Source organism: Planotetraspora sp. GP83 (genome assembly GCF_041262585.1).
Classification (GTDB): domain Bacteria; phylum Actinomycetota; class Actinomycetes; order Streptosporangiales; family Streptosporangiaceae; genus JAOEGB01.
The window spans coordinates 1-57,407 of the sequence record NZ_JBGCBZ010000027.1 but is presented as its reverse complement, the minus strand read 5'-3'; the positions used below and the strand labels follow the sequence as shown (position 1 = coordinate 57,407).

At 69.2% G+C, this 57,407-nt stretch carries 47 protein-coding genes and 2 pseudogenes (1 of these 49 running past the window's edge); 24 read left to right on the top strand and 25 right to left on the bottom strand.

Translation table 11 applies throughout. From position 1 onward, the window contains the following. A protein-coding gene (locus tag ABH927_RS29430; protein WP_370026893.1) for a two-component system response regulator crosses the window boundary here: on the bottom strand, positions 1-163 show its 5' portion. 470 nt of this gene lie to the left of the window's left edge; the window shows 163 of its 633 coding nt (coding positions 1-163); it begins with the start codon at positions 161-163; its stop codon lies beyond the left edge, outside the window. 3 nt (positions 164-166) lie between these two features. Further along, a complete protein-coding gene (locus ABH927_RS29425) occupies positions 167-4,375 on the bottom strand; it encodes a HAMP domain-containing protein (protein WP_370026891.1) in 4,209 nt (1,402 codons plus the stop codon). A gap of 152 nt (positions 4,376-4,527) precedes the next feature. Here ABH927_RS29425 and ABH927_RS29420 point away from each other — a divergent pair, with 152 nt between their 5' ends. Then, positions 4,528-6,060: a PP2C family protein-serine/threonine phosphatase gene (locus tag ABH927_RS29420; RefSeq protein ID WP_370026889.1), complete on the top strand. Its 1,533-nt coding sequence runs from the start codon at positions 4,528-4,530 to the stop codon at positions 6,058-6,060. Here ABH927_RS29420 and ABH927_RS29415 read toward each other — a convergent pair. Together ABH927_RS29415 and ABH927_RS29410 are read right to left on the bottom strand one after the other, a co-directional pair. Continuing rightward, positions 6,035-7,807, bottom strand: coding sequence for a prolyl oligopeptidase family serine peptidase (locus ABH927_RS29415; protein WP_370026887.1), 1,773 nt, complete (start codon positions 7,805-7,807; stop codon positions 6,035-6,037). The two genes, ABH927_RS29420 and ABH927_RS29415, sit on opposite strands and share 26 nt — an antisense overlap. 113 nt (positions 7,808-7,920) lie before the next feature. Beyond that, positions 7,921-8,757, bottom strand: a complete 837-nt coding sequence (locus ABH927_RS29410; protein WP_370026885.1) for a putative RNA methyltransferase — start codon at positions 8,755-8,757, stop codon at positions 7,921-7,923. A gap of 44 nt (positions 8,758-8,801) precedes the next feature. On the opposite strand from ABH927_RS29410, the gene ABH927_RS29405 reads away from it, so the two are divergent. The 3 genes from ABH927_RS29405 to ABH927_RS29395 are packed head-to-tail and all read left to right on the top strand — an operon-like array spanning position 8,802 to position 9,693. After that, entirely contained in the window at positions 8,802-8,993 is a 192-nt protein-coding gene (locus ABH927_RS29405) for a hypothetical protein (RefSeq protein ID WP_370026884.1), read from the top strand. 29 nt (positions 8,994-9,022) lie between these two features. Continuing rightward, positions 9,023-9,310, top strand: a complete 288-nt coding sequence (locus tag ABH927_RS29400) for a ribbon-helix-helix domain-containing protein (RefSeq protein WP_370026882.1) — start codon at positions 9,023-9,025, stop codon at positions 9,308-9,310. Positions 9,311-9,321: 11 nt separating this feature from the next. After that, entirely contained in the window at positions 9,322-9,693 is a 372-nt protein-coding gene (locus ABH927_RS29395; RefSeq protein WP_370026880.1) for a PIN domain-containing protein, read from the top strand. Positions 9,694-9,797: 104 nt separating this feature from the next. Here the strand turns inward: ABH927_RS29395 and ABH927_RS29390 are convergent, their stop codons facing one another. Continuing rightward, a complete protein-coding gene (locus tag ABH927_RS29390; protein WP_370026878.1) occupies positions 9,798-11,021 on the bottom strand; it encodes a nitrate/nitrite transporter in 1,224 nt (407 codons plus the stop codon). Between the two features lie 77 nt (positions 11,022-11,098). Between ABH927_RS29390 and ABH927_RS29385 the strand changes: the two genes are divergently transcribed. Beyond that, complete coding sequence (locus ABH927_RS29385; protein WP_370026876.1) at positions 11,099-11,977, top strand: hypothetical protein; 879 nt, start codon at positions 11,099-11,101, stop codon at positions 11,975-11,977. Positions 11,978-12,039: 62 nt separating this feature from the next. Here the strand turns inward: ABH927_RS29385 and ABH927_RS29380 are convergent, their stop codons facing one another. Continuing rightward, on the bottom strand, positions 12,040-14,280 hold the full coding sequence (locus ABH927_RS29380) for an MMPL family transporter (RefSeq protein ID WP_370026874.1): 2,241 nt from the start codon (positions 14,278-14,280) through the stop codon (positions 12,040-12,042). Between the two features lie 191 nt (positions 14,281-14,471). Between ABH927_RS29380 and ABH927_RS29375 the strand changes: the two genes are divergently transcribed. Together ABH927_RS29375 and ABH927_RS29370 are read left to right on the top strand one after the other, a co-directional pair. Beyond that, positions 14,472-14,942 carry an NUDIX domain-containing protein gene (locus ABH927_RS29375; protein WP_370026872.1) on the top strand — a complete coding sequence of 157 codons (471 nt, stop codon included), beginning with the start codon at positions 14,472-14,474 and terminating at the stop codon, positions 14,940-14,942. A 161-nt stretch (positions 14,943-15,103) separates the two neighbouring features. Next, positions 15,104-15,331 carry a hypothetical protein gene (locus ABH927_RS29370; protein ID WP_370026870.1) on the top strand — a complete coding sequence of 76 codons (228 nt, stop codon included), beginning with the start codon at positions 15,104-15,106 and terminating at the stop codon, positions 15,329-15,331. Between the two features lie 157 nt (positions 15,332-15,488). Here the strand turns inward: ABH927_RS29370 and ABH927_RS29365 are convergent, their stop codons facing one another. After that, complete coding sequence (locus tag ABH927_RS29365; protein WP_370026868.1) at positions 15,489-17,840, bottom strand: LuxR C-terminal-related transcriptional regulator; 2,352 nt, start codon at positions 17,838-17,840, stop codon at positions 15,489-15,491. A gap of 129 nt (positions 17,841-17,969) precedes the next feature. On the opposite strand from ABH927_RS29365, the gene ABH927_RS29360 reads away from it, so the two are divergent. Beyond that, positions 17,970-20,312 carry a LuxR C-terminal-related transcriptional regulator gene (locus ABH927_RS29360; RefSeq protein WP_370026866.1) on the top strand — a complete coding sequence of 781 codons (2,343 nt, stop codon included), beginning with the start codon at positions 17,970-17,972 and terminating at the stop codon, positions 20,310-20,312. A 181-nt stretch (positions 20,313-20,493) separates the two neighbouring features. Here ABH927_RS29360 and ABH927_RS29355 read toward each other — a convergent pair whose 3' ends face one another. Continuing rightward, positions 20,494-20,991 (bottom strand): ATP-binding protein, encoded by a 498-nt coding sequence (locus ABH927_RS29355; RefSeq protein WP_370026865.1) that lies wholly within the window; start codon positions 20,989-20,991, stop codon positions 20,494-20,496. Further along, a complete protein-coding gene (locus ABH927_RS29350; RefSeq protein WP_261585304.1) occupies positions 20,988-21,182 on the bottom strand; it encodes a DUF5999 family protein in 195 nt (64 codons plus the stop codon). Before ABH927_RS29350 ends, ABH927_RS29355 begins: the two co-directional genes overlap by 4 nt. Before the next feature lie 196 nt (positions 21,183-21,378). On the opposite strand from ABH927_RS29350, the gene ABH927_RS29345 reads away from it, so the two are divergent. Then, the gene (locus tag ABH927_RS29345) at positions 21,379-21,621 is read left to right on the top strand and encodes a hypothetical protein (RefSeq protein WP_370026863.1); all 243 of its coding nucleotides are present in this window, start codon (positions 21,379-21,381) and stop codon (positions 21,619-21,621) included. Between the two features lie 48 nt (positions 21,622-21,669). Here the strand turns inward: ABH927_RS29345 and ABH927_RS29340 are convergent, their stop codons facing one another. The 3 genes from ABH927_RS29340 to ABH927_RS29330 form a co-directional block, all read right to left on the bottom strand. Then, positions 21,670-21,966, bottom strand: a complete 297-nt coding sequence (locus ABH927_RS29340) for a DUF4326 domain-containing protein (RefSeq protein WP_370026862.1) — start codon at positions 21,964-21,966, stop codon at positions 21,670-21,672. A gap of 3 nt (positions 21,967-21,969) precedes the next feature. Continuing rightward, entirely contained in the window at positions 21,970-24,465 is a 2,496-nt protein-coding gene (locus ABH927_RS29335; protein WP_370026860.1) for a beta-propeller fold lactonase family protein, read from the bottom strand. Positions 24,466-24,629: 164 nt separating this feature from the next. After that, the gene (locus tag ABH927_RS29330; protein WP_370026858.1) at positions 24,630-25,634 is read right to left on the bottom strand and encodes a hypothetical protein; all 1,005 of its coding nucleotides are present in this window, start codon (positions 25,632-25,634) and stop codon (positions 24,630-24,632) included. A gap of 395 nt (positions 25,635-26,029) precedes the next feature. Here ABH927_RS29330 and ABH927_RS29325 point away from each other — a divergent pair, with 395 nt between their 5' ends. After that, a complete protein-coding gene (locus ABH927_RS29325; protein WP_370026856.1) occupies positions 26,030-26,749 on the top strand; it encodes a fasciclin domain-containing protein in 720 nt (239 codons plus the stop codon). An 83-nt stretch (positions 26,750-26,832) separates the two neighbouring features. On the opposite strand, the gene ABH927_RS29320 is transcribed toward ABH927_RS29325, so the two are convergent. Further along, a complete protein-coding gene (locus ABH927_RS29320; RefSeq protein WP_370026854.1) occupies positions 26,833-28,071 on the bottom strand; it encodes an MFS transporter in 1,239 nt (412 codons plus the stop codon). Between the two features lie 242 nt (positions 28,072-28,313). On the opposite strand from ABH927_RS29320, the gene ABH927_RS29315 reads away from it, so the two are divergent. After that, positions 28,314-29,831: an MDR family MFS transporter gene (locus ABH927_RS29315; RefSeq protein ID WP_370026853.1), complete on the top strand. Its 1,518-nt coding sequence runs from the start codon at positions 28,314-28,316 to the stop codon at positions 29,829-29,831. A 154-nt stretch (positions 29,832-29,985) separates the two neighbouring features. On the opposite strand, the gene ABH927_RS29310 is transcribed toward ABH927_RS29315, so the two are convergent. The 3 genes from ABH927_RS29310 to ABH927_RS29300 all read right to left on the bottom strand — a co-directional run bounded on the left by ABH927_RS29310 (position 29,986) and on the right by ABH927_RS29300 (position 32,234). After that, on the bottom strand, positions 29,986-30,126 hold the full coding sequence (locus ABH927_RS29310; protein ID WP_370026851.1) for a hypothetical protein: 141 nt from the start codon (positions 30,124-30,126) through the stop codon (positions 29,986-29,988). Then, positions 30,123-31,931 carry a 3-oxosteroid 1-dehydrogenase gene (kstD, locus tag ABH927_RS29305; protein ID WP_370026849.1) on the bottom strand — a complete coding sequence of 603 codons (1,809 nt, stop codon included), beginning with the start codon at positions 31,929-31,931 and terminating at the stop codon, positions 30,123-30,125. The genes ABH927_RS29310 and kstD overlap by 4 nt, the downstream gene beginning before the upstream one ends. A gap of 111 nt (positions 31,932-32,042) precedes the next feature. Next, a complete protein-coding gene (locus tag ABH927_RS29300) occupies positions 32,043-32,234 on the bottom strand; it encodes a hypothetical protein (RefSeq protein ID WP_370026848.1) in 192 nt (63 codons plus the stop codon). On the opposite strand from ABH927_RS29300, the gene ABH927_RS29295 reads away from it, so the two are divergent. Continuing rightward, positions 32,204-32,524, top strand: a complete 321-nt coding sequence (locus tag ABH927_RS29295; protein ID WP_370026946.1) for a hypothetical protein — start codon at positions 32,204-32,206, stop codon at positions 32,522-32,524. The two genes, ABH927_RS29300 and ABH927_RS29295, sit on opposite strands and share 31 nt — an antisense overlap. A 90-nt stretch (positions 32,525-32,614) precedes the next feature. Then, positions 32,615-33,127 carry an ester cyclase gene (locus tag ABH927_RS29290; RefSeq protein WP_370026944.1) on the top strand — a complete coding sequence of 171 codons (513 nt, stop codon included), beginning with the start codon at positions 32,615-32,617 and terminating at the stop codon, positions 33,125-33,127. Here the strand turns inward: ABH927_RS29290 and ABH927_RS29285 are convergent. The 4 genes from ABH927_RS29285 to ABH927_RS29270 form a co-directional block, all read right to left on the bottom strand. Further along, the gene (locus ABH927_RS29285) at positions 33,055-34,281 is read right to left on the bottom strand and encodes an ATP-binding protein (RefSeq protein ID WP_370026847.1); all 1,227 of its coding nucleotides are present in this window, start codon (positions 34,279-34,281) and stop codon (positions 33,055-33,057) included. The two genes, ABH927_RS29290 and ABH927_RS29285, sit on opposite strands and share 73 nt — an antisense overlap. 300 nt (positions 34,282-34,581) lie before the next feature. Then, positions 34,582-36,180: a TROVE domain-containing protein gene (locus ABH927_RS29280; protein WP_370026845.1), complete on the bottom strand. Its 1,599-nt coding sequence runs from the start codon at positions 36,178-36,180 to the stop codon at positions 34,582-34,584. Positions 36,181-36,460: 280 nt separating this feature from the next. Beyond that, entirely contained in the window at positions 36,461-37,021 is a 561-nt protein-coding gene (locus ABH927_RS29275; RefSeq protein ID WP_370026844.1) for an isochorismatase family protein, read from the bottom strand. Between the two features lie 329 nt (positions 37,022-37,350). Beyond that, positions 37,351-37,716, bottom strand: a complete 366-nt coding sequence (locus tag ABH927_RS29270) for a hypothetical protein (RefSeq protein ID WP_370026842.1) — start codon at positions 37,714-37,716, stop codon at positions 37,351-37,353. A gap of 104 nt (positions 37,717-37,820) precedes the next feature. Here ABH927_RS29270 and ABH927_RS29265 point away from each other — a divergent pair, with 104 nt between their 5' ends. The 3 genes from ABH927_RS29265 to ABH927_RS29255 all read left to right on the top strand — a co-directional run bounded on the left by ABH927_RS29265 (position 37,821) and on the right by ABH927_RS29255 (position 44,052). Further along, positions 37,821-41,306, top strand: a complete 3,486-nt coding sequence (locus ABH927_RS29265; protein ID WP_370026840.1) for a hypothetical protein — start codon at positions 37,821-37,823, stop codon at positions 41,304-41,306. A 932-nt stretch (positions 41,307-42,238) separates the two neighbouring features. Beyond that, on the top strand, positions 42,239-42,709 hold the full coding sequence (locus ABH927_RS29260) for a tyrosine-type recombinase/integrase (protein ID WP_370026838.1): 471 nt from the start codon (positions 42,239-42,241) through the stop codon (positions 42,707-42,709). A 74-nt stretch (positions 42,710-42,783) separates the two neighbouring features. Then, positions 42,784-44,052 (top strand): IS256 family transposase, encoded by a 1,269-nt coding sequence (locus tag ABH927_RS29255; RefSeq protein ID WP_370026942.1) that lies wholly within the window; start codon positions 42,784-42,786, stop codon positions 44,050-44,052. A 78-nt stretch (positions 44,053-44,130) separates the two neighbouring features. On the opposite strand, the gene ABH927_RS29250 is transcribed toward ABH927_RS29255, so the two are convergent. The 4 genes and pseudogenes from ABH927_RS29250 to ABH927_RS29235 all read right to left on the bottom strand — a co-directional run. Then, positions 44,131-44,376, bottom strand: coding sequence for a hypothetical protein (locus ABH927_RS29250; RefSeq protein ID WP_370026836.1), 246 nt, complete (start codon positions 44,374-44,376; stop codon positions 44,131-44,133). 480 nt (positions 44,377-44,856) lie between these two features. Continuing rightward, positions 44,857-47,100: an FdhF/YdeP family oxidoreductase gene (locus tag ABH927_RS29245; protein WP_370026835.1), complete on the bottom strand. Its 2,244-nt coding sequence runs from the start codon at positions 47,098-47,100 to the stop codon at positions 44,857-44,859. Positions 47,101-47,102: 2 nt separating this feature from the next. Beyond that, positions 47,103-47,374: pseudogene (locus ABH927_RS29240) on the bottom strand (SRPBCC family protein); the annotation flags it as partial. Then, positions 47,347-47,596, bottom strand: a pseudogene (locus ABH927_RS29235) (alcohol dehydrogenase catalytic domain-containing protein); the annotation flags it as partial. The pseudogenes ABH927_RS29240 and ABH927_RS29235, both read right to left, overlap by 28 nt. Positions 47,597-47,790: 194 nt before the next feature. On the opposite strand from ABH927_RS29235, the gene ABH927_RS29230 reads away from it, so the two are divergent. The 7 genes from ABH927_RS29230 to ABH927_RS29200 are packed head-to-tail and all read left to right on the top strand — an operon-like array spanning position 47,791 to position 55,687. Continuing rightward, complete coding sequence (locus tag ABH927_RS29230; RefSeq protein WP_370026833.1) at positions 47,791-49,416, top strand: ABC transporter substrate-binding protein; 1,626 nt, start codon at positions 47,791-47,793, stop codon at positions 49,414-49,416. Next, the gene (locus ABH927_RS29225) at positions 49,413-50,369 is read left to right on the top strand and encodes an ABC transporter permease (protein WP_370026831.1); all 957 of its coding nucleotides are present in this window, start codon (positions 49,413-49,415) and stop codon (positions 50,367-50,369) included. The genes ABH927_RS29230 and ABH927_RS29225 overlap by 4 nt, the downstream gene beginning before the upstream one ends. Next, positions 50,366-51,196: an ABC transporter permease gene (locus tag ABH927_RS29220; protein ID WP_370026830.1), complete on the top strand. Its 831-nt coding sequence runs from the start codon at positions 50,366-50,368 to the stop codon at positions 51,194-51,196. The genes ABH927_RS29225 and ABH927_RS29220 overlap by 4 nt, the downstream gene beginning before the upstream one ends. Further along, positions 51,193-52,974 (top strand): dipeptide ABC transporter ATP-binding protein, encoded by a 1,782-nt coding sequence (locus ABH927_RS29215; RefSeq protein ID WP_370026828.1) that lies wholly within the window; start codon positions 51,193-51,195, stop codon positions 52,972-52,974. The genes ABH927_RS29220 and ABH927_RS29215 overlap by 4 nt, the downstream gene beginning before the upstream one ends. A gap of 60 nt (positions 52,975-53,034) precedes the next feature. Continuing rightward, entirely contained in the window at positions 53,035-53,892 is an 858-nt protein-coding gene (locus ABH927_RS29210) for an alpha/beta fold hydrolase (RefSeq protein ID WP_370026826.1), read from the top strand. After that, positions 53,889-54,911: a 2-oxoglutarate and iron-dependent oxygenase domain-containing protein gene (locus tag ABH927_RS29205; RefSeq protein ID WP_370026824.1), complete on the top strand. Its 1,023-nt coding sequence runs from the start codon at positions 53,889-53,891 to the stop codon at positions 54,909-54,911. The genes ABH927_RS29210 and ABH927_RS29205 overlap by 4 nt, the downstream gene beginning before the upstream one ends. Before the next feature lie 2 nt (positions 54,912-54,913). Continuing rightward, on the top strand, positions 54,914-55,687 hold the full coding sequence (locus ABH927_RS29200; RefSeq protein WP_370026822.1) for a DUF427 domain-containing protein: 774 nt from the start codon (positions 54,914-54,916) through the stop codon (positions 55,685-55,687). 232 nt (positions 55,688-55,919) lie between these two features. On the opposite strand, the gene ABH927_RS29195 is transcribed toward ABH927_RS29200, so the two are convergent. Continuing rightward, positions 55,920-56,432 (bottom strand): hypothetical protein, encoded by a 513-nt coding sequence (locus ABH927_RS29195; protein WP_370026821.1) that lies wholly within the window; start codon positions 56,430-56,432, stop codon positions 55,920-55,922. Between the two features lie 227 nt (positions 56,433-56,659). On the opposite strand from ABH927_RS29195, the gene ABH927_RS29190 reads away from it, so the two are divergent. Beyond that, positions 56,660-56,953 (top strand): hypothetical protein, encoded by a 294-nt coding sequence (locus ABH927_RS29190; protein WP_370026820.1) that lies wholly within the window; start codon positions 56,660-56,662, stop codon positions 56,951-56,953. The last annotated feature ends 454 nt before the right edge of the window (positions 56,954-57,407 follow it).

Here is a 57,407-nt window from a genome sequence, read left to right as displayed (position 1 = left end):
CGAGGAGGATGAGCGCGAACTCGGTGGACAGCAGAGCCTTCAGCGCCTCCTCGCCGGACCGGGCCCGTACGGGCACCAGGTCCAGCGAGCTGAGGATTGCCTCGAGCGCGATCAGATTCTCCTCGCGGTCGTCGACCAGGAGGATCTTGGCGCGGTCAGGCATCGATCATGCCCCTTCCCGGATGTCGGGTCTCATGAGCTCCGACCTTTCTGCGGTGGTGACGCGCCCGCGGATGAGCCAGCCGCGGAGCCGTTCGAGCAGCCGGTCGACGTCGACCGGCTTGGGCACGTAGTCGGACGCGCCGGAGGCGATGCTCTTCTCGCGGTCGCCGCGCATGACCTTGGCCGTCAGCGCGATGATCGGCAGGTCCGCGAACTGCGGCATCTTCCGGATCGCCGAGGTCGTCGCCCAGCCGTCCATCTCCGGCATCATGATGTCCATCAGGACGAGGGCCACGTCCTCGTTGCGTTCGAGCTGCTCGATGCCCTCGCGGCCGTTCTCGGCGTAGACGACGGTCGAGCCGTACCGCTCCAGGACGCTGGTGAGCGCGAAGACGTTGCGGATGTCGTCGTCCACGATGAGGATCTTCGCACCCGTCAGCGGGTCGTCGCCCTGCCAGTCCTGGCCGTCCGAGAGGGGCGAGAGCTGCGGGATCGGCAGGTCGGTGGGCGGCGCGAGCTCCGGCAGGACGTCCTCGTTGTGCAATTGGGGGGCGCCGCCGTTCCCATGCACGGTGTGGGACGCGATCGACATGGTCGTGGTGGCTCCGCCGTCGCGTGCTGCCAAGGGCCCCGAATAGGCCATCGGCAGGTAGAGGGTGAACGTGCTGCCCTCGCCGGGGGTGCTGTCCACGTGGATCTCGCCGCCGAGCAGGCGGGCGATCTCGCGGCAGATCGACAGGCCGAGGCCGGTCCCGCCGTACTTGCGGCTGGTGGTGCCGTCGGCCTGGCGGAACGCCTCGAAGATGACCTCCAGCTTGTCGGGCGCGATGCCGATGCCCGTGTCCACCACATTGAAGGCGAGGATGTTGTCGGAGCCCTTCAGCGTCTCGTCCACGAACGGGACGTCGAGCGGCGCGTGGGTCACCTCCAGCCGGACCTCGCCCTTGGGGGTGAACTTGACCGCGTTGGACAGCAGATTGCGCAGCACCTGCTGCATGCGCTGCTCGTCGGTGCGCAACTCGTTCGGCACGGTCGGGTCGACCTGGACCGAGAAGGACAGCCCCTTGTCCTGTGCGAGCGGCGCGAACGTGGCCTCCATGTATTCGACGAGCTTGGGCAGCGACAGCTGCTGCGGATGGATGTCCATCCGGCCCGCCTCGACCTTCGACAGGTCGAGGATGTCGTTGATGAGCTGGAGCAGGGCCGAGCCGGCGCTGTGGATCGTCCTGGCGAACTCGACCTGCTGCGGGGTCAGGTTGCCGTCGGCGTTCTCGGTCAGGAGCTTGGCGAGCACGAGCAGGCTGTTCAGCGGGGTGCGCAGCTCATGGGACATGTTCGCGAGGAACTCGGACTTGTAGCGCGAGGAGACCGCGAGCTGCTCGGCCCGCTCCTCCAGGGTGCGGCGGGCCTGCTCGATCTGGAAGTTCTGGATCTCGATCGCGCGGTTCTGCTTGGCCAGCAGCGCCGCCTTGTCCTCCAACTCGGCGTTGGACCTGCGCAGCTCCTCCTGCTGGCGCTGGAGCTCGTCCGAGCGCTCCTGCAGCTCGGTCGCCAGGCGCTGCGACTCCTTGAGCAGGTCCTCCGTGCGGGAGTTGGCGATGATCGTGTTGATCGTGACGCCGATGGTCTCGACGAGCTGGGTCAGGAAGGCCAGGTGGACCTCGCTGAACTGGTTGAACGAGGCCATCTCCAGGACGCCGAGCACCTGGTTCTCGAACAGGATCGGCATGACTACGATCTGGGCGGGGCGCGACCTGCTCAGCCCGGTCTCGATCGTGATGTACTCGGCCGGGACGTTCTCCAGGATGATCTGCTGGGTCTCCAGCGCGGCCTGGCCGACGATGCCCTCGCCGAGCGCGAAACGCTGCCGGGGGGCCGATCCGGGCTGTATGCCGTACCCCGCGATGAGGGTCAGCTCGCCGTTCACGACCAGGTAGCAGGCGCCGTGGCTGGCGGACACGAGCGGGGTGAGCTCGCTCATGATGAGCCTGGCGACCTCGATGAGGTCGCGGTGGCCCTGCATCAGGCGGGAGATCCGGGCCAGGTTGGACTTGAGCCAGTCCTGCTCCTGGTTGGCCGTGGTGGTGACCCGCAGGTTGGACACCATCGTGTTGATGTTGTCCTTGAGGTCGGCCAGCTCGCCCTCGGCGTCCGCGGTGATCGACTGGGTGAGGTCCCCCCGGGCGACGGCGCTGGTCACGGCCGCGATCGCGCGCACCTGAGTGGTCAGGCGCCCGGCCAGCTCGTTGACGCTCTCGGTGAGGCCCTTCCAGATGCCCTCGACGCCCTCGACCCGGGCCTGGCCGCCCAGCCGTCCCTCGGAGCCGACCTCCCGCGCGACCCGGGTCACCTCGGAGGCGAAGGAGGAGAGCTGGTCGACCATCCGGTTGATGGTGGTCTTGAGGGCGAGGATCTCGCCCTGGGCGTCCACGTCGATCTTGCGGGTGAGGTCGCCCTTGGCGACGGCGGTGGTGACCACGGCGATGTCGCGCACCTGGTAGGTCAGGTTGTTCGCCATGGAGTTGACGTTGTCGGTGAGGTCCTTCCAGACGCCCGACACACCCGGCACGCGGGCCTGACCGCCCAGCCGTCCCTCGGTGCCGACCTCGCGGGCGACGCGGGTCACCTCGTCGGCGAACGCGGACAGCTGGTCGACCATGGTGTTCATGGTGTCCTTGAGCTCCAGGATCTCGCCCTGGGCGTCCACGGTGATCTTCTTGGACAGGTTGCCCTGGGCCACCGCCGTCGAGACGGCGGCGATCTGGCGGACCTGGGAGGTCAGGTTGTTCGCCATGAAGTTGACGTTGTCGGTGAGGTCCTTCCAGACGCCGGAGACGCCGCGGACCTGGGCCTGGCCGCCGAGCCGTCCCTCGGTGCCGACCTCGCGGGCGACCCGGGTCACCTCCGAGGCGAAGGACGAGAGCTGGTCGACCATGGTGTTCATGGTGCTCTTGAGCTCCAGGATCTCGCCCTGGGCGTCAACGTCGATCTTGCGGGTGAGGTCGCCGTTGGCGACGGCGGTGGTCACCTGGGCGATGTTGCGCACCTGGTAGGTCAGGTTGTTCGCCATCGAGTTGACGTTGTCGGTGAGGTCCTTCCAGACGCCGGAGACGCCCTGCACCTCGGCGCGGCCGCCGAGGCGTCCCTCGGTGCCGACCTCGCGGGCGACCCGGGTGACCTCGTCGGCGAACGCGGACAGCTGGTCCACCATCGTGTTGAGGGTGTCCTTGAGCTCCAGGATCTCGCCCTGGGCGTCCACGGTGATCTTCTTGGACAGGTTGCCCTGGGCGACGGCGGTGGAGACGGCGGCGATCTGGCGGACCTGGGAGGTCAGGTTGTTCGCCATGAAGTTGACGTTGTCGGTGAGGTCCTTCCAGACGCCGGAGACGCCGCGGACCTGGGCCTGGCCGCCGAGCTGGCCTTCCGTGCCGACCTCGCGGGCGACCCGGGTGACCTCCTCCGCGAAGGCGGACAGCTGGTCCACCATCGTGTTCACGGTGTTCTTGAGCTCGAACATCTCGCCGACGGCCTCGACGGTGACCTTGCGGCTCAGGTCGCCCTTGGCGACGGCCGTGGTGACGACCGCGATGTCGCGCACCTGGGCCGAGACCCGGCCGGACATCGTGTTCACGGCCTCGGTGAGGTCTTTCCAGCTGCCGGACATGCCCTTCAGGTTGGCCCGGCCGCCCAGCTTGCCCTCGGTGCCGATGTCCTTGGTGACACGGGTCACCTCGGAGGTGAACAGCGCGAGCTGTTCCACCATGACGTTGATGGCCTTGCCGAGCCTGCGGACCTCGCCGCGGGCGCTGCGGTCCAGGTCGATCCGGCGGGACAGGTCGCCCTTGGCCACCGCGTCGATGACGTCGGCCGCGCCGGTGACCGGGGTGACGAGCGCGTCGATCAGGTCGTTGACGGAGCCCACGCTCTCAGCCCACGAGCCGACACCCGGCCCGGGGGTCAGGCGCTCACCGAACCGGCCCTCCTTGACCACTTCGCGGCGGACCCGGCCCAGCTCGTTGGCGAGGTGCTCACGGCGGTCCGCCACCTCGTTGAGCAGCAGGCGGATCTCACTGAGGATCCCCGGCGGCGCGTGCGGCACGCGTCGGCGGAAGTCGCCGTCACGCCACGTTATAAGGGTTTCCAGAACTGGTACGAGGTCGGACTCGGTATAGCACCGCTCCTTCCCCGCAAGCTCCACGTTGGCGGGCGACATTTAGCCTCCTTCACCCCTTGGGGGTTCAGCGCCGCAGCCGAGGCATGGCGGCCTCCGGGGGACGGACTCCATGCCAGTCTGTCACGTTCCGTGGCCTGCGTGGCCCCGTTGTTTGACCCCGTGTCAGCCGGAATTGTGGTAAGCCAGAGACGGTGACGAATACCCCTCGTGCCGTTCTGGCCGCGTCCTTCACGCCAGGCGAGACGGCCGTACCGGCAGCGAAGCGGTTCACCCGTGAGGTGATGACCGCGTGGGCGGCCATGTCCGTCAGCGGCGACGCGGAGCGGCTCGCGGCCGAGCTCGTCGGCGCGGTGTCGGGCGAGCCGTTCGAGGTCGTGTGGATCCACCACGGCGAGTCCGTGCAGATCGAGGTCCGGGAGAAGGCGGAGGCCCCCGGCTACGGGCCGCCGGCGGACGCGATCTCCTGGGGGGTGACCTTCACCGCGTCGCTGCGTACCCGGTGGGCAAGGATCGAGCTGCCCGGAAGCGCGTCCGACACGAGTGACGAGTGGGTCACCGAGGCGGGGCAGGGTCCCGGCTGGCTCGGCTTCCTCGCGGACGCCAGCGATCTGCTCGCGGGCACCCTCGATCCCGACATGGTCCCGGCGATCATCGCGCAGATCGTCGTTCCCCGGCTGGCGACCTGGTGCGCCGTCTACACCTCCGCGCACGGGTCGGGCCCGCTGCGGCTCGCCTACCTGTGGCACGCCGACGAGACCCAGATCGACGCGCTCCGCGACCAGCTCGACGCCCTGCCCCTGCCGGCGGACGACGGCCCCGCGGTCCTCCACACGGGGGACTGGCAGTCCCTGGCGTTCCCGCTGACCGCGCGGGGGCGGCGGCTCGGCGTCATGTGCCTGGGCCGCCGCGACCGCTTCCCCGACGAGGCCATGCAGCTCGCCGAGGACATCGGCCGCCGGGCCGCGCTGGCGATGGACAACGCCCGCCTCTACGCGCAGCAGGCGGCGGCCAACCGGGCGCTCCAGCGCAGCCTCCTGCCGCCGGACGAGCCGACGACGCCGGGCCTCGACTTCCATGTGATCTACGAGCCCGCGGGCGAGACCAACGAGGTCGGCGGGGACTTCTACGACCTGTTCCCGCTCGGCGACGGCGTCTGGCGGTTCGCCATCGGCGACGTCTGCGGCACCGGCCCCGAGGCCGCGGCGGTCACCGGCCTCGCCCGCCACACGCTCCGTCTGCTCGCCCGGGAGGGGTACGGCGTGGCCTCCGTCGTGGCCCGGCTCAACCAGGCCATCCTGGAGGAGGGGGAGCGCGCGAGGTTCCTCACGCTGCTGCACGGGGAGATCACCCGCGTGGCCGACGGTCTCGACATCAGCCTCGTCTCCGCCGGGCATCCGGAGGCGCTGCGGCTGCGGCCGAGCGGCGTGGTCGAGTCGGTCGTGTCGCCGCAGTCGCTGCTGGGGGTCTTCCCCGAGGCGGCCTTCTATGAGGAGAGCGTTCACCTCGACTCGGGGGACGTGCTCCTCGGGGTCACCGACGGGGTGACCGAACGCCGGTCGGGGACCAGGCTCCTGGACGACGACGGCGGGCTGGCCAAGCTGCTGTCCGAATGCGTCGACCTGTCCGCCCGGGCGGTGGCCGAGCGGATCCGGCGTGCCGTACAGGAGTTCGCGCCCGAGCCGAGCGCCGACGACCTGGCTATTCTCGTTCTGCGAGCGCCCTGACCGCGAAGTCGATCGCGGCGGCCACCTGGCGGATGCGCTCCTCGACGACCAGCGTGCCGTGCCCGGCGTCGTAGCGGTAGACGGACGCCTCGTGGCCGCGGTCGGCGAGCGCCTGGAGGTAGCTCTCGATCTGGCGGATGGGGCAGCGGGGGTCGTTCTCCCCGGCGAGGATCAGCAGCGGCGCCTGGACCATGTCGGCGTAGGTGATGGGCGAGGACACGGCGTACCTCTCGGGCTGCTCCAGGGGCGTGCCGCCGAGCAGGGCGCGATGGGCCGCCCGCAGCCCCTCCGCGGCGTCTTCGTACGCGGCCGTGTGGTCGGCGATGGGCACCGCCGCGATTCCGGCCGCCCAGCTCTTCGGCTGGGTGCCGAGGGCCAGCAGCGTGAGGTATCCGCCCCAGGACGCGCCCGCGAGGATGAGCCGGGCGGGGTCCGCCACCCCCTGGTCGATCGCCCAGTCCCGGACCGCCGACACGTCGGCCAGCTCGATGTGCCCGACGTCGCCGTGGAGCGCGTCCCGCCAGGCCGAGCCGTACCCGGCCGAGCCCCGGTAGTTCACCCGGATCACCGCGAAGCCGCTGTCCACCCAGGCCGCGACGTGCGGGAGGAACGAGTCGTCGTCCTGCGAGGCGGGCCCTCCGTGCAGCAGGAACACCGTCGGGTACGGCGGGGCGACGCGTTCCGGCCGGGAGACCAGTGCGTGGATGCGGCCGCCGGGACCGTCCACGTCGATGTCCTCCAGCGGCACCGACGGCGGCGGCGTGCGGCCCGGGCTCATGACCACGTGGCCGTTGCTCGACCTGATCACCGGGGGATGGGCGGCGCTCGACCAGGAGTACTCCACCGTGCCGTCGGGGCGCGGCGCGGCGGCGTCGATCACTCCGTGGGGGCTCTCGATCGGGGTGAGGCCGCCTCCGGCGAGGTCGTACTTCAGCAGCTCGGTGCGGCCCCGGTGGTTGTGCATGATCAGCAGGGCGCGGCCGTCGCCGTACCAGTCGGCGGTGATCTCGCCGGGCACCCGCAGCCAGATCTCCCGCTGCTCGCCGGTCACCGGGTCCCACACCAGCGGCGCGCGGCGTCCCCGGCGCTCGTGGAGGACCAGCAGCCGCCGGTCGCCGAGCACGGGGGCGAACCGGACGCCCGTGACGCCCTTCCCGGGGCCGTCGTGCAGCTCGCCGACGATCTGGCCGCCGGCCCTCAGGACCCGCAGGGAGGGGTGGAAGGCGTCGCCGTGCTCGCTGTGATCGATCGCGACGAGCGATCCGTCGAGGGACATGTCGGCCACGTGGACGGATTCGTCGTGCCGGTAGATCGTGACGGGCTCCTCGTCGCCCCGGACGTCGCCCTGGACGAGCAGGACCTCGAAGCCGCCGCGGAAGGAACGGCCCACCGCCGCGGCGCCACTGGAGGCGAGCGCGAGGCCGCAGGGATGCCCGGGCGGCATGTTCACCGGGACGTCGGGGCCGCCGTAGAACGGCTGCCGCATCCACACGCCGAACTCGTCGCCGTCGGTGTCGGCGAACCACCAGATCGACTTCCCCTGCGGGTCGATGGCGCAGCGGGAGGTGCCGTTCGGCCGGTCGGTGACCTGGCGGGTGCTCCCCGTCGAGCGATCCCAGGCGTAGATCTCCCACGTGCCGGACGCGTTGCTGCGGTAGACCGCGCGGTGGGGCGCCTGGCGCGCCCACGTCGGCAGGGTCATGCGCGGTGCCCGGAACCTGGCCTGCCAGCGTTCCTCGGCCTTCATGCGCCCTCCCCTGTATGCCCTCGGGGTCGCGGTCAAGTATGTCCTGCGGACATCGAAAATGACCGACAAATCGTTGATGTCGCAGGGGAATTTCCGGTCAAGTAGCACTCAGGTCACTTATGTACCACCCATCGCGTAATCCGAAAAGATGCCCGCACCCGCACCGGATCGGGAAGCTCGCGAATTTTGTCCGCGATGGCCGTCCCGGTGTGCCAGGCGCTCGGCCCCATTCCCACCACCGCCCCGACCGCCTTGTGGCCGAGCGTCAGCGTGATCTCCTCCACGTCCTGTACGGCTTTCGCGAACCGGCCGCCCAGGGTCTCCTCGAGGCGGCGCTCCTTCTCCTCGTCCACGGAGAGCAGACCGAGCCGCTCCACGAGCGGGTGGAGATGGTCCTCGGCCGGCGTGACGACGACCAGCGAGCCGCCCGGCCTGAGGATCCGCGCGAACTCGGCGGCGTTGCGCGGCGCGAAGACGTTGAGCAGCACGTCCACGCACCCGTCCCGGACGGGCAGGGGCCGCCAGACGTCCGCGACGACGGCGCCGATCCGGGGATGCGCCCTGGCCGCCCGCTTGAGCGCGTGCTTGGACACGTCGAGGGCGATCCCCACGGCCTGGCCGGCCGTCCCCCCGCTCACGCCCAGGGCCCTGGCCAGGTAGTAGCCGGTCCCGGCGCCCGCGTCCGCGACCACGGAGGCGGCCGCGCACAGACCGGCGAGGCGGTCGGCCAGGGGGGCGTAGTGCCCGGCGTCGAGGAAGTCCGCGCGGGCGGCGACCATCGACGGCGTGTCCGCCGTGGCGGGAGCCGCCGACCCGGTCAGCAGGCTGACGTAACCCTGCCTCGCGACGTCGAAGCTGTGGCCGCGCTCGCAGCGGACCGTCCCTTCCGCGAGGGACGGCCGGCCCCCGCAGACGGGGCAGAGCAGATAGGCGATGACGTCGTCGAGCATTTGTCCATCCTCAAGCGGACTGCAGGAATCCGACAAGCGGCCGGATGTCCAATGAACATACGAAGAAGAACGCCGAGGGGGAGATCGAGATGACCCGCACCCGCCGCTGTTGCCCGCGCTGCCGTACCGAGCTGGACGAGGGCCCCGTGCTCTTCCGCTGCCCGCGCTGCGAGCGCGCCGTCTACGCCGCCGACCTCGACTTCGACTACATCCCACTCCGCTCACCCCGCCCCTGAGCATACTTTCGTATGCTAGCGTCTCGACTATGGCTGAGCATGTCACGAGGGTCACCGTCACCCTCCCCACGGAGCAGGCGGAAGAGGCCAAACGGCTGGTCGCGGAGGGGCGGTATCCCTCCGTGTCCGCCTTCATGGCGGAGCTCGTCGCTCAGCGCCTGGCGGAGAGGGAGGCACAAAAGCACTTCTGGTCCGAACTCCGGGATCAAGTGGGTGAGCTGACGGAGGACGAGCGGGCCTGGATCAAGAGCGCCCAGGCCGCGACCGACCAGGCGCGCGAATACTTCGCTTCCGTCGATGGAGAGGACCTCTCGTGACTCCCGGATTCGTGCTCGACACCGGCGCCCTGATCGCGCTGGAGAAGCCAGGCAAGAACCGCCGGATGATCGGGCTTCTGGCCGACATCGATCCTGAGCGGAAGCTCGTGATCTCCGCCGGATCGGTTGCGGAGGCATGGCGTGGTGACGCCCGGCAGGCAGCGCTGGCGATGCTGCTGAGGCGAAGCGACGTGGAGGTGGTCGAGATCACCGTCCCTGTGGCGAAGGCGATCGGCTCTTACCTCGGTCAGCGCGCGGACGGGGATGATCTCGTCGACGCACATGTGGTGATGCTCGCGCACCGTTATCGGTTGCCTGTCATCACCTCCGATCCCGATGACCTGCGAACCTTCGAGCCCAAGCTTCCACTGGTGGAGATATGACCTTCACTCCCAGTGGAAGCCGGAGCCGTTTCGAGGACATTGCCGGCACGGTGCCTGGCTTCACCGAGGCGGTGGACGTCGAAGTCAGCCGGGGAGGCTGGCGATCAGGCGTTGTTGGGGGCGAGGCGGAGGGCGAGGAGGCGGTGGGCCCGGGTGCGGTAGCGGAGCACCTGGACGGCCCCCAGGATCCACACCGGATACTGCACGGCGAACGCCCAGCGGAAGTCCCCCTGAAGGTCCATCGAGACGCCGATGAGCGTGATCACTGAGATCGTGGCGACGAAGCCGCCACCGTTGACGATTCCGGTGGCGACGCCGATCCGCTCGGACGGGTTGAAGGTCCGCGCGTAGTCGAACCCGATCACCGAGCCGGGACCGTTCGTCGCCAGCGCGACCATGAGCAGGACGAGCACCCACAGCGGGGCGGGCGCGGGCCAGAGGAGGACGAGCGTCCAGGCCCCCGCCGTGCCGCCGATGACGGCCAGCACCATCCATGACCGCCGCAGGGGGAACCGCCCGGCGAGGTAGCCGAGCAGGGGCCCGCTGATCATGGCCAGCAGCGTGAGCGTGGTCAGCAGCAGCCCGGCCGTCGACGGGGAGAGGCCCTGGCCCTGTACCAGGAAGGGATAGCCCCACAGGATCGTGAACGCGGCGACCGACGACTGGGTCGCGGCGTGTGTCCACATCCCCAGCCTGGTTCCCGGTTCCGCCCACGCCGCCCGCAGGCCGCGGGCGGTGGCACCGCCCTCCGGCCGCCTCTCCCGAAGCCCGACGGCGACGATGAGCATCGCGACAACCCCGAGCGCGGCGGCCCCCAGGAAGGTCGGCGTCCAGCCGTACGCCCGAAGGGAGTGGATCAGCGGCACGGCCGACGCGATCGCGCCGAGCTGGCCGAGCAGGCCCGTGAGCTGCACGATCACCGGATTGCGGCGGGGTGGGAACCACAGGTTGACGATCCGGATCACGCTGATGAACGTCATGGCGTCGCCGCAGCCGATGAGAACGCGCCCGGCGACGGCTCCCGCGAGGCCGGTCGCCACGGCGAAGACGAGTTGCCCCAGAGCCATCACCGCGGCCCCCACGAGGAGCATCCGCTTGGACCCGACGCGGTCGACCAGGATGCCGACCGGGATCTGCATGGCCGCGTAGACGAGCAGTTGCAGCATGGCGAACATGGACAGCCCGGCGGGCCCGACTCCGAAGCGGGCCGCCGCGTCGATCCCCGTGACGCCGAGGGACTGACGGTGGAAGACCGCGACCATGTAGGTGAGCACGCCGGCGGTCCAGTAGATCAAGGGCTTCCGGATGGATGTCGCGGCTGCCCTCATGCCGACGAGTTTACTTTTAAAGGATTTTTCCCGACAAACTTGGTGCCGCGGGAGTAATCGGTGTAGATCGTACGGCTATGCGAATCTTGAAGGTCCTCGCCGCGGTCGCCGCGGTCCTTGTCTCGATTCCGGCGCCCGCGCACGCGGCGGCGAAGCCGGTCAGGGGAGCCGTTTTCTTCCGGTACGGCGACGCGATCGACGTCTTCACCTACCGGCCCGAGAAGGGCTTCTCGAAGCTGTCGGCCGGTGGCCTCGGCCAGTTCTCCGCCTCACCCGACGGCAGGAAGGTCGCCTGGATCGACGACAAGGGACGCCTCCACGTGACGGGGAGCGCGGGCGACCGTGTGATCGCCCGGGGCGCGGTCGCCGGAGCACCCTGTGCGACGCCGGTCTGGTCGTCCGACTCCTCCCGGATCGCCTACCCGCTCACCGGCACCGAGGCCACCGCCCCCGTGGCGATCGTCGGAGCCGACGGGAAGAACCGGCGCACGGCCGGCAGGACGTACGGCGTGTGCCATCTCGCCTGGTCGGCGAACGGCCGCTACCTGGCCGGATACGCCGGGACGACCGACGGCGTCTACCTTCTCGACGTCACCACCGGCAAGTCGCGCCGTACCGCCGGGATCAAGCTCGCCAACCACGTGCAGAGCCTGTCGCCCGACGGCGGGAAGGTGATCGTCAAGCGGCTCGGCGCGAACGACCCGGGCGGCGACGGAGCCTGGCCGGTCTGGTACCGCCCCTCGATCGTCGACACCGTGACGGGCGCCAGCGTCCCCGTGCCGGTCAAGGGCACGCTCATCGGCGCGCTCTACCTGCCCGACGGGCGGCTCGTGGTGCGGCTGAAGGGCGCGGCCCACAACACGCTCGTCGTCCTGACCGCCGGTCTCGTGGAGGTCCAGCGGATCGCCGAGCCGGCCAAGGCCCGCAAGCTCGGCCTCCTCGGCGTCCTCCCATAGCGTCCTGCCATGGGCGAACGGCCCCCGCCCAGCAAGGCGGGGGCCGTACCTGATGTGATCGATCAGCCGACGAGGACGGGGATCCGCTCCTCGTCCTCGTCCTCGGCGTCGTCGTCGCCGTGGGAGAGCTGGGGCAGCCAGCCGAGCCAGCGCGGCAGGTACCAGTTCCAGTCGCCGAGCAGCTTCATGGTCGCGGGCAGCAGGACAGCCCGGACGATCGTCGCGTCGATCAGGATGGCGGCCGCCAGCCCGATGCCCATCTGCATGAAGGTCAGCAGCGACAGCGTGGCGAAGGTCGCGAACACCGCCACCATGATGAGCGCCGCGCTGGTGACCACGGCCGCCGTGCTCCTGATGCCGAAGGTGACAGCCTCCTCGGTCGTCATGCCCTTGTCGTACGCCTCCCGGATCCGGCTGATGATGAAGACGTGGTAGTCCATCGAGAGGCCGAAGAGGATCACGAACAGAAAGAGCGGCAGCCAGTTGGTGATCGTCCCCGTGGAGTGGAAGCCCAGAACGCTCTCGCCGTACCCCTTCTGGAAGACCAGCACGAGCACGCCGTATGCCGCCGCGACGGACAGCAGGTTGAGCAGGATGGCCTTGACCGCCACGACCAGTGAGCGGAAGGAGATCAGCAGCAGGACGAAGGCGAGCAGCAGCACGAACCCGAACACCAGCGGCAGGGTCCGCTTGAGCTGGTCGTTGAAGTCCATCGAGCCGGCCGCGCTGCCCGTGACGTGAGCGCCGGGCAGCGTCGCCGGGATGACCTTCTCGCGCAGCGTGTGGATGGCGTGCTCGGAGACCGCGTCGGTGCCCGTGCCCTTGATGCCGATGCCGATCCGCGCCACCGTCTTGTCCGGGTTGATCGTGACCGTGACGGGCTCGTTGGCCTCGCCGGTCGCCAGCGCCCGCCGCTTGAAGTTCTCGATGGACGCGGTGAACTGGGGGGTCGTCACGTCGGCGGCCTTGACCATGACCACCGCGGGGTCGTTGCCGCCCGGGAAGGCCTTGTCGATCCGCTTGAAGGTCTCGGCGATGGAGTAGTCGCCCTGCAGATCGTCGATGGTCTGCGTGCCGGTCTTCAGCCCGAATGCGGGGATCGCCAGGCCGATCAGCAGGCCGCCCGCGAGGACGACCGACACGACGGGGTGGCGCAGGACCGGCCCCATGATCGCGCCCCAGACCCGGCTCTGCCCGCCCCGCACGCCGAGGATGCGCCGCCAGGTCACGCGACCCCCGGTGAGGACCCGGACGGTGCCGTGGATGACCCGGGCGTTGATCTTGTCGCCGATGAGCGAGAGCAGCGCGGGAAGCACGGTGAGCGAGCCGACCACGGCGGTGAGGACCACCAGGATCGTGCCCTCGGCGAAGCCCATGAACGTGCCGTTGCCCGTGAGGAACATCCCGGCCATGGCCACGATGACGGTGATGCCGGAGATCAGCACGGCCCGCCCCGAGGTCGCCGCCGCGATCTCGATGGCCCGCCGCTTGTCACGGCCCTTCGCCCGCTCCTCCCGCTCCCGCATGATGTAGAACAACGAATAGTCCACGCCGACCGCGAGGCCGATCAGCAGCATCACGTTGCTCGTCGCCGAGTCCACGTGGAGGAGGTGGCTCGTCAGGGCGAGCAGGCCGGTGGCAGAGAAGATCGCCGTCATCGCCAGGGCGACGGGCACCAGCGCGGCGAGCAGCGCGCCGAAGGCGGCGAGCAGGATGCCAAGGGTGATCGGCAGCGACAACTGCTCGGCGCGGACGAAGTCCTTGTCGATCGCCTCGCCGATCAGCTTGTCCGCGCTCGCCGATCCGGCCTCCTCGATCCGCAGGTCGGGATGGGCCTTCTGCGCCTTCGCCACCGCGTCGAGCACCGGCTGCACACGCTGCTCGGCGGTGCCGCCGTCGCCCTTCATGTCGAACTGGACCAGCGTCGTCCTCTGGTCCTCGGTCACCGGCGACGGTTCCTTGTCGTACGGCGTGCGCACGTGCTCGACCTGCCCGGTGGCCTCGACGGCGCTCTTCACGTCGGCGACGGCCTGGCGGAAGCCCGGGTCCTTCACGGTGAGCGCGCCCGAGCGGGTCTGGACCAGCACGACCTCGCCGGCCACGTTCTTGAAGGCCGCTTCGTCGTAGATCTGGCCGGCCTGGCGGGAGTCGCCGTTCATGCCCTCGTAGCTCTTCATCTCCGCCGTGCCGACGGCGTTTCCGACGAAGGTCGCGGCGGCGACGAAGGCGACCCAGATCAGCAGCGCCCACCAGCGGTGCCGAGCACTCCAGCCTCCCACCGAGGCGGCAAAGTTCTTCTTCATGTTCTCTCCCTTTACGTTTCCTTTAACGCTAGGAATCGAGCACGGGCGAGACATCCGGCGCGCAGACGGGATTGGGAGTACTGCCAGGGGCGTACAACCCTCGTCCTTGAGATCTAGGGGACATCCCGCGGCCGGAGATCAGGGGAGCCCCCTTAGTCTCGTTACATGCCTTTTACCGAGCGGACGCCATCGTGATCCCTGCGGACGTCTTCTACGCCGAGCTGAACAAGGTCGTGGCGGGGGCGTGCGGGTTCATTACCGACCCCTCCGGCCGGGTCCTGCTGGTCAAGCCCAACTACCGCGACCATTGGGGCTGGCCGGGCGGCCACGTGGACGAGGGAGAGTTACCCGAGGAGGCCTGTGGCCGTGAGCTGCTGGAGGAGCTCGGGCTGGCGCCGCCGGTCGGGCGGCTGCTGGTGGTCCACTGGGTGCCGCCGCTCGGCGACCGGCCGATTCCCCTGGTGCACTTCCTCTTCGACTGCGGCACGGTGGCCGACGGCGACAGCGTCGTCCTCCAGGCCGAGGAACTTGACGGCTACGGCTTCTTCACCGCCGACGAGGCCGCCGGGATCATGCCGCCCTACCTGATGGCCCAGCTCGCCGCGGCCGAGCGCGCCCGCGCTGCCGGCACCACCGCGTACATCGGCCAAGCGACCGCCTGACGGCCGTGGAGACGCGGGAAGCGTTCGATGCGGCCGGCCTGGCGGTGGAGTCCCGCGACTACTGGCACGTCGCCGAAGGGCATGTGGACCTCGCCGAATAGTTTTCCGTCTCCGTGGAATGTGGTGGAAGAACGGCTCCGACGGGACGGGACGGTACGGGGATGGACGACTCCGAGCTGAGGGAACAGCTGAAGCAGGTCGAAGCGGACCTGGTCCGGCTCCGCGAGGAGGTGGCGGAGATCCGGCGGGAGATCGGCGAGCGGTGGGACTCCCCCACGGACCCGGCCGAGATCGCCACCGTGCTCACGAACGCCGAGCAACAGGAGGCATTGATCGAGGACCTGGAAGCCAGACGCGCCCAGCTGCTGCAACGGCTCGGATCACCCTGACACGCGACGTATGGTTTCGCGGGCGATGCTATCGCCCGCGAAAGTATCGTAGGGGTGCATGACCGACTTCATTGGGCGGAGTCTCGTGCGCGGGGGCAGCCGCGACCTACGGCCCGGACGAACTGATCGCCGCTTGGCGGTGACCGGGGGCGGGCTGTTACTCGGCTTCCTGGGAGGCTTTCAGGGTGGTCATCCACGCGGCGATCTGGGCGCGGGAGGTGAAGCCGAGCTTGGCCAGGATGTGCTCGACGTGGCCCTCCGCCGTACGTTGAGCGACGACGAGCGCGGTGGCGATCTCCTTGTTGCTCAGCCCCTGGGCGATGAGCTCCGCGATCTCCCGCTCCCGGGCGGTCAGCGGTGAGGGCGGCTGCTCGGCGGCGGCGGGCTTCTCCGGCTTGTCGCGCTTCTCCGCCCGGTCGCCGAGAGCCTCGGCGACGGCCCGCTCCACCGTCAACCGGGTGCCGTGCTGTCTCGCCCGGTTGAACGCCTTGTCTCCCATCGCCTCCCGCAGGGCGGCGACGCACTTCTCGTGGAACTCGGCCTGCCGCCTCAGCAGCAGCGCGGAGATCCCGACCGTACCGCCGACGGCGTCCGCGGCGCCGAGCAGGCAGGCCGCGCGCTCGTGGCGTCCCTCGCTCGCCATGATCCAGGCGAGCGCCTCGATGTTCGACGCCACGTTCAGCCGGTCGTCGAACGCATGGCCGAGCAGCAGGCTCTCCCGGGCGAGCGAGGTCGCCCGCGATGTCTCGCCGAGTTGCCACACGTGTAGCGCGAAGACGGTCAGCACCCAGGCGCGGCACCAGCTCTCCCCGTGGTCGGCGGCGAGCGAGAGGCACTCCTCGAACAGGGCGGTGGCGCGGGCCGCGTCGCCGCTGGAGCCGAGGGCCGCCGCGAGGGTGAGCGAGGCCGCCACGACGCCGAAGCAGTCGCCGTTGGCGGTGTGCCGTGCGACGGCCTCGTCGAGGAGGGCGGTCGCTCGCGCCAGGTCGCCGCTGTAGTAGGCGGCCTTGCCCGAGACCGAGGACGCCTGCGCCATGCTGACCGGGTCGCCGAGCTTGTCGGCCAAGGCCGTGCCCTCCTCGATCAAGAGATGGCCCGCCTCGGCGTCGCCCTGCATGAACGCCAGCCAGGCGTCCACGCACAGCGCCTCCGCGCGGGTCGCGGTCGGCTCGGGAGCCGCCGCCAGCATGCGGTCGAGCCAGTGCCGCCCCTCAAGGAAGGAGGCGTTGGGCAGCCAATGCGGCCGGTGCAGGTCGACGGCCATCCGGAGCCCCGTCTCCGCTTCGCCGGGCTCGCGCAGGCAGAACTCCATGGCGGCCCTGAGGTTGACCTGATCCAGCTTGAGACGGGCGAACCAGGAGGCCTGCTCGGGCCCGAACCACTCGGCGGCCGCCTGCTCGACGAGCCGCCGGTACCAGTCCCGGTGCCGGCGCAGCAGCGTCCGCCGCTCGTCCGGCCCGGTTAGGTGCATCTGGCTGAACTCGCGCAGCGTCTCCAGCATGCGGTAGCGGACCTCGCCGCCGTGCTCCTCCCGCTGCAGCAGCGACTTGTCGACCACGGTGTCCAGCAGGTCGAGCACGTCCTCCGGTTCGATGCCGTCGCCCACGCACACCGCCTCCACGGCGTCCAGGTCGAAGGTCCCGGGGAAGATCGACATGCGGGTCCACAGCATCTGCTCGGGGGCGGGCATCAGCTGGAAGCTCCAGTCCACCAGCGCGTGCAGCGTGCGCTGTCGCGGCACCGCCGTACGGCTGCCGCCGGTCAGCCACCGGTACGGATCACCGAGGCGCTCGACGAGCGCGTTGACGGAGAGGGCCCGCAGCCGCACCGCGGCGAGCTCGATCGCCAGTGGGATGCCGTCCAACCGCCGGCACAGCGTGGCGACCGCCTCCTGGTTGCGGTCGTCGACCACGAATCCGGGCAGCACGGCGGCCGCGCGGTCGGCGAAGAGGGTGATCGCGTCGTACCGCTCCAGCTCCTTCGGCGTCGGCGGCGACCGGCCGGAATCCGGCACGGGGAGCGGCGTGACGTGCATGGCGCGCTCGCCGGAGATCCCGAGCGACTGCCGGCTCGTCGCGAGGATCCGCAGTTCGGGAGCCATCCGCAGGAGCCGGCTGGCCAGCGCGGCGCAGACGTCCAGCAGGTGCTCGCAGTTGTCCAGCACGAGCAGGGTCCGCCGCGCGGACAGGAACTCGGACAGCGCTTCGACCGGGTTCGTCATGGCCTGGTCGTACAGCCCCACGGCGGCCGCGACCGTCTGCGGCACGAGAGAGGGGTCGTCGAGACCGGCGAGATCGATCAGCCAGACCCCGTCGAACGCCCGGTGCTGTTCGGAGGCAGCCCGGAGGGCGAGCCGGGTCTTGCCGACCCCGCCGACACCGGTCAGCGTCACCAGGCGGGAGGCGGCCAGGAGACGCTTGATCTCGGCGAGCTCCTGCCTTCGGCCGACGAAGCTCGTCACGTCGGCGGGAAGGTTGCCGACCTGCCGAGTGAACGCCGTGCCGCCCATCTCCTCAACGCTAGGCTCGGCAAAGTCGCTGGTCAAACGGGTATCGTTAAAATGTCTCTCAGAGACGCCTGAGCCATATCGGGGTGTGCCGATTCGGCGCGGGCGATGCGGATCGGGGCGGCTTGGCATATGACGGCGGTGCTACCGAGGGCCTCGAAGAGGCGGCTGAACGTGCTGCCCGCCGAGGTGACGAGTTTCGTCGGACGTCGGCACGAACTGGCCGAGGTCAAGCGTCTGCTGGCCGCCTCCCGCCTGGTGACACTGACCGGTGTCGGCGGGGTCGGCAAGACCCGCCTGGCGCTCCGGGTCGCGGCCGAGGTGCGGCGGATCTTCCCCGACGGGGTCTGGCTGGTCGAGCTCGCCGAGCTGGAGAACCCCAAGCTGCTCGCCCAGACCGTCGCCGAGACCCTGGAGATCCGGGACTACTACTCCCGGTCCCCGCTGGAGGCGCTCGCCGACTACCTGAACGACAGGCACGCGCTGATCGTGCTGGACAACTGCGAGCATCTCCTCATCGAGTGCGCGATGTTCACGGATGAGCTCGTGCATGCCGTGCCGCACCTGCGGATACTGGCCACGAGCAGGCAGGCGCTCGGCATCTCCAGCGAGCAGACGCTGAGCCTCGCGCCGCTGTCGCTTCCGACCCAGTACCTCTCGCTCGTCTCGGCCGAGTCGCTGGTGGAGTGCGACGCGGTGCGGCTGTTCACGGACCGGGCCGTGGCCGTGGTGCCGGACTTCGCCGTCACGGACGCGAACCGGGAGGCGGTGGCGGCGGTCTGTCGCCGCCTCGACGGCATCCCCCTCGCGATCGAGCTGGCGGCCGTACGGCTGCGCGTGCTGTCGGTCGAGCAGTTGCTGCGACGGCTGGAAGACCGGTTCCGCCTGCTCACGGCCGGATCTCGGGCCGCGCTCCCGCGCCAGCGGACGCTGCGGGCGCTGATCGACTGGAGCTACGAGCTGTGCACGGAAAGGGAGCGGCTGCTGTGGCAGCGGGTGTCGGTGTTCGCGGGCGGCCTCGATCTCGACGCCGCCGAGAACGTCTGCGCCGGGGACGGCATCGCCGTACAGTCCGTCCTCGACCTGGTGACCGGGCTGGTGGAGAAGTCGGTCCTGGCCAGGGAGGACCAGCCGGGGACGGTCCGCTACCGGCTCCTGGAGACGATCCGGCAGTACGGCAAGGAACGGCTCGCCGCCTCCGGGCAGGAGGCCGTGATGCAGCGGCGGCACCGCGACTACTACCGCCTGCTGTCGGCCGAGGCGCACGCGGAGCTGTTCGGCCCGAAGCAGGTGGCCTGGTTCTCCCGCCTCCAGCGGGAACACGCCAACCTCCGCACGGCCCTGGAGTACTGCTTCAGCGAGCCCGGGGAGGCCGGTGCCGGGCTGACCATGGCCGTGGACCTGCGTTACCACTGGATCACCGGCTTCTACCTCGGTGAGGGCCGTCGCTGGATAGATCTGGGTCTGACCATGGAGACGGAGCCGACCGAGGTCAGGGGCCGGGCGTTGTGGGCCGGAGCGTGGCTCTCCCTCATTCAGGGCGACTGCGGCAAGGCCGCCGCGATGCTCGAGGAGAGCGGGACCGTCGCGGACCGGCTCCGGAATGACGCCATGCGGGCCTACGTCGCGCTTTACTCGGGAATGGTCGCCATGTGCCGTGGTGATCCCGAGTCGGCCACCAGGCTCTACCGGGAGGCGGCCGACGGCCACCGTGCCCACGGGAACCCGGTCGGCCTGGCCCTCGCGCTCATCCGGCTGTCCCTGGCGTACTCCTATCGGGGTGAGGTCGCTCAGGCCATCGCGGCCGCCGAGGAGTCGCTGGCCGTCTGCGAGGCCTATGGGGAGGGCTGGCACCAGGCGTACACCAAGATGGCGCTCGGCATCGGGCTTTGGAAGGTCGGCGACTCGGCGCGGGCGGCCGAGCTGGAGAAGGCCAGCCTGCGGTTCAACCGTTCGCTCGACGACCCGCTGGGGGCCGGGGTCAACCTGGAGGTGCTGGCCTGGATCGCCGCGTGTGAGAAGCGCTACGAGAGGGCGGCCCGGCTTCTGGGGATCCTGGAGACGGTCTGGAGGGCGGTCGGCGCCCCGCTGTCCGGATTCGGGCATCTGGTCTGCTACCACAAAGAATGCGAGTCGAGAGTCCTGGAGGCTCTTGGAGAGCAGGCCTTCCGGGCCGCGGTCAAGCGCGGGGCCCGCCTGCCGTACGACGACGCGGTGGCCTACGCGCTGCAGGACGAGGCTCCCAGTGCCGCGCCGCGGGACACGTCGGCCGGTCGCCTGGCTCCCCTGACCCGCCGGGAGACGGAGATCGCCACGCTGGTCGCGCAGGGGTTGAGCAACAAGGACATCGCGGCGGCGCTGGTGATCTCACAGCGCACCGCGGAGGGACACATCGAGCACATCCTCAACAAGCTGGGCTTCAATTCCCGGGCGCAGGTCGCCGCCTGGCTCAGCGAGCGCACCCGCTCCACGTGAGTGTCACAAAGAGTCACGATAAAGGCCACGAAGAGTAACGGTGCGGGTCCCGGATCGGGTCACGGGTCAGGTGAGGTCAGTACGGCAGTGGCCAGCCGGCCGGGGTACGCGTGTCAGGGTGAGCCGGTTCGGGGACGGGGCCGGGGGCTGGTGACGCGGATCTGACGCATTGCCGGTGCTCCTAGTCGGCGGGCAGCTCGAACCACATGACCTTGCCGTTGATGGTGCGGGCGGCGCCCCAGCAGCAGGCCAGCGTGTCGAGGAGGCACAGCCCGCGGCCGCCCTCGTCGTCATCGTGGGCGTTGTACAGGCGGGGCAGCACGGTCCCGCCGTCCTCGACCTCGCAGCGAAGCATGCCCTCCATGAGGGACAGACTCAGCCGGACCGGCCCGCGCGCGTGGCAGAGGGCGTTGGTCACCAGCTCGCTGACGAGGAGCTCGGCGACGTCGGTCGCCTTCTCCATCCCCCAGCCGGACAGCCGCTCGCGGGTCAGGCGCCGGGCTCTGGCGACCGAACGCAGGCTGGTCGGCAGGCGCCAGGTCCACACCTGGATGCCGGGACCCTCGGTGAGCCGGACCATCATCGTGCCCAGCCGGCGGCGCACGGCCTTCCATCGGCCGGACGCCGGCCACGACGGCTGTTCAAGCGGGAGGGAGCGGGACATGATCATCTGGCTCATGCCGCACACCCCACGTTTCCACGGTGGGCCGGGATGCTGCTTCCGTCAGGCAGCAGCTCACCGGTGTCCTCGAAGAGCACCACGCCGTTGCAGAGAAGTCCCCATCCCTGCTCCGGGTGGAAAGCGACAAGGCAGGCCGCTTCGCGATCGGAAGCGGTCGCGGGCGGGCACGGAGGCTGGTGCTGGCACATTGTTTCGTTCCTTTGGTCCTCGCCGGGTGTCATGGGGTTTTCTTGGTAACACCGTCATCATGTCGTCTCCGACCCCTGACGCAGCACGGGGAAAACCCCCGTATCGGTACCCATTTCGCATATACGTAGGTAGTGGGTAGGCCAGCGGGCGGGGGCTGAGGTAGATCCCTACTCCCGCGACCGCGGGATCCGCCGGATGCGCCAAGGACAGGGGACCGTTCTGTACGGCGGGCCGCGGCTGCTTCGGCGTCCGGGGCGTGGTGAGCCTGGCCGGTCTCCCCGCGAGGCTGACGGCGGACCTGGGCCGGAAGACGGTCTCCTCCTCGCGCCTGGCGGCGGCCAGGTGCCCAGCTACGCCGTCGACCTGCTGTCGCACTTCATGTCGCCCTTCAAGGGGGCCGACCTGGAGGTCTCCGCCGCCGCCCCCGGACCCTGCTGACTAGAGCCGACGGCATGAGCCCGAAGATCGCGACCGCTGACACCTGGCTCAGTCAGTGGCGACGATCTCCAGCCAGACGTCGGCGTGGCACAGCTGGTCCGGCGCGCACCAGCAGGCCAGGTCCTTCCCGGCCAGCTCCCGCCTGGCCCGCTCGACCAGCTCGGGATGGTCGTCCAGATAGGCCTCGAACATCCGCAGGGCTCCGGCCCGGCCGTACTCCTTGACCGGGAAGGGATTCCGGTACGGGCTGGCCTTCATCCCCGGGGCGGCGCGGCCCACGTAGATCGCGCCCTCCGGGACGCGCCCGTGGTAGAGATCTCCCTCGACCTTCACTCGGCGCGGCATGGCTCAGTCATCCTCCTCGGCGCCGGGCCCGGGGAGGCGGTGCACCGGGGCCGGCATCCGGGAGCCGGGTCCCTTCACGCTCTGCCAGATGGCCTCGTTGAAGGTCACCTCGTCGATCCGATCCTCGTGGGTCAGGTTCTGCTTCGCCGAGACGCCCGCCATCGGCGCGTCCGCCGGGTTCTTCTCGTCGAACGGCTGGGCGGGCAGCAGCGCGTCGTACGGCCGGGCGTCGGGCCGGCCGGTGAACGACGCGGTCATGGGGGTGGCATAGGCGTCGAACTGGGTCATCGGCCGGATCCCGGCGATCAGCTCGATGGTGTGCAACATCGACACCGTGCTGTAGAAGGTCGAGTCGACCCGTCCCATCTGGCTGTACGGGCTCACGACCAGGGCCACGGTCCGGTGGGCGTCGATGTGGTCGGGGCCGTTCTGGGCGTCGTCCTCCACCACGAAGATCGCCGTTTCGGCCCAGTATCGGGAGTGCGACACCGCCTCCACCAGTTGGCCGACGGCGTAGTCGTTGTCGGCGACGCACGCCTCCGGCGTCGGCGCGCCGGGGCGCGTGGCCGCCGTGTGATCGTTGCCGAGCCGGACGAGCTCGACGTCCGGGAGGTTCCCGTTCTCCTCGTAGGCGCGGAACTCCCTGAGCCACTCGCACATGCGGCCCGTCCCCGCTTCGCAGTGATCGGGCTTCTTCATGTCGAACCCCGCGAAGGCCGGGTCGGTGTTGCCCGCCAGGTCGGGATCGATCGGGTCGGTCACGCCCTTGCTGGAGGTGTAGAAGCCGTAGTTCCGGTAGGACACGCCGGCGTCGGAGAGCCGGTTCCAGATATAGGCGTCCCGATAGTCCCGGTTGGGAGCCGTCGCCGGGTTGCCCCCCTCCCAGTCGTAGGGATGGTTCCGTTCCGAGTAGCCCGCCGGCCACGTCTGCTCGGTGTAGGCGTTGGAATTCGCCGCCGTCGACCAGTTCCAGCCCTGGGCGCTGATCTCCGCGTCGGCGTAGAAGTTGTCGAGCGTCACGAACCGGCGGGCCAGCTCGCGGGTGTTCGGGGCGGACGACTCCCCGAAGAGGTTGAGGCCGGGATCGCCGTTCCCCTTGCCCAGGCTCCCCAGGACCTGGTCATAGGTGCGGTTCTCCCGGACGACGTAGATGACGTGCTTGATCGGCGTCGGCCCTCCGGGGTGAAGGGGGATGACGGCGCTGGGAGCGGAGGCGCGCGTTCTCCCGCTGTCCGACCTCCCGTTGCCGGAGCTCCCGTTGTTGGCGGCGACCTGCCGTGACCACGCGGCGAGCCGGGCCGGGTCCGTCACTCCGGGGATGAGCGACAGCGTTCCCTTGATCATCGATCCGATGTACTGGTCAGGAGAGGTCGAGGCGTGGGGATCCGGGTGCCCGGGGCCGTCGTTCGGCCCGGCCCCGAGCCCCTTGGCGTTGGTGACGAGCAGCCGGTCGCCGATGACCTGGATCGACGTGGGATACCAACCTGTGGGGATGAGGCCGAGCACCCGGCCCTGCCGTACGTCGATCACGGCCACGTCGTTGTTGCCCGAGTTGGCGACGTAGAGCATCCGCTCGTCGCCGGAGAGGGCGACGGCGACCGGATTACCGCCGATCTCGGCCCCACGGTGAGGCCGGACGTCGATTCGGCTCTCCATCTGGTTCTTCACCGTGTCGATCACGTCGACCTCGTCGCTGTCGGCCGCCGCGACGTAGAGCCGCTCCCCGGACCGGTCGAGCACGGCCTTGTTCGGATGCGTGCCGACCTGGACGGTGGCCGTCACGACCGGTCCGCCCGGTCCGCCCTGGCCTACGTCGACCACGCTGACCGTCGTGTCGCCCTGGTTGGTAACGTACGCCGTGGCGCCGTCCCTCGACAGCGTGACGCCGTAGGGGTTGTGCCCCACAGCCGTCGATGTGACGGAGCCGGTCGCGACGTCGATGACGGAGAAGGCGTCCGCGAGCTGGTCCGCGACGTAGAGCGTTGTGCCGTCGGGCGAGACGGCCAGCCCGGCCGGGAACATGTTGATCTTCTTTCCGGCCGGGCTCCGGGCGGGCAGCTCCAGGGAATCCGTCTCCGTGAGCCGCCCCGCCGACACGGTGAACACGCGGATCTTGTTGTTGCCCCCGGCGCTGGCGTACGCGCGGGTGCCGTCAGGGCTCCAGGCCACGCCCACGTACAGCGCTTCGGGCGTGTCGTACGACAGGGTCTGCGTGACCTTGCTCGTCGCGGTGTCGATGAGCTGGAGCGACTGGGCGCCCTGGCCGTTGTTGGTCACCAGCAGGGTGGAGCCGTCGGGCGAGAGCGCCGAGGCGAGCGGCAGCACGTCCAGGCCGACCTGGACGCCCGCCGGGGTGACGCGGAAGCCGACGGGGGTGACGGCGGTGCCGTCGCCCTGCGGACCCACGTTCCCGCTCACGACGCCGTACGCGACGCCGCCGCCGACCAGCATGACGGCGGCCGCGACCAGGGTGATGAGCCGTTGCCTGGCACTCTTCATGGGTGGTCCCTCCTGACCACCGCCGGACGCTACACGCCCGGAGCCGCCGCGTACTCCCAGTTAAACCAAAGCTGACCTGGAGCGGATACTCGGGGGCGTACTCGGGGGCATCGTGTGGTGGGAGGGACCTCCAACGGGGTGACGCTGGGAGGCCGGTGCCGACGTCAGGGGCTGACGTAGGTCGGCAGGTTCGCCGCCACGATGTGCTCGTGGAAGGTGAAGACCTCGGGGTCCTTCGGGTCGATCTCCGCGCTCACCCAGTGGTTCTGCGCGCTCCCGAAGGTCTGCACCCGCGTGACGTTCTGGATGACCTGGTTCTTCGCGTCGGTCAGCGGCTTGTCGACCTTGAAGACGTGCGTGTCGCCGTTGACCAGCAGGACCTGCCCGGGGAAGGCGATGGAGAGCTGGGCCAGCTTGCGCTTGGTGTCCGCGAAGTGAGCGGTCGGCTCGTCGGTCCACATGTCGGCCTGGAGGACGACCACGACCGCCTTCGACCCGGCCTCGCGGGCGGCGGCGAAGCCGCGGTCGAGCCACTCCAGGTTGGCCGCGTTGCGCGCGGTGTACTCCGCCTGGTCGCCGTCGATCTGCTTGCCGCTCGCGTCGAACTGCGGAGCGTTGTTGTCGCTGCCCGGGATGTTGAGGCCGACGTAGGTGACCGCGCCGTACTGCCATCGCACGTTCTCGGGATAGGCGGGGGTCTGGCGCTCCAGCTTCAGCGTCCGCTGGCCGAGCGAGTCGGGGGTTGCGGCGAACGTACGGCGGATGAGGGCGAGGCGCTCGTTCGGGTCGTAGCTCCCGTTGCTCGGCCGGTCGCAGTCGGTCCACTCGTTGTCGCCGGGGACGTAGACGAGCGGTCGGCGGAAGGAAGCGAAGTTCTTCACGGCCAGGTCGTACTGCGGTTGGTCACAGCGCTCGCTGCCGTTCTTGATGTCGCCGTCGAACACGGTGAACGCCAGGCGGTGGTTCGCGTTGATTTCGTCGATCACCCGGGGGAACTGAACTCGCCCGGTGTCGCCGTACGGCGCGTCTCCGATGAGCGCGATCTCGTAGGCGCGGTTCGACCCCTCGTGGTCGTCACCCCGCTTCGAGTCGCCACTGGCGTTGGCGGTGAGCGTCCCGCCCAGCATCACCAACGCGCCCACGGCCGCTACAGCCAATGTTCTGCGCATTCCAGCCCTCCCAGAACTCACGCGACGGACGGCTGAATCCCAGTGCCTCCGCATGGCAGTTCGACGACGCGGTGCGACACTTCCGGTGAACGACTGGCGAATCTCCGCTGTAGACAAGTGAACGGGCTGAGGGCTGTCCCCTGTGGATTGTGGTTGGCGACGTTTGACTCTCGGGAATACTCCAAGTGGGTGTGCCGCGCATCCGATGCGGGGAGGGGGGCCTGCGCGCGGCATCCGACCAACGCCAGCAACCGGGTCGCGGGGGTTCGAATGCCGGTTGGAGCTCTATTTCGCGCATGGCCGCCGGAGAGTCCGATCAACCGACGTCACCGGCTTTGCCCTGCTTCTAACCGTGTGCCCGCCGACCATCAGGACACGCAAAGGGGACAGACGCCATGAACAATCGTCTTCTCGCTCTATCGGTCGCGGCGGTCGCCGTATCGTTCACGACGGCATACGGCGCCGGCACCTACAGCAGTGGAGCCGGCGCGGCCGTCGCCCGGGCGACGGTCAGTCCCGCGCCCGAAGTCACTCCAACCGCTGAAGAGTCTCCGACAGGTGCGGCGTCGCCCGAGACCAGCCCCACGGCCACGGCGTCGGAGTCCGCGTCGCCCGTCGGGCCGGGGTGCGCCGCCTTGCCGTCCTCGGGTCCGGGCAGCCCGGCCGAGCTGGCGAACGAGCCGGTGGGCACCGCCCTCTCGCACATTCCGACCCTGTCCACTCTGGCCACCGCGGCGCAGAAGGCGGGTGTGGTGCAGACGCTGAACTCCGCGGAGGACATCACGGTCTTCGCGCCCAGCAACGACGCCTTCAACAAGATTCCCAAGAATCAGCTCGACAAGATCCTGGCCGACAGGCAGGCTCTGAGCACCATCCTGGCCAATCATGTGGTCAAGGGCCGGAAGACGCCGGCCGACCTGGAGCACGGCAGCTTCACCACTCTGCAGGGCGGCACGATCACCACGAGCCGCTCAGGTGAGACCTTCAAGGTCAACGACGCCACCGTGGTCTGCGGAGGGCTGCGCACCCGCAACGCCACCGTCTACATCGTCGACACCGTCCTGAAGCCCACGGCGGGGACGCCGTCGCCGACATCGTCGCCGACGCCGTCCTGAAGCCTAAGCCGAGGGCGGACGATGGGGGCGTGAGCCGCACACGCGGCTTACGCCCCTTCGTATGTCGCCCGCGGCCGGTACGGCTAACGTGGCTGGTATCGGCGGAAAGCCGGGACGGAAAGACCGACGACGAGCACGGTGAGGGCGCAGAGAAGGCCGCCGCCGACCCACGCGGGCACCAGGCCGAACGCCGCGGCCGTCGCTCCCGCTCTGATGTCGCCCAGCCTCGGGCCGCCCGCCACCACGACGAAGAAGACACCCTGGAGACGCCCCCGCATGTCGTCGGGGGCGTACGTCTGGAGGATCGTCTGCCGCCACACGGCCGAGATGAGGTCGGTGAAGCCGCCCGCCGCGAGCAGGGCGACGACGAGCCAGAGTTGTGACGCCAGCCCGGCCGCGGCCACCGTGAGCCCCCACAGCGCGATCACGAAGATCAGCGCCATGCCCTGCCTGCGGACCCGGCCCACCCACCCGGAGAACACGCCCCCGATGACCGCTCCGAGCGCCACACTCGCGGACAGCCAGCCGAAGGCCACGGCCGAGCCGCCGAAACGGGTGGCGGTGAGCTCGGGATAGAGAGCGCGCGGCAGCGCGAAAGCCATGGCGATGATGTCCACGACGAACGACATCAGCACGATCGGGCTGGCGATAATGTAGCGCAACCCGTCGGCCACCGCCCGGAGGCCCGGCGCGGCGGCCTCGCCGAGCGGTTCGAGCCGCGGCAGCCGTACGGCGGCGTAGAGGCTGGCGCTGAACAGGACGGCGTCGATGAGGTAGGCCATGCCGTACCCGCCGCCGGCGAGCACGACGCCGCCCAGCAGCGGGCCGAGGACGGCGCCCAGACTGCTCAGAGTGAAGTTGAGCGTGTTGGCCGACGGCACCAGGTGCGCCGGGACCAGCCTCGGGATGATGGCGTTGCGGGTGGGCGACGCGATCGCGACCCCGGTGGACTGTACGGCCACGGCGGCGATGAGCAGCCAGACGTTGTCGAGGAACACCGCGTTGAGCAGCAGCGTCAGCGTTGCGCTCCAGCTGATGAGCGAGCTGGTGAGGAGCAGCTTGCGGCGGTCCACGGCGTCGGCGATCGCGCCGCCCCACAGGCCGAAGACGATCAGGGGCACGAGCGCGACCGGTCCGAGGAGCCCGACCCACAGCGACGACTGGGTCAGCGCGTACACCTGGGCGCTGACCGCGACGGCGGTGAGCTGGTAGCCGATGAACGAGAGCGTCTGGCCGAACAGGAGCCGCCGATAGTGGGGGGTCGCCAGTGGCCGGGTGTCCATGGCATGCCGACGGACGAACTCTCGAACGCTCTCAGTCACGCCGAATACCATTCCATACCGGTCCAACCGGGATTTCGGGGCACTGCTGCTCTCAATTGGCGCAGGTCCGGACATAAGTCGGGAATGTAATGGGGGTAACGGACGGTTGCATACTCCCGGGACGGGGCCTGCCTCCAGGGCCGTCCGGCCCTCGACCGCAAGCCTTCGGCAGCACGCCCTACGGCCGGCGTTCGGCAGGCATTCGGCAGCACGCCTTCGAGAACACAGGGAGCTTCTCCGACGTGACCACGGTAACGACCCCGAAGGGCATCGGTCTCAGGTCGGAGCGCGGTCCGGTGCTGGCCGCCATCATGCTCTGCACCGGCCTGGTGGCACTGGACAGCACGATCATCGCCACGGCGGTGCCGTCCGTCGTCCGGGACTTGGGCGGCTTCTCCCAGTTCCCCTGGCTGTTCTCGATCTACCTGCTCACGCAGGCGGTGACGGTGCCGCTGTACGGCAAGCTCGCCGACATCTTCGGGCGTAAGCCGGTCATGTTCTTCGGCATCGCCGTGTTCCTCGCCGGGTCGGTGCTGTGCGGCGTGGCCTGGAGCATGCCGGCGCTCATCGCGTTCCGCGCGCTGCAGGGCATCGGGGCCGGGGCCGTCCAGCCCATGAGCATCACGATGGTCGGCGACCTCTACTCGGTCGAGGAGCGGGCGCGGGTGCAGGGCTACGTGGCCAGCGTGTGGGGGGTCGCCGCCGTGGTGGGGCCCGCCCTCGGCGGCCTCTTCTCGGAGTACCTCTCGTGGCGCTGGATCTTCTTCATCAACCTGCCGCTCGGGGCCGTCGCCGCCTGGACGCTCGCCCGGCGTTTCAGGGAGCGGGTGACGCGGAGCTCGCCCCGGATCGACTACGTCGGTGCGGCGCTGCTCACCGCCGGCTCCTCCCTGCTCATCCTCGGCCTGCTCGAAGGCGGGGTGGCGTGGAGCTGGGCATCGGTTCCCAGCCTGCTCATCTTCGCGGCGGGGCTCGTCATGGTCGCCGCGTTCGTCGTCGTGGAGCGCAGGGCGGCCGAGCCCATCCTGCCGCTGTGGGTGTTCCGCCACCGCACGCTGACGGGCGGCAACTTCGTGGGCTTCGGCGTGGGCGCGCTCATGATCGGCCTCAGCTCGTACGTGCCGACCTTCGTGGAGGGCGTCCTCGGCACGGGCGCCCTGGTCGCCGGCTTCGCCCTGGCGGCGCTCACCATCGGGTGGCCCCTCGCGGCGACCTTCTCGGGCCGCCTTTACATGCGCATCGGCTTCCGGGACACGGCCGTCATCGGCAGCGCCCTCGTCGTGGTGGGCGCCGTCCTCGGGGCGCTGCTCACCCGGCACACGCACGTGTGGACGGTCGCGGCGGCATGCTTCGTCGTCGGCGTCGGCCTGGGGCTCTCCTCCAGCCCCACCATGGTCGCCATCCAGTCCGTCGTCGGATGGGAGCGCCGGGGCGTCGTCACCGCGACCAACATGTTCTCCCGCTCGATCGGCAGCGCGGTCGGGGCGGCGATCTTCGGAGCGATCTCCAACGCCACATTGGCCGACAGCTTCGCCCACCCGCCGGCCTCGCTGGCCGGCCGGCTGCCCGACAGCGTCGACGCCACCAGCCTCGTGCTCGGCGCTAAGGGCTCGGCCGCGCAGTCGCCCACGGCGTCCTTCATCCGTGCGGCGCTCTACGAGGCGAGCCACCATGTCTTCCAGGCGCTCGTCGTGGTGGCGGTGCTCATCGTGGCCGCGATCCTCTTCATGCCACGGCGCACCGCGCAGCTCACCACCTAGTGGCTCGTCACGCAACCTTGGCCGGGTAACTGGTCCGGCTCCTGATCGGTCAGCTGGCGGCGAAGTTGGTCTTTGGCTGGGCTTGGGCGTTGCGCCGGCGCACGTAGGCGCCGACCGCCGCGTTCTGCTCCGTCCGAGGTTCAGTGACGGGCCACTAGTACATGCTCGCCCAGATGACCTTTCCGCCCTGGATCACGATGTTGACCCGCTTGCTACGGCAATCGTCCGTGCCGGCGAGGCACTTGCCGTTCTCGCCCAGGACGCGGACCTTGTGCCCGGCATTCGACGATGTCACGCTCCGGGGGAGTCGGCGATGTCGTTCGCGGCCACATAGCCGAAGGTCATGGCCGGGCCGATGGTGGAGCCGGCGCCCGCGTAGCTGTGGCCCATGACCGCGCCGCTGGCGTTCCCCGCCGCGTACAGCCCCGGGATGACCGAGCCGTCCCCTCGCAGCACGCGCGCCCGAGCGTCCGTGCGCATCCCGCCCTTCGTGCCCAGATCGCCGGGAACGATCTTGAACGCGTAGAAGGGCGGCAGCAACAGCGGGGCGAGGCAGGAGTTCGGCATGACGGCCGGGTCGGTGTAGTAGTGGTCGTACGCGCTGTCACCGCGGTGGAAGTCGAGGTCCTTGCCGGTCAGCGCGAAGCCGTTGAAGCGTCTCACGGTGCCGCGCAGGGCCGCAGGGGGAACGCCGATCTTCGCCGCCAGCCCCTCGATCGTCCAGTCCTTGTAGACGGCTCCGCTCTGGTACCACGCGTCGGGCAGCGGCAGTGTGGGGGCCACATCCCTGAAGAGATAGCGATTGCGGTAGTTCTGGTCGACGACCAGCCATGCCGGTATGTCCGGCGCGGTCGTGTTGCCGTCGTACATCACATGCACCACGTCGCTGTACGGCGCGGCCTCGTTGACGAACCGGACGCCGTCGCCGTTGACCATGATGCCGCCGGGCAGAGTGCGTTCGGCCAGGCAGAAGTACGGCTCGTCCGGCAGCGGGATCGCCGGCCCCCACCACGCGTCGTCCATGAGATCCAGCGCCGCCCCGGCCCGCCGGCCCGCCTGGATGCCGTCGCCGGTGTTCTCCTTGGCGCCGACCGTCCAATCGGTGCCGACGGGCTGCCGCTGGAATTCCGTACGCATGCTGAGGTTGTGCTCGAAGCCGCCGGAGCCGATGATCACTCCGCGGGTGGCGTTGACCAGCGTCTGCGTGCCGTTCCGCACGACGACGACCCCGGTGACGCGGCCGCTGCCGTCGAATCGCAGGTCGACGAACGGCGTGTTCAGCCATACCGGGACGTTGGCGGACAGCAGCCCGGCGCGCAGCCCGCCGGCGAGGGCCTGACCCATCGTGAGGGGTTTCTCCCCGTGCAGCACGGCCGTCGTATATCTGCTGACGCCCTCCAGGGAGACCGCCAGGCCCTTGGCGTTGACCGCGGCGAGGGTGACCCACTTGTAGTCCGCGCTGAAGACCACCGTCCCGGCCGGAGTGGGGATGTACGACGGGTTCAGATGAGCCAGCTCGGCGCCGAGGACAGTGCCGTCGAGCTGGTCGGGCTCGATGGACCGCCCCTTCGGCATGCCGCCGGGCAGGTCGGGATAGTAGTCGGAGTAGCCCTCCATCCACCGGAACCGGAGCGGGCTGGTCCTCATGACGAAGGAGATCATGGCGGGGCCGTTGGCGAGGAAGGCCGCCTGCCGGCCGGCGGGCACCGTGCTACCCACGACGCTCGCGAGGTAGGCCGCCGCCTTGGTGGGGGTGTCGGGGACGCCGGCGGCCAGGATGACCTCGTTGCACGGGATCCAGATCCCGGCTCCCGACCGGGCCGCCGAACCGCCGAAGGTGGGCGCCTTCTCGATCACCACGGTCCGCAGTCCTCGCTTTGCGGCCGTGAGCGCTGCCGTCATCCCCGCGGCGCCGGAACCGACCACCACGACGTCGTACTCCGCCACGGTGGCGTACGCGGCGGACGCGACGCGGTCCAGCAGACCGGAGCCGAGCATGACACCGGCTCCGGCGGTGACGGCGCCTTGCAGCACCTGCCTCCGGCTGTGGCCGCGCGGCTGAGGCCGATCGGCGGCGGACGCGTTCTGATGTGCGGGCACGGCGAGTTCCCTTCGACGAGAGGCTTGCGACGGCACCTCGCGCCTGGTACCCGCGCAGAGCATGCGCTTGGTAGGTAAAAGTGTCAACGGCATCCGCGCCGCGGGCGGCTGTCAGAAGTACTTCGAGGTGAGGTCGGTGGTCGGCCAGGTGGTGACCTTCCCGATGGCCTCGTTCATGCGGGGGCTCAGCACGTCGTAGTCGGGAGTGCCGCTCTCCTCACGCCGGATGAAGAGCGCGGCGTAGGTGACGCCGTTCTGGATCCTCGCCAGACCTGTCACGTTCCTGGACAGGCCGGCGTACAACTCCCAAGGAGATCGCGCCGTACGCCCAAGCCGGCATCGGCCTGCTGCCCGGCGTCATCGCCGAGTTCGCGGAGCGGATCGACGAGGGCAGGCACTCCGGCGACCGATCCAGCATCGCCTCGGCCGCGGCGGGAATGGAACACATCATCCACGTCGCTCAGGCCCGCGGCCTGGACGTCGGCGTCCTGAGCGCCGCCAGAGCCGTCACACAGCGGGCGATCGACGCAGGGTACGGCTCCGACGGCTTCTCCCGGCTGACCCAGATCCTCCGTACGGCGACGGGGGACTGACGCGCTGCCTGGCGTTGTGGTCGCGGACCCGCGTTAACGTGGTCTCATGGGCCTCTGTAGCGCGAGGTACGCGATCGGGGGGCGGTGACGATGCCCAGTGCCCGAGAGCTCAAAGACGCGCTTTTCGACGCGATGAACCACCACGACGTAGAGCGAGCCCTTCGGTGCTACGGCTCAGAGGCCGTCTATGTCACCCCGGCGGGCATAGCCGAAGGGCGTGAGCAGATCGCCTGGCACTTCGAACAATGGTTCACGGCCTTCCCGGATCTCTGCATCACCGCGTGGTACAAGGACGCCTGTGACGACCCGGCCGTCACCGAATACACGATCACCGGCACCCATACAGGGCCTTTCCTGCTGCCCAATGGTCTCGCCGCGGAGGGAACCGGCCGTCACATCGCCATCCGCGGCGCCTGCGCGTGCTCCACAGAGGACGGGTTGATCATTACCGATCGGGACTACTACGACCAACTGGAGCTGTACAGCCAGCTCGGCTTCTCATTGAGAGCCAGTTACCCGATCTCCTCCTTTCACGCGAGGGGGAGGCGAAGGACGAAGCGGGCGCCGATCGGGTGGTCGGCGGCGTACAGGTCACCGCCGTAGGCGTGGGCGATCTCGCGTGCGATGGGCAGACCGAGTCCGGAGCCGCCGGGATCCAGGCGGCGGGCGGCGTCCAGGCGGCACAGGCGTTCGAAGACTCTTTCGCGATCGGCCGGGGCGATGCCCGGTCCGTCGTCGATGACTTCCAGGATCGCATCGGGCGGGTCGGCGGTGAGGACGATTTCGATCTTGGTAGTGGTGTGCCGTTCGGCATTGGACAGCAGGTTGCCCAGAAGCCGGGCCAGCCGGATCCGGGAGGCGCGCACCATCACCCGCTCATCGAGCCGGGTGTGTACGGCGGCGGCCGAGGTCCGGCGTTCGAGTTCGTCCAAGACGAGGTGGGTCACATCGACCGGTTCGGCGGCGGCGCGCGCCCCGTTGTCCAGTCGGGCGAGTTCCAGCAGATCCGCCACGATGTCGTTGAGCCGCTCAGCGTTTCTCAGCAACTTGCGAAGGATCTGCTCCAGATCGATGTCGGGTTCCGAGAGTGCCGTCTCCAGCTCGGTCAGCAGCCCGGTGATCGGGTTGCGCAGGTCGTGGGAGACGTCGAAGACCAACCGCCGCTGCCGTTCGATGGCCTCCCGCAGCGCCGCTGTGGTCTTGCGTTGTTGTCTGTGTGTCCGCTTAAGCCGTTCGTTGAGGTCGAGGAGCTCGCGGGCGCGGACGTAGACATCGGCCTCGACCACCTGCAGTTCAGCCCGCGCGCCGGTGACATCGCGTTCGCGGGGCCGCCTCAGCCGCTGGAGGAAGCCGGTGACCTCTTCTACACGGTGAAGGATCAGTCTCACCTCACCGTCCTCGCCGAGGACGGGCGCGTTGACCACAGTCCAGTACCGCTTCTCGAACCCCCCTGGTCCACCGTTCGCCTCGACGTCGTACCTGAGCAGCGAAACGATGTCCTGCTCGCCAGTGGCCGCCACCCGTTGCAGCGAAGCACGCAGGGCCTCCGCCCCCTGCCCGTCGGGATCGTGGTGAGCGTCTGGATTGCGGGGGAAGGCGGCGAAGATGTCCCGGCCCAGCAGGTCTGCCTCGGTCCGGCCGGTCACCTCCAGATAGGAGTCGTTGACCGCCGCGATGATGAGGTCTCGCGTCAGCACCGTCAATGGGGCATGTGTGGCCTTGAACACCGCCTCGTAGTCGATCTCCGAGTCCTTCACCGGCGCTCACCGCTCCACACGTACATATGCCCAGGTTAGGTGAGGTATCAGTCCCGGGCCACCGTGCGTCGCCGGCCGCGCGGCCGACAGCCCCGGCAGCTTCACCGAATCACGCAGCAAATCATCGCGGACGCGACAAGGGCGAACAGGTTCGTGGACAGCGAAAAGGAGTTCGTCGGCCTGGTGAACGACGCGCTCAGAACGGCGAGGGTGGACCCGGTGTCCCCGCATCGCCATCTTGTCGACACCGTCATCTGACCGCCCCCCGCACCTCCTCGGAGGTGCGGGGGGCTCTTCGGTTCAGAACGGCCAGTCGCCGTCCCGTCCCTTCTCCAACAGGGGGATCATCCGGAACGCCGCATCCGTGAGCCCACCGAACGTGTGCCGGCTCCCGTTGCCGGACGGGGTCGCAGCGAGCTTGTAGCCGCCGAAGTTCCACATGTACAGCGGCACATGCTTCGGGATCAGGTCGTCGATCCGCATCTCCGGCCCGCCGCCGTATGCCTGCCCGTTGGAAGGCAGCCAGCCGGGCCGGGTCTGCTCGTCGGTGACGATGACGATCCGGTCCTGCCCACGGAAGTGCGCGCGCACCGCCGATGGGATGTCGGTCCCGTCCAACTGGTGGAATCGCTCCAGGATCTTCAGCAGCGACTCGCTCTTGCCGTACTTGACAGGCCTGTTCTTGATGCCGAACTCGACAAGGTCCGCCTGCTCCGCCCGTACGGCGACCGCCGTGCCGAAGATCGCGGCAGCGTCGGCCCACGGCATGCCGGAACGCGGGGAGAACTTCTGCGCCCACATCGACGGCGACCGGTCCACCAGCACCAGCGTCCGCCCCGGCAGGGCCGGCACGTTGGCCAGGGAGTGGCCGAGCGCCTGCTCCAGCGGGTAGGCCCACCGCAGCGACGGCACCGCACGGTAGGCCGACAGGAACCGGAACGGAAACTGCCGCGACCGGGCGACCTGCTCAGGGTCAGCGAGCCGGGCCGCGACCCGGGCGGCGACCTCGTCCGGGACTCCAGCCTGGTCGAAGTTGCGGACATTCCGCAGCAAAGCCATGTATCCCATGGACGGGATCACCGCAGTCCACGCCTGCGCGTCCATCGGCCCCTGCAGCCAACCCGCGAGTGCCTCCCACGTCATGCCCGCCGACTGGAGGCGCTCCCAGTCGCCGAGCGTCGCGCGCCGCTCGGCGACGGGCAGGTTGAGCAGTTCGGCGCGGTCGCGAAGCATGCGCAGCGTCTCCGGGATCGGCTTGTCCCGGTTGTGGCGCCGGTCGAGGGCGTGCTCGAACAGATCGCCCTGCCACGGCTTACCCGGGTCCGGGGTGGGGTGGACCAGGTCGATGACGTCGCCGAACCGGTAGCCCTTGGAGTCGCTGTCGTACTTGGCGAGGTTGCGCTCGGTGTAGAGCCGCTGGACAGCGTCGGCGATGCCACGCTTGATCGGCTTGGGGATCGCCCGGCCGTAGCGGTACGTCCAGTAGGCGAGGGCCTCGCCAGGCTCGTCGGCGCGCCGCAGCACGCTGTTGACCAACTGCCTGTTGTGACCCTGCTCGCCGGCGGCCAGACGCGCCTTGACCGCCTCCAGCGCGGCGACGATCGGGGCGGACCGCATGTTCGCCTCGCCGCGCAGCCATGGCAGCAACCGCGCGAGCCACTCCACATCCTCGACGGCGACCTGGTGGACGAGGTCGCGGAAGCGGTCGTCGCGCTCGCTCTTCCCCTCATAGAAGGTGTCCTCGCCGACCATGTTGGAGATCGCGAGGAGGAAGAGCTCACCCTTGGCGTCCCGCGCGTAGCCGGCCGCGCCCTCATGCGTGCGGCCGCTCGGTGTGGCCTCGCTCCTGACCGGGCTGGAGACGGCCGGGCGGGTGGTGGTCCGGTTGAACTTCGCCATGGGAACGGGCCCCTTCCGTGGTGGGAGGAGCCCGCATTCAGAGGTTCGTGCCCGAGATCGAATCGGCGAAGGTACGTAGGCGCTCTGCCGAACTGAGCTACGGAAACCCGAAGTCTCCGACTGGACTCGAACCAGCGACCACCCCGTTAATAGCGGAAGTAACCCTCGTCTGCGCACCGGGCACGCTCTGAAGTTGGTTTCCTCCCGAGATCAAGGTCGGCGGCAGTGTGCGGGTATTGAGCCCGCCACCCACGCGGGGTGTTCGCCAAGAAGTAATCAATCAGGACGTGCCGCCGAAGTCGACGTCCTTGGTCTCGACCGTCCCGGCCGTCCGCCCCGGTGCCGTCTGGTAGGTCCAGTACAGGTTCGTGTGCCTAATGACCTGGTCCGGCGGGGGCGCCCCCCATGCCGTCTGGTCTTCCGTCGTGTGGGCGTCGCTGACAAGGGTCGCGTCGTACCCCCTGACGAGCGCGCCGTGGAGCGTCGAGCGGATGCACGCGTCGGTCTGTGCGCCGACGACGACGAGTCGCCCGACTCCGAGGCCCGACAGCACGGTCTCGAGGGTGGTGTCCTCGAAGGAATCGCCATAGTTCTTCTCGACGAGAGGTTCGGCGTCGCCCGGAGTCAGCTCGGGGACGATCCGCCAGTCGTCGCTCCCCCTCGCGAGCTGCTCGTCGGAGTGCTGGACCCATACAACGGGGACCCGCTCGCGCCGCGCCTTCTCGACAAGGCTGCCGACGTTCGCGACGACCGTGTCGCGCTCATGGGCCCCCTCGACGACGCCGTTCTGCACATCGACGATGAGGAGTGCGGTGTTCGGCCTGTTCTCCAGTGTGCTCATCGTGTCCCTTACTCACCCTGGGCTCCTGTGTCCACCCACGGTAAACCTGCCCACCGACAACGAGGCCGACGGTGACGTGCCCCAAGGTTCGTGGAGGCGTCGATTGGCTGAAGACCGTCGTGGTGAGCGTCGGCTTCTGTCGTGGAGGACGGCAGGTCGGCGGCGAAGACGTCGTGGAACCTGGGGCGGCTGACAGCCCCCGGGCGTTGTTGAGCCCTGCACAGGTGACGGCGGTGGTCTCGGTGTAGGTGGCATACCGACTCACCCAGAACTCCGGGAGCCGGATGCAGGCTTCGCCTCGTCCGCGTTGGCGCTCTCGCGGCCGGGGTTCAGGAGGCGTCGGCTTGGCCGTCGTCCAGTACGGGATTGGCGGCGTTCGGGGGCAGGACCGGACCCGGTCCGTGGTTGACGATGTTCCCGAACATCACGCCCTGAGCAACTGTTCCCTGGCCGCGAGCGGTGATCTTCTGTACGGTCTGGGCTGCCGTCTCGGCCTGGGCGGACTCGTTTTCTGGAGGCTCGGCTCGGAGGCTTCGGGCCGCGATGAACAGACCGGCGAGCCCGACGAATAGGCCGATGATACTGGCGGTCTTGTCCGCGGAGTCCAGTCCGACGACTCCGAGATAGACCGCCAGTGCGATGAGCGCGCCCACGCCGCTTACTAGGCCCGCCCATACCGTCGCTCGTCTCGACATAGCGACATCTTGGGCATGAAGGCACATGAATGTAAATCACTCGGAGGAGTTTGGGCCTACGCGCTTCCGTCATCCGTATTTAAGCTTCGGAGTAGGTTCTCTGAATGGAGCGCGTCAGCATGTCGGTCGGCGGTCCGGGTGACCGGCGTAAGGACACGCCCGAGCAACCAGCGGTTCATCAGCAGGTACTGGCCCTCGGAGGTTTCGCCATCGGCGTGGGCCACGGTGACCTCCATGTCTTCGGCGACGGCCGTCCTCTCTACACGCTCGAAATCGCCCGTGACAGGCCCACGCCGCCCAGGTCCTGGCTGCGAGAGTTGCCGAGCCGACTGCTGGACCCTCACCACAGCATCGTCCCGTTCGAGGGTCGGCAAGAGGAACTGGGCTTCTTCGACGCCTGGCGTCGTGCCCCCGATCGGTTGTCGGTCGTGTTCCTCCATGGCGCGGTGGGGCAGGGCAAGACCCGGCTGGCGATGAGAGTGGCCGCGGAGTTCCAGGCTCACGGTTGGAAGGTGGTTCTTGCTCGCCACGGTGGTGACACCATCACCGCGCCTGACAGCTCGCAAGATCTTTCCGGAACCGTGTCTGGACTTCTGCTGGTGGCGGACTATGCCGATAGGTGGCCATATGCGCACCTGTCTTGGCTCTTGCGCAACAGGCTCCTCCACTCAGCCGTGCCCACGCGGGTCCTGCTGGTCGCCCGTTCCGTGGTCGGGTGGCCGGCGATTCAGCACGACCTTGAGGAGGTTTACGCGGCGACGGGAGACCTCGCACTCGGCCCACTGGCCAGCACGCTGGAGGACCGTCGCTCAATCTTCAACTCGGCCGTCTTGAGTTTCGCCGAGGTACTGAGAACATCACCGCCGGACCTCTCGCGGGTGGACCTGACAGATCCCGCTTTCGCCTCCGTGCTCTCCCTGCACATGGCCGCCCTCGTCTCGGTGGACGCTCGACTGCCCCTCGGGGAGCACCTCACGTCAGACCGGCTCTCCGCGTATCTGCTGCGCAGAGAGAAGGCGCACTGGGCGCGTCTGCACAGCCGTTCATCAGAAAGCGGAGAATTCTCCACGGACCCTTCTGATCTCGCGAAGGTCGCGTTCATCGCTACCCTGCGTGGCACGCAACCCGAGTCGACGGCCGTGCCCCTGATCTCCTCCTACCTGCCGTATTGTGATCCGTCCATTCTGGACGATCACGCGATCTGCTACCCGCCGTCGGCGGCAGGCACTTACCTGGAGCCCCTCATTCCGGACCGCCTGGCCGAAGACTACGTCGCACTTACGCTTCCGGGGCACTCTGTTACCGGCTACGCCGCAGACCTATGGGCAGGAGACACTGTCTCGCCGATCGTTCGGTCCTCTGGCGTTCCTGATTTCTCCCATGGACACCGTCCGCTGATCTATCTCCTGGCCGCTGCCCAACGCTGGACACATGTCGCGGCCAGATGGCTGATCCCCTTGGTGCGTGAAGAGCCTGCACTACTTGCGGACGCTGGAAGTGCGGCCCTGGCCGCGTTCGCCGACGTCGCGTCAGGAGAGTCGGAGGTGCTGGAGTCCGTGCTGAGCGCTGTGCCCTCCGAACGCCATGACCTCTTTCCCGCCATCGCTGTCCTCGTTGAGCGGCTGACGCCGTCCCGCCTGGCCGTAGCGAGCGACTCGGGCGAGGAGGCCGAGGTGCTGCTGCTGCTCGGGCATGCGCTGGGTAGGGCAGGCCGCGATCTCGACGCGCTGATGCCACTCAAAGGGGCTGTGGAGCGCCTCCATGCGCTGGTTTACGGGGGCGTGGCCGGTTACGACGAGACCTACGCAGAATGCATGCTGACCTTGACGACGGCAATGAGCAATCTGGGCCGATTCCCCTCCGCGGTCCAGTCTTCGATCGAGGCGGTGGGGGTTCTGGGGCGATTGGCGGAAAAGGATCCCTACCTCTATCTCAGGCATCTGGCGTCGGCGCTTGTCAGCGCGGCTTCGGCTCTCTCCAAGGTCGGCGACAAAGATAGAGCCGTGACATGCGCCGAAGAGGCCCTCACCTATCTCGAACTCTACGCTGACAGCGAGCCGGGGATCGTCGCTCAGCGCGCGGAGACGCTAAGCGACCTGGCAACCAGTTATCTCGGTGTTGGCCGGGCGCTTGACGCTGAGGAGACGGCGTCCAGGGCGGTTGCACTGGCGCAATCGCTGGCGGCCGGGGAACCGACGGACACCGCGATCCAGGTCTCCATTGCTCAAACCCTCAATGTGCAGGCAGCCGCGCTGTTCGCAGTCGGCCGCTACCGTGAAGCCTCAGACCGCGCGGCCGAGTCGGTAGCGATCAGACGTGATCTCGTCCAGGTGAACGAGCGGGTCTACATGTCACAGTTGGCCAATGCCCTCAGCGGTCTAGGGAACTATCTTGACTTCGCAGGCGACCCCGCAGGGGCACTGGCCGTAACGCAGGAAGCGTTTGCGATCTACCAGCAGATCGCGCCGTTGAACCCCCAACTGCTGGTTCCGGCCTTGGCGAGAGTTAGAGGCGAGCTGGCCAGGAGGCTACTGGAGCTGGATGACCTGGACAGCAGCCTTGAGCATGCGGCCGTGGCCGTCAGGATGTCCGAGAGGCTCGCGGACTTGGACCGTGGGTCCGCCGATGCGCAGCCTCGCGCGTGGACCACCCTGGGGAGCGTCCATCTCCGTGCGGGGCGGTTCCGCAACGCCCTGGCTGCCCTGGAAGCTGCCAAGACGCAGTTCGCGCGCCTAGCCGAGGCAGAGCCGGCCGTCTATGGAGTGGATTACGCGCTGAGCTTTCTCAACATCGCCAACACCCACTATGCCGCGGGCGATAGAGACGCGGCTTGGGCCGCAGCGGAAGCGGCGGTGGAGCAGCTACGGACAGTCGAGAACCGCGTGCCCGGCGCCTACCGCTGGTTGCTGGCCAGGGCACTCAGTCTGCTTGCCGATCTGCGAGCGGGGGACGGCGACCCGCAGCCGATCATTGAGATCCTCGACGAAGTGATCCGTGCCATCCGGACCAGCGGTGCGGACGGCGCACAGCTCGCGCCCGACATCGCTCGTGCGCTGAGAACGCGGCATCAGCTCCTGAGCGAAACGAGCGACGTGGACGGTGCTGCGGAGGCGGAGTTGTTCACGGTCTTCGCCCAGCGCCCGCCTGCCTCCGACGACGCGGCCGCCTCCGCAAACGCCCTCGCTCTGGCGGAAGAGGCCATGGCCCGGGTGCGTCAGGGCGACATCACGGCGGCTTTGCGCATGTCGGCAGAGGCCGAGGATGCCTCGAGACAACTTGCTCAGGCCAACCCGCCCCATGTCCTCCCGGCATTCGCCAAAATTCTTTTTCTCTTCGCCTCGATCCGAGTCTTCGCCCTTGTGGACCTCGACGCCGCAGACCGTGCCAACCAGGAGGCGGGCGCCGTGTTCGAGCTCCTCGGTGAGTGGGGTCAGAACGGTTACGTCGAGGACCTTGACCGCTGCAAGGTCCAGACCTGGATCCTCGGACTACTGGCCGAAGGCCTAAGCCCAGCCGAGATCAGAGCCGAGGCTTCCACCGACGTGCTTGCCGCTCGCTGGTCCGCCGACCAGCTGCCGCCTGAGGCCTGAGAGGTAGCCCATGGGGCGAGATTGATCGAGGCTGGGGGCGCCAGTGGTCGTGAACCTCGCCGCGCGGGTCATACAGTGCTCGGGCCCTGGCGAACATCATCAAGGAGTGGATCGCCAACGGTGAGTGCCGGCATCGCCCCGCAAGGTCACCCGGCGAAGCCCTGCGAGCCGTCGATATTCACACGAGTGCTCCCACCAACGAGGCTTGCCAGGCAAGGCTACGTCGAACTCGACGGACATCGAACGCCTTCGGAGTGTCCAACCGGGCTCCGAGGCCACGTCCGCAGGACACCGGAACGTGTCTTCGAGGGTTGATGTTTGCCGCCCTTCGGCGTTCATTCCTGCCCGTATTTTGCTCACAAACGATCAAGGGCCGGTTCTCCATCTCTGGAGAACCGACCCTTGATCTGCAACTACTGGGGTCGGGGTGGCGGGATTTGAACCCACGGCCTCTTCGTCCCGAACCGCGAGTGACCCTTCAACAGAATGTATGTCACCGGTCACGATCCGTGTAAAATCCAGGTGAAAGCCCTAGTCTGAGTGTTGCTTGATTCTGCCCAGTGTTAGGTCGTGGTGCAGAGTCCACTAACGCAGCACTAACGGATGATCAAGGGGGTCCTCCTTGGGCTACTCCTTCAAGCGGATCGACTCGCGCGGCAGGGTCCGCTACACCGCCTGATACAAGGACATACGAGGGAATGTCGTCTCAGCAGGCACCTACTCCTCGAAGCGCGTAGCAGACAAAGCTTGGCAGCAGGCGGAAGCTCGGCTGGACCAGGGCAAGATCGGCCACCCCAGCCGGGGCAAGCAGACTTTCGACGAGTACGTGAAGAGCACCTGGCTTCCCAATCACCAGGTGGAGCCGTCCAATATGCAGAGTTACACGTACACGCTGAACAGGCACATCCTCCCCGACCTTCGGGTCCATACGGATGGTCGACATACTTCCCGAGCACGTCAGGGCGTGGGTCGCCAAGCTGAAGGACGACCACGTCAAGCCGCCGACTATCAAGTACGCCAAGGTCCTGCTCAGCGTCATCTTTACGACGGCGCTCAACGACCAGGTGACTTACATCCATCCGTGCCGGGGCGTGAGGACGCCGACTGTCGCGATGAAGCCGCGGACAGTCATCACGCCTGAGCAGTTCGACGTGCTTTACCAAGCTCTGCCTGACGGCGACACTCAGTTGCTGGTCGAGACCGCGATTGAGACCGGGCTTCGGTGGGGCGAGCTGTCCGAACTCCGAGTGAAGGACTTGAACACGAGGACCCGGAACCTGACCGTGAGCCGGGCTGTGGTCGAGGTCAACCCGAAGTTTCACCCCACCGGCGGCCGCTTCGAGCACAGATCGAAACCTGTGGATCTGCCGGGAGGGGGTGTACCTTCCCGGATCATCCGATGATGGTTTCGAGATTAGGCCGACGCGCCAACGTCGGTCGGGAAGGCACACCCGTGCCGCTTACCGTAGTGCCCGAGTTGCCCGCTGACGACCATGACGGCTCGGCTACCTCGGCCTCGCCCTCGTTGATCGACCAGATCGTCCGTGAGGGCGCCCGGAAGATGCTCGCTGCGGCGTTGCAGGCCGAGGTTGACGCCTTCGCCGAGGAGCGCGACGAGACCGGCCGGCGTCTGGTCGTCCGCAACGGCTACCACGCCCCGCGCGAGATCCTCACCACGGCCGGCGCGATCGAGGTCAAAGCACCGCGCGTCAACGACAAGCGCGCCGACGAGGTCACCGGCGAACGGCAACGGTTCTCCTCGGCGATCCTGCCCGCCTGGGCCCGCAAGACCCCGTCCATCAACGAGGTGCTGCCGCTGCTGTACCTGCACGGCCTGTCGTCTGGCGACTTCACCTCTGCGCTGGGGCAGTTCCTGGGCTCGACGGCGGGCCTGTCGGCCTCGGTCATCACCAGGCTGACCGAGACCTGGAAGGGTGAGCAGCGCGCCTTCGCCGCCCGGGACCTGTCGGCCGTCGACTATGTCTACCTGTGGGTCGACGGCATCCACGTCAACATCCGGCTGGAAGAGCACAAGCTGTGCCTGCTGGTGATGATCGGTGTGCGTGCCGACGGCCGCAAGGAACTCGTCGCTGTGACCGACGGCTATCGCGAGTCTGCCGAGTCGTGGGCCGACCTGCTGCGCGATTGTAAGCGGCGCGGGATGCGGGCCCCGGTGCTGGCCATCGGGGACGGCGCGCTCGGCTTCTGGTCGGCGCTGCGGGAGGTGTTTCCGCAGGCCAAGGAGCAGCGCTGTTGGTTTCACAAGATCGCGAATGTGCTGGGGGTGCTCCCGAAGTCGGCCCACCCTGGCGCGAAGAAGGCCCTGGGTGAGATCTGGAACGCTGAGGACAGGACCCACGCCCTGGCCGCGGTCAAGGACTTCGAGGCCGCCTATGGCGCCAAGTACTCCAAGGCCGTCGCCAAGGTGGTCGACGACCTCGACGAACTGCTGGCCTTCTACGAGTTCCCGGCCGAGCACTGGGTGCATCTACGCACGACCAACCCCATCGAGTCGACCTTCGCCACAGTCCGGCACCGGACCAAGATCACCAAAGGGCCTGGCTCGCGAGCGGCCGGGCTGGCCATGGCCTTCAAGCTGATCGAGTCGGCCCAGGCCCGCTGGCGGGCGGTCAACGCGCCTCACCTCGTCGCCCTGGTCCGCGCCGGAGCGACGTTCGTCAACGGCAGACTCGCCGAACGCCCCGAGGAGACACCGGCCATCGAGGGCTCACCGATCGCCGCTTAAAAGATCTTGATCCACAGGTATTGACGATTGCTCAAACCCTTCGACGTCAGAGCAGTGACAGGCATCGGAGCGAGAGGTTCATGCTTCCAAGGCGTCATCGATCCTCCGGTTGGCGATCTCCTGTTGGCCGTCGATGTACTTGGCGTACACGCGGAGGAGCACGTCAACGCTGTGCGCAGCGCGTTCGCCCACCTCAGAGGCAGGGACGCCCGCATTCAGCCAGAGCGAGAGCGCCGCATGCCGAAGGTCGTACGGCCTTCGTGCCAGTGGCCCCGCTCCCGGGAGGGCAACGGCCTCGCCGGGACGGAGAGCCGCGTAGTACATGCAGGCGAACAGAGCTATGAGCCGCCGCCCTCGGCCCCGCTTGCCCACGCGGTGGAGGGCCGGTTACGGGTGCTAGGGCCTGACCATCCCGACACGCTGTGGGGCCGAAGCGACCTCGGCGACCTGCTGAAAGATCTAAGACATTAGAGACTGTCTGGGCACTTCGAACGCGCTCTGGATGCAAGCGGCATCTTGAAACCCGGATGTACAGCCGCAAACGACTCCCACTGGACATGCTGATTCTTAGCGGTGACCACTCCACGACTCTCCTGTTAGGACTTGTTGGAGGCGATCCTTCTGGTGCCAGGCGGGATTAGATGGTGGTGCGTGATCGGGTTCAAACTACTAACGCCACGCTAACGAACGATCAAGGGCCTGATCGCTGTCTTCAGCGATCAGGCCCTTGAACTGCAACTTCTGGGTCGGGGTGGCGGGATTTGAACCCACGGCCTCTTCGTCCCGAACCCTGGCCCGGAAGGCTCAGCCGGCGGCTCCACTACGCGGGTTAGCCCTCACCAGCCGTATCACCACGCTCTTCGAGGTCGGCGTGTTGGACGTCTCGGCCACCGAGTCGAGCGGAACCAGCACGTTCGTCTCGGGGAAGTAGGCCGCGCAGCAACCCCGGGCCGTCGGGTAGGCGATCACCCTGAACTCCCGCGCCGTGCGCTCGCCGTCGGGCCACTCGCTGACCAGGTCCACCATGTCGCCATCGGCCAGCCCGCGCTGGGCCAGGTCGTCGGGGTGGACGAAGACCACCCGGCGGCCCGCCTTGACCCCGCGGTAGCGGTCGTCGAGCCCGTAGATCGTGGTGTTGTACTGGTCGTGGCTGCGGACGGTCTGCAGCAGCAGCCGCCCAGGCGGCACGCGCAGCACCTCCAGCTCGTTGACGGTGAAGTTGGCCTTCCCCGTCGCGGTCGGGAAGCGGCGCTCATCCCTGGGCGCGTTGGGCAGCGCGAACCCGGCGGGCGCGCGGGCGTTGAAGTCCTCGAAGCCGGGGACGACCCGGGCGACGCGGTCCCTGATCGTGCCGTAGTCGCGCTCGAACTCCGCCCACGGCACGTACGGGTCGTCGCCGAAGAGCCGGCACGCCAGCAGGCAGACGATGACGACCTCCGAGAGCAGCGCGTCGGAGGCGGGCCTGAGACTGCCCCGGGAGGCGTGGACCAGCCCCATGGAGTCCTCGACGGTCACGTAGCCGCCGCTGTCGCGCTCGGTGCGCCCGAGCGTCGGCAGGATGAGCGCCTCCTCACCGCAGACCGTGTGGGAGCGGTTCAGCTTGGTGGACACCTGCACCGTGAGCCGGGTGCGGCGCAGCGCCGCCTCCGTCACCTCGCTGTCGGGGGTCGCCCGCACGAAGTTGCCGCCCATGCCGAAGAAGACCTTGACCGCGCCGTCGCGCATGGCGCGGATCGCCTCCACCGTGTCGAGCCCGTGGCGCCGCGGCGGCTCGAAGCCGAACTCGGCGCGCAGCGCGTCGAGGAAGGCGGCCGACGGTTTCTCGTAGATGCCCATCGTCCGGTCGCCCTGCACGTTGGAGTGGCCGCGGACCGGGCACACCCCGGCCCCGGGGCGGCCTACGTTGCCGCCGAGAAGCAGGAAGTTGACCACCTCCCTGATCGTCGCCACGGAGTTGCGCTGCTGCGTCAGGCCCATGGCCCAGCACACGACGACAGAGCCCGCCGAGCGGACCTCCCGCGCCGTCTCCTCCAGCTCCTCCCTCGACAGCCCGGTCGCCTCCAGGACGTCCGCCCAGTCGAGGGCGCGGAGATGCTTCTCCCAGGCGTCGAACCCGTGCGTGTGCTCCTCGATGAACTTACGGTCGGCGCGGTCGAGCAGCAGAAGGGACAGAGCCTGGAAGAGCGCCATGTCCCCGTTGAGCCGGATCTGCAGGAAGCGGTCGGCGAGCGCGGTGCCCCGGCCCACCCCGGAGGGGCGCTGCGGGTTCTTGAAACGCAGCACGCCCGCCTCGGGCAGCGGGTTGACGGCGATGATCCGTGCCCCGCCGCGCTTGGCCCGCTCCAGCGCGGTGAGCATCCGGGGATGGTTGGTGCCGGGGTTCTGGCCCACGACGAAGATCAGGTCGGCGCGGTGCAGGTCGTCCAGCGACACGGTGCCCTTGCCGATGCCGAGCGTCTCGGTGAGCGCCGACCCGCTCGACTCGTGGCACATGTTGGAGCAGTCGGGCAGGTTGTTCGTGCCCAGCCGGCGCGCGAGCAGCTGGTAGGCGAAGGCCGCCTCGTTGGAGGTGCGGCCGGAAGTGTAGAAGACGGCTTCGTCGGGGCTGCCGAGGGCGTGCAGCTCCCTGGCGATGATGTCGAACGCGCTCGCCCAGGTCACCGGCACGTAGCGGTCCGAGCCGGGCGGCTTGTGCATCGGCTCGGTCAGGCGGCCCTGCTGGCCGAGCCAGTAGTCGCTGCGGGCGGCCAGGTCGTCCACCGGGTGCGCGGCGAAGAACTCGCGCCCGATCCGGCGGGTGGTCGCCTCCTCCGCGACGGCCTTCGCGCCGTTCTCGCAGAACTCGGCCGGGCTGCGGTGCCCGCCCTCGGGCCACGCACAGCCGGGGCAGTCGAAGCCGTTGCGCTGGTTTACCTGGAGCAGTGTGCGCACGGTGCGGACGGCGCCCATCTGGCTGTACGCGATCTCCATCGCGTGCCCGACCGCAGGCAGACCGCCCGCCCAGTCCTTGGGCGGGCGGACGCTCAGTCCTTCGTCCTCGTTCGTCACAGCTAGCCGATCCGGCTCTGGACCCACTCGTGGAAGGCTCCGATGTGGTGCTCGCTGGGCACCAGGACGCCTCCCTTGGCGTACGTCGGCGAGCTCATCGCGGGCTGCCTGCGTTCGCAGGCGTCGAAGTCCTGCTGGTTGACCCGGTGGAAGAGCTCGACGGACTTGTCCAGGTCCTTGCCGCTCGCCACTACCTCGGGCATATAGAGCCACCGCACTCGACTATCGTACGGTCGACCGCGAGTGGGAACATGCGATGCAGGATGACGGCGTCTTCGCGGCGAACGCGCCGATGCCGAGCGCGGGGCTGAGCGGCGTGCCGTCGGCCAGCGTGATCCGCTGGGTCGCGTTGTGGGTGGCGAAGCAGTACTGCGGGCGGCCCCTGAGACAGGAGCAGCAGGATCCGCACACGGCGCGCCAGTTGTAGATCACGAAGTCGCCGCGCGACATCGGTGACTCCGGGGCCGACGGCCTCGACCACTCCCGCCGCCTCGTGTACGGCGACCATGGCCGAGTGCGCCGGGCTTTGCCGTGCCGGCCGACCCCTACGTCACCGCTGACCAGCGCAGACGCGCCGTCGATCACAACTGCGGAGGCGTCTCGGCCCGGTCGGCTGGCTGAGTCCTCGCAGGTCCGACCAAGGATTATGCGGATTGAGGGTTGACAACCCTCAATCCCTACCTAAAAAGTATGAATATGCACGGAACCTCCCCCGGTCACGACACTCTCTCCAGGCTGCCCGGCCTGTCCCGACGGCTGTTCCTCGGCGGGACGGGCGCGGCTGCCCTGACCGCGTTGCTCGCCGCCTGCGGAACCGACACCCCCGCCACGTCCGCGCAGTCCGGGGTGAAGGCCGCCGCCTCCGCCGCTCCCAAGCGCGGCGGCGTGCTCCGCGTGGGCACGCCGCCGCCGCCCACCAAGGTCGACCCGGTCACGATGTACGACGGCAGCGCCATCGCGATCGTGCAACTCGTCGCCGACTACCTGATCTGGCTCGACAAGGACTTCACGCTCGTCCCGCACCTCGCGGAGAAGTGGGAGTCGCAGGACGGCGGCAAGCGCTGGATCTTCACCCTGCGCCAGGGGGTGAAGTTCTCCGACGGCACGCCGCTCGACGCCGACGCCGTCAAGGCCACGTTCGACCGGCTGCTCGACCCGAAGGCCAAGTCGGCCGCGCTGTCGGCGTTCGACAGCGTCCTCGCCCGGGGTGGCGTCAGCGTCTCAGGCCCGTCCACGGTCGTTTTCACCCTGGAACGGCCCTTCTCCGACTTCCCCTACCTCGTGTCCGCAGGCAACTACAACACGGTCATCCTGAAGAAGGACTACACGGGCGACTTCACGAAGAGTCCCATCGGCACCGGGCCGTTCCTGCTGAAGTCCTACGACTTGTCCGGTGGCGCGTCGCTGGTGCGCAACCCATCGTACTGGCGGGAGGGCCGGCCGTACCTCGACGGGGTGGAGGTGAAGTTCTACGCCGACGACCAGGCCGACCTGCTGGCGCTCCAGAGCGGCGAGATCGACGCGCAGATCCTCAGCAGGGCCCAGCTCGTCGGCCCGCTGAAGGGCGCGGGCGACATCGTGGTGGACCAGGTGCCGGCCACCGGCCTGACCGCGTTCACCTTCCGTGTGGACCAGCCGCCCTTCGACCGAAAGGAGGTCAGGCAGGCCGTCGCGTACGCCCTGGACCGGCCGGGCCTCAACACCACGGTCTTCGAGGGGATCGGCGCGCTCGGCAACGACCACCTCTTCGCCTCCCTGTTCCCGGCCGCGCCCTCCGACATCCCGCAGCGGGCCAAGGACCCCGCGAAGGTGTCCGCGCTGCTCGGCGGCCAGAAACTCACGTTCCCGCTGACATTCGACCCGCCCACCAAGGACTACGCGCTGACCATCCAGGCGCAGCTCAAGGAGGTGGGCATCGAGGTCACGCTCGACCAGCGCACCTCAGCGGAGTTCTACGGCGGCGACCAGGAGAAGGACACGCCCTGGCTGTTCAGCACGGCCAACCTCGTCGGATGGGCGGGACGCGCGGTGCCGAGCCAGTTCATCATCCCGATGGTGAAGTCCGGCGGCGTGTGGAACGGCTCGAAATACGCCAACCCCGCGCTGGACGCCGCCGCCGACGCCTACGACGCGGCCACCACCGACACCGAGCGCAAGGCGCAGGCGGAGATCATCGCCAAGGCGCTGAACGAGGACGTCCCCGTCGTCATCTCCGTGTGGGCCGGCGCGATCCGCGCCCACAACGGCAAGAAGTTCGCCGGGATCAGCGCCCACCCGTCGAACTACGTGGACTTCAGCGAGGTTCACACGCTGTGAGGAGATTACTGCTGCGTCGGCTTACGGCGATACCGCTGACGCTGCTCGCGGTGTCGCTGCTGGTCTACGTGGCCACCGAGCTCGTGCCCGGCGACGTGGCGCGGACGATCCTGGGGCGCGAGGCGAGCCCGGCCTCGGTCGCGGCGCTGCGCGCGCAGCTCGGACTCGACCGGCCGCTCGTCGCACGCTACGCGGACTGGCTGACGGGCTTCCTCACCGGTCGCTGGGGTGACTCGTACACGTTGGGCGCGCCCGTGCGCGACCTGGTGCTCGACCGGCTCGCGGCCTCGCTGCTGCTCGCCGGCCTGGCGTTCGCGCTGCTCGTGCCGGTCGCGCTCACGCTCGGACTGGTCGCCGGGGTCAACCACGACCGCCCGGCCGACCGGTTGATCAGCGTCACCGGCCTCACACTCGGGGCGGTGCCCGAGTTCGTCACCGGGGTGGTGCTGCTGGTCGTGTTCGCCGTGCGGTTGCGCTGGTTCCCCGCGTCCGCGCGAGCTCCGGAGGGCGCCTCGCCGCTGACCAGGCTCGGCCATCTCGCCCTGCCCGCGCTGTCGCTGGTGCTGCTCTGCACGGGGTACGTCGCGCGGCACGTGAGGGCGAGCACCGTCGCCTCGGTGGAGAGCCCGTACGCCCGTGCGGCCGAGCTGCGCGGGGCCACCCGCGCCCAGGTGGTGCGGCGGCACGTGGTGCGCAACTCCACGGTTCCGGCGACCAGCGCGCTCGGCGTGCAGCTCCAGTTCCTGCTCGGCGGGCTGGTCTCGGTGGAGCTGCTGTTCAACTACCCGGGCGTCGGGGCGCTGCTGCTCCAGTCGGCGATCGACAAGGACCTGCCCACGCTCCAGGCGACGGCGATGGTCCTCGGCGTCCTCTACATGCTGATCGTGCTCGCGGCCGACCTCACGTACCGCCTGCTCGATCCGCGTGTCGGGCTCGGAGAGGCGGCAGCGTGACCGCTATCGCGCTGAACCTCCCCAGACGGCGCTTCGGCGTCGCGCTCGCCCTCGGAGCGGCGATCGTCGCGGCCTGGGCGGTCGTGGCGCTGCTGTGGCCGTCGCTGGCGCCCTACGATCCCGTGGCCCAGGACCCGCTGAACCGCTTCGCCGCGCCGGGGGCCCGGCATCTGCTCGGCACCGACCAGTTCGGCCGCGACACCTTCTCCCGCATGCTCGCGGGCGCCCGCCCCGTCCTCCAGGTGGCGCCGCTCGCCACCGCGCTCGGCGTGCTGCTTGGCACGGTCATCGGACTCTTCGCCGGCACGCTGGGCGGCCTGGTCGACGAGATCGTCATGCGCCTGCTGGACGCGGTCGTCGTCTTCCCCGCGATCATCGCGACCGTCCTGTTCGTGGCGCTCGCCGGGCGGTCGGTTACCGTGATGGTCCTGGTCATCGGGGGCGCGTTCACCCCCATCGTGGCCCGCAGCGTACGGGCCGCCACGCTGGTCGAGCGCGAGAAGCCGTATGTCGAGGCGGCCAGGCTTCGCGGTGAGCGGCCCTGGGCGATCATGGGGCGGGAGATCCTGCCGAACGTCGGGACGACCGTGCTGGTCGAGACGACCTCGCGCTTCGGCGACGCGATCTTCGCCGCCGCCACCCTGTCGTTCCTCGGCCTCGGCCAGCCACCGGGCTCTCCCGACTGGGGCGCCTCGGTGTCGGACAACAGGGTCTGGCTCCAGATCGCCCCGTGGACCGTCCTCGCGCCCGCGTTGGCCATCGCCTCCCTGGTCGTCGGCATCGCCCTCGTCGCCGACACGTTGCGCGGCCGATGGGAGGCGTCATGAGTGACGGACTGAGTGACGGACTGAGCGACGGACTGCGCGTATCCGGGCTGACGATCGCCTATCAGGGCCTGGAAGCCGTCAGCGACGTCTCGTTCTCCGTCGCGCCCGGCACCATGTACGGGCTGGTGGGGGAGTCGGGGTGCGGCAAGAGCACGCTCGGACGCGCTCTCGGCGGCGGGCCGCCGCCCGGGGGCGCGGTCACGGCCGGCCGGGTTCACGTGGACGGTGTGGATGTGTTCGGCCTCTCCCCGGCCGAGTTGCGGCGCTGGCGCAAGTCCGCCCTCGCGGTGGTCCACCAGGAGGCGGGCAGCTCGCTCGACCCGACCATGCGGGTCGGCGCGCAGCTCGCCGAGATCCTGCGGGCGCACGGGCGGAGCCGCGCCGAGGCCCGGCGCGACACGCTCGGCCTGCTGGAGAAGGTCCGGCTGCCCGACCCCGCGGCCATCGCGGGGCGCTATCCCCACCAGTTGTCCGGCGGGCAGCAGCAGCGGGTCGTCATCGCGGCCGCTCTCGCGGGGCGTCCCCGCCTCCTCGTGCTGGACGAGCCGACGACCGGGCTCGACGCCACAGTGGAGCGCGAGATCCTCGACCTGATCTCGGCGCTGCGGGCGGAAATCCGCGCGGCGGTCGTGCTGATCAGCCACGACCTGGCCCTGGTCGGGCGGCTCTGCGACGACGTCGGCGTCCTGTACGCGGGCCGCGTCGTGGAGGAGGGGCCCGCCGCGTCCGTGTTGTCGTCGCCCGAGCATCCGTACACGTCGGCGCTGCTCGGCAGCGTGCCCCGGATCGGGGTGTCCCGGCGGACCCGTCCGCTGGCCGCGATCCCCGGACGGCCGCCCGCGCCGGGCGAGCAGACGCGGGGCTGCGCCTTCGCGCCCCGGTGCGCCGCCGCCGACGAGCTGTGCCGGACCGTCCTGCCGCCGCTCGACCGGGTCCGCTGCCACCATCCGGGGGCATCCGCCGTACCGGCCGAGGAGGAAGGTCCGCACGACCCGCCCACGGCCGGTCCGCCACTGCTCGAAGTGCGCGACCTGACCATCTCGTACGGCAGGACACCCGTTCTGCGCGGCGTCGATCTGACGGTGCGCCGAGGCGAGATCGTGGGCCTGGTCGGCGAGTCGGGCAGCGGCAAGACGACGCTCGCGCGCGCGGTGGCGGGGCTCGGCCCGCGCGGCACGGGAACGATCACGCTCGACGGGACGGAGCTCGCCGCCACCGTGGGCCGCAGGGACCAGGCCACCAGGCGGCGCGTTCAGATGGTCTTCCAGAACTGGGACGCTTCGCTGAATCCCAGCCACACCGTGGGCACGATCCTGACCCATGCGCTGGGGAGGCGCGCGCTGCGAGCGGGGCAGAGCGCCGAACGGCTGGCGGAACGGTCCGGCCTCGACCCGCACCTGCTCGGCTCGCGGCCCCACCGGCTGTCGGGCGGCCAGAAGCAGCGGGTCGCCATCGCGCGTGCCTTCGCGGGCGAGCCCGATCTGTTGATCTGCGACGAGCCGGTGTCCGCGCTCGACGTGAGCGTGCAGGCGGGGGTTCTCCGGCTGCTCGCCGACCGCCAGCGCGCGACCGGCGTGTCCTACCTGTTCATCTCCCACGACCTGGCGGTGGTCGGCTACCTGGCCGACCGGATCGTCGTCATGCGGGACGGCCGGATCGTCGAGGAGGGCCCCGCGGAGCAGGTCCTGCTGGCGCCCCGGCATCCGTACACGGCTTCCCTCGTCGCCGCCAGGCACGACCCTCCGCGCGAGCGGGAGAAGGAGGATGCCACCGCCTGACCGGCCGGCCGTGAGCCACAGCACCCTTCGGACCCCCTCGGACACCCCGGGAGACACCGCATGCCCACCAAGCTCGCCGTACCCGAACAGGAATTCGCCCTGCTGCCGGTCACCGACCCGCGCCGGATCCAGCGCCGCTGGCTCAGCGTCGTGTCCGGAGGCCACGTCAGTGGCGTCACGTGGGGCAACCCGCCCATCCAGACCGTGCTCCTGCACGACGCGGGGCGCAGCGCCCGCTCCTTCGACCGGCTCCTGCTCGCGTTGGACCGCCCGGCGGTCGCGCTCGACCTGCCCGGGCACGGCCGTTCCAACTGGCGCGGTAGCGGCGACTACGCCCCTCGCCGGCTCGCCGGGGCGACCGCCGAGGCCATCAGGTCGTTCGCCCCCAACGCCCGGGTGGTCGTCGGCGCCGGGCTCGGCGCGCTGACGGCGATCGCACTGACCATCAGGGCGGCCGAGCTGGTCGGCGCGCTCGTCCTGCTCGACACCCTGCCGGGATCGGGCGTCGCGCCCGTCCTGTCTGGTTCCCCCCGTTATGCGTCCCAGGAGGAGGCGCTCGCCGACATCCGGCGGATCCGGCCCCAGGACGCGGAGGCCGACCTGGCCGACGACACCCGCTACGAGACCGCCCAGGAGGCGGACGGAACCTGGGCGTGGCGCCACCACCTGGCCGACCTCCCCGCGGACGCGGCCGGAAAGCTCGACGACGCGACGCTGTGGGAGCCGCTGGCCGCGCTCGCCGCCCGCCGGACCCCCGTCGTCCTCGTACGGCCCGCCGAGGGCGGCCGGCTCAGCGACGAGGCCGTCGCCGAGTTCCGCCACCGCGTGCCTACCGCCGACGTCGTGGCCGCTGGGGAGCCCGAGGTGCCCCAGCTGCTGCGCGACCTGCTCGACCAGATCCAAAGGAGCACCGCATGACCCACCAGATCCCTGTCGTGGACCTCGAACTCGCCCTCAGCGACGACGCACCGGCAGAGCTGCTCCAGTCCGTACGGGAGACCGCCGAGCGGATCGGCATCATCCAGGTCGTCAACCACGGCGTGCCCGGAGAGCTGATCGACGGCTTCCACGACTCCATCGGCCGGGTGCTCGACCTGCCGCGCGAGGAGAAGGCGCGGCTGGCCAGCCCGACCGGGCACCCGTTCCGCGGTTGGCGGCAGTGGCCGGACGACTTCGGCCGTCTGGAGCTCGAACGCTACAACATCGGCCAGTTCGACAGCGCCGAGGAGGCCGTCGCGGCAGGCCTCTCCGAGGAGTACGCCCAGCTGTACACACACGTCAACGTGTGGCCGTCGCAGGAGCCCGGCCTGCGCGAGCTGGCCAAGAACTACCACGACGCGTCCGTGGGCGTGGCGGAGCGGGTGCTCGCCCTCTACGCGCGGGTGCTCGACGTGCCGCTGTCGACGTTCCCGATCGCGGGCCGTCCTCACTACACGACCTTCGTCGTCAACGACTACCCGACCTGGTCCCACGAGGACGTCTCCTCCGACGAGGAGAAGCTCCTGTTGCTCGAACACGCGGACGGCTCCGTTCTCACCGTGCTGCACCAGCGCGGCGACTACGCGGGGCTCCAGGGCCAGGCGCCCGACGGGAGCTGGATTCCCGTGCCGATCGTGCCCGGCGCGTTGCAGGTCTTCTCCGGGCACATCCTGACCCAGTGGACCAACGACCGGCTGACGTCGGGACGCCACCGTGTCGTCGCGGGCGGCACCGTCACCCGGCGCTCCACCGCCGTGTTCTGGCACCCGTCGCTCGACACCGTGATCGAGCCCCTGGCGGCGTTCGTCGGAGCCGACGGCACCGACTACGAGCCCGCGCTGCTGTGGGACCGTGTCAAGGACAACGTCGAGAACTACCTTCAGGTGTTCGGCCGCCCCGACCAGGTCGCCGCCTGGCGCGAGGGCCGGCCGTACGTCGCGGAACTGGCTGAGGTGTGACCGTGCCGTACGACAGGACATTCAACTGGGAGCCGAGCCGGCGCTGGGTGCGCGGCTACAAGGGCGCGGTCGCCGTGGTGGACAGCCGCGCCGCGGTCCTCGTGTGGGAGCCGGGGCATCCCGTGCCCCGGTACGCGTTCCCCGAGGCCGACGTGCGCACCGACCTGCTGCGCCCGGCCGAGAACCCGCCGGCCGGAACGCACGAGGGGGCGACGAGGTTCTTCGATCTGGTGGTGGACGGGGAGGTCGCCTACAACGCCGCGTTCGAGTACCCGGATCTCCCCGGGTATCTGTCCCTGGAGTGGTTCCAGCGGGCCGAGCCCGTGCTCGACCGCTGGCTGGAGGAAGAGGAGGAGATCTTCGTGCACCCACGCGACCCCTACAAGCGGGTCGATCCCATCCCCAGCTCGCGCCACGTCCGGATCGAGATCGGCGGCCAGGTCGTCGCCGACTCCCGGGAGCCCGTTCTCCTGTACGAGACGGGGCTGCCCACCCGCTACTACATCCCGCCGAAGGACGTGAACTTCGACCTGCTCGTGCCAACCGACACCCACACCCGGTGCCCGTACAAGGGGCAGGCTTCGTACTGGTCCCTGCGTGAGCCGGTCGAGGGCGTGCCCGCGGACGTGGCCTGGGCCTATCCCGACCCGATTCCGGCGGCCGCGGCCATCAAGGATCACGTCGCGTTCTACAACGAGGTCGTGGACATCGTGGTCGACGGGGTGAAGGAGGAGCGTCCCGTCACGCTCTTCACCACGCGCCTGGCCGAGAATTAGACCCGTCCACCGGGGCCCGCCGTCCACCGGCGCGCGGGCCCCGGGCCTTGTAGAACGCGTTTGTATCATCCGCGCCGGTGCAGAGGTTCCCGGGGGCACGGCCACCACGTACCCAAAGAGCGCTATAGCGATTGCCGTGCTGAGTGGGCGATCATTAGCTCCATAGCTCCATCGCTCCATAGCTTCGAAGCGTGATCGAGTTCGGGCATTGCCAGCCCGCCGGTGTTTTCGATCAGCTGACGCCGAGCGCCTCGCGCAGCCCCGGGCTCGGCGGCGAGGCCTCGTCGGGGGAGCCGGGCGTGCGTCGCAGGAACCCGTCCACCACGTCGTAGTGCCCGATGCCGCGCAGCGGCGGCGAGTAGACATGGATCGTGACCGCGCCCGCCTCGTGATCCATTCGGTGGATGCCGGTCCCGGGGAAAGAGAACGACTCGCCGGCTCCGTAAAACCCGACCTGCCGCGTGCCTCTGATCGAAAGCCCCTCGTTGGACACCCTGCCCGCCAGGACGTACACGCCGACCGCCGATCCGTCGTGGTCGTGGAAGCCGGTGTCGCGAGCCTCCCACCAGGTGTTGAGCCAGGCAATGGAGTGGTCGTCCGACCACAGCAGCACGTACCCCCCGGGCCCGCTCCGCGGCAGCTCGCCGATGTCGACGAGCTCCGCGGCCCGACGGGCGAGCTCGGCGCACTCCTCCGGCTCGTACGGCCGGTCGGTGACGGCGAGGACGGCGAGATCGGCGGTCATAATCCCTACTTTCTCTACTAGGAATATGCGGAAAGGCTAGCACGAAAGCCCCCCCGGTTCCCGCACCGGCCCGGTCCCGCGCTCCGCGATCGTTGCTGATGTGGTACTGCCAGGGCTCTCCGGGCTGGTGCATCAGCGGAAGCGCCCCAAGGCGGCGCATCCACTCATCCGGCTCGGGCATCGGGTCGGGTAGATCGGGCGTGAGACCCTGCTCGAAGATCGCGCCCATGATCGGAGTGCCCCGCGACGTCATATCCATGCCGAGCCCGAACGCGGAGGTCAGCAGGTCCCGTACGGTGATCGGCCGCCGCGCCGGCACGGTGTCGTCCAGCGGGCCGTCGATCCGCTTCAGCACCCGCCGGTCGGCAAGTTCCGGCAGCCACGTGTACGGCATGGTCCAGGGCGGTGGGCGGGGCGGGGACGCTGACGTAGAGGGTGGCGAATCCGACCGCGACCACGCGCGCGCGCGGAAGCGGCTCTCCCAACTGCGCAGCATCGCGGACAATGGCGGCGTCGCGTGATAGTTGAGGGTCCCTCCCAGCCGATCGCCGTCAGGGCGTCCGCTCCGCAGGTGGCCGGTACGAGGCCAAGGTGACCGCGTTGGTCGTCGAGCAGCTTGGCGTATCGGCCGGCAGCCTCGGCCGGATCCGCAGTGCGCTCGCCGGGCGGAGCGAGGCCAGGGCAGTCGCGGCCGAAGGGCTCAAGATCTTCGAAGTCCTAGTCATGCAGCGATCAAGGTGCCCAGGGAAACTCATTTGAACCCGCCAGTGACCCCTGGAGGCGTTCAGACCGACGGTCAAATGACGGTCAAACGATCAAGGGCCTGATCGCTGTCTCAGCGATCAGGCCCTTGAACTGCAACTTCTGGGTCGGGGTGGCGGTGTTCTGGTTCAGGACATAGGAAACGGGTGTCTCGAGACATAGGAAACCCCGGTGGAGCATGTCTCCAGAGATAGGAAACACGGGGAGTTAGGA

Bases quoted from the DNA above. Each gene is read 5' to 3' on its own strand.
- ABH927_RS29385 (WP_370026876.1), top strand. From the start codon at position 11,099: ATGCGAATCTTGAAGGTCCTCGCCGCGGTCGCCGCGGTCCTTGTCTCG.
- ABH927_RS29365 (WP_370026868.1), bottom strand. From the start codon at position 17,840: ATGGGCGGCACGGCGTTCACTCGGCAGGTCGGCAACCTTCCCGCCGAC.
- ABH927_RS29270 (WP_370026842.1), bottom strand. From the start codon at position 37,716: ATGTCGAGACGAGCGACGGTATGGGCGGGCCTAGTAAGCGGCGTGGGC.
- ABH927_RS29355 (WP_370026865.1), bottom strand. From the start codon at position 20,991: ATGAGCCAGATGATCATGTCCCGCTCCCTCCCGCTTGAACAGCCGTCG.
- ABH927_RS29330 (WP_370026858.1), bottom strand. From the start codon at position 25,634: ATGCGCAGAACATTGGCTGTAGCGGCCGTGGGCGCGTTGGTGATGCTG.
- ABH927_RS29345 (WP_370026863.1), top strand. From the start codon at position 21,379: ATGCGCCAAGGACAGGGGACCGTTCTGTACGGCGGGCCGCGGCTGCTT.
- ABH927_RS29325 (WP_370026856.1), top strand. From the start codon at position 26,030: ATGAACAATCGTCTTCTCGCTCTATCGGTCGCGGCGGTCGCCGTATCG.
- ABH927_RS29360 (WP_370026866.1), top strand. From the start codon at position 17,970: ATGACGGCGGTGCTACCGAGGGCCTCGAAGAGGCGGCTGAACGTGCTG.
- ABH927_RS29400 (WP_370026882.1), top strand. From the start codon at position 9,023: ATGGCTGAGCATGTCACGAGGGTCACCGTCACCCTCCCCACGGAGCAG.
- ABH927_RS29340 (WP_370026862.1), bottom strand. From the start codon at position 21,966: ATGCCGCGCCGAGTGAAGGTCGAGGGAGATCTCTACCACGGGCGCGTC.
- ABH927_RS29350 (WP_261585304.1), bottom strand. From the start codon at position 21,182: ATGTGCCAGCACCAGCCTCCGTGCCCGCCCGCGACCGCTTCCGATCGC.
- ABH927_RS29410 (WP_370026885.1), bottom strand. From the start codon at position 8,757: ATGCTCGACGACGTCATCGCCTATCTGCTCTGCCCCGTCTGCGGGGGC.
- ABH927_RS29190 (WP_370026820.1), top strand. From the start codon at position 56,660: ATGATCGGAGTGCCCCGCGACGTCATATCCATGCCGAGCCCGAACGCG.
- ABH927_RS29265 (WP_370026840.1), top strand. From the start codon at position 37,821: ATGGAGCGCGTCAGCATGTCGGTCGGCGGTCCGGGTGACCGGCGTAAG.
- ABH927_RS29205 (WP_370026824.1), top strand. From the start codon at position 53,889: ATGACCCACCAGATCCCTGTCGTGGACCTCGAACTCGCCCTCAGCGAC.
- ABH927_RS29290 (WP_370026944.1), top strand. From the start codon at position 32,615: ATGCCCAGTGCCCGAGAGCTCAAAGACGCGCTTTTCGACGCGATGAAC.
- ABH927_RS29380 (WP_370026874.1), bottom strand. From the start codon at position 14,280: ATGAAGAAGAACTTTGCCGCCTCGGTGGGAGGCTGGAGTGCTCGGCAC.
- ABH927_RS29210 (WP_370026826.1), top strand. From the start codon at position 53,035: ATGCCCACCAAGCTCGCCGTACCCGAACAGGAATTCGCCCTGCTGCCG.
- ABH927_RS29405 (WP_370026884.1), top strand. From the start codon at position 8,802: ATGTCCAATGAACATACGAAGAAGAACGCCGAGGGGGAGATCGAGATG.
- ABH927_RS29260 (WP_370026838.1), top strand. From the start codon at position 42,239: ATGGTCGACATACTTCCCGAGCACGTCAGGGCGTGGGTCGCCAAGCTG.
- ABH927_RS29215 (WP_370026828.1), top strand. From the start codon at position 51,193: ATGAGTGACGGACTGAGTGACGGACTGAGCGACGGACTGCGCGTATCC.
- ABH927_RS29370 (WP_370026870.1), top strand. From the start codon at position 15,104: ATGGACGACTCCGAGCTGAGGGAACAGCTGAAGCAGGTCGAAGCGGAC.
- ABH927_RS29415 (WP_370026887.1), bottom strand. From the start codon at position 7,807: ATGAAGGCCGAGGAACGCTGGCAGGCCAGGTTCCGGGCACCGCGCATG.
- ABH927_RS29425 (WP_370026891.1), bottom strand. From the start codon at position 4,375: ATGTCGCCCGCCAACGTGGAGCTTGCGGGGAAGGAGCGGTGCTATACC.
- ABH927_RS29275 (WP_370026844.1), bottom strand. From the start codon at position 37,021: ATGAGCACACTGGAGAACAGGCCGAACACCGCACTCCTCATCGTCGAT.
- ABH927_RS29195 (WP_370026821.1), bottom strand. From the start codon at position 56,432: ATGACCGCCGATCTCGCCGTCCTCGCCGTCACCGACCGGCCGTACGAG.
- ABH927_RS29250 (WP_370026836.1), bottom strand. From the start codon at position 44,376: ATGTACTACGCGGCTCTCCGTCCCGGCGAGGCCGTTGCCCTCCCGGGA.
- ABH927_RS29390 (WP_370026878.1), bottom strand. From the start codon at position 11,021: ATGAGGGCAGCCGCGACATCCATCCGGAAGCCCTTGATCTACTGGACC.
- ABH927_RS29280 (WP_370026845.1), bottom strand. From the start codon at position 36,180: ATGGCGAAGTTCAACCGGACCACCACCCGCCCGGCCGTCTCCAGCCCG.
- ABH927_RS29335 (WP_370026860.1), bottom strand. From the start codon at position 24,465: ATGAAGAGTGCCAGGCAACGGCTCATCACCCTGGTCGCGGCCGCCGTC.
- ABH927_RS29230 (WP_370026833.1), top strand. From the start codon at position 47,791: ATGAATATGCACGGAACCTCCCCCGGTCACGACACTCTCTCCAGGCTG.